Here is a 57671-nt window from a genome sequence, read left to right on the forward strand (position 1 = left end):
CGACTGCCGTGATCACCGATCGAGCGAGGAACGCCATGTCCAGCACCGAAGGCAGTGCCGACCGGTCCGCCGTCCGGGCGGCCAACCGGGCGCTCAACATCGCCGAGTTCGAGGCGGGGGCCGTGAGCCTGGCGAGCCTGCCGCGCGTCCTGTTCGTGGAGCTGACCGAGAACTGCAACCTGTCGTGCCCGATGTGTCGTTCCAACGGGCCGTTCGACCGCACCAAGAACATGTCGCCCGAGCTGTTCGACCGGATCGCCCGGGAACTGTTTCCCACGGCCGAGATCGTCGACCTGCGCGGGTGGGGCGAGAGCACCATCCTGCGCAGGTTCCCCGAATACCTGGCCACCACGCTGGACTACGGCTGCACGCCGCGCCTGGTCACCAACCTGACGGTGCCCAACGAGGACGTCTGGCGGACCCTGGTGCGGAATCGAGGGTTCATCTCGGTGTCGTTGGACGCGGCGACCCAGGAGACCCTGGCCGTGCTGCGGACCGGCGCGAAGCTCCAGGCCATCCTGGACAACCTCGCGATCATCGCCGACGAGGCGCGGGTCAGCGGCGTGGGTCTGGACCGGGTCAACCTCAATGTCGTGGTGCAGCAGCAGGGCATCGGGGAGCTGACTCGGATCGTCGCGCTGGCCGCCGAGCTGGGCATCGCGGTACACCTCAACCCGCTGTCCACCGATGAGAACGACCCAGGGAACCTCCGGTTCCATCTCGACGCGCTGCGTGCCGCACTCGGTGACACCGCCGCGTTCGCGCAGGAGCGCGGCGTGGATGTGCGGATCAACGCGGCGTTGGACGAGTTGTGGGCCGAGCCGGAGCACGCGGCGAAGCTGTGCACGCACCCGTGGATGTACTGCTACGTCAACTATCGCGGTCAGGTCGGTTTCTGTGACCACCTGATCGGCGCGCCGGGCGAGGAGTACCTGGTCGGCGACCTGGCGACGGCGTCGTTCGCGGAGATCTGGAACGGGTCGAACTATCGGGAGTTGCGGGCGTCGCATCGGGATTGGCAGGACGGGCCGATCGCGCGGTTCGACGAGTGCAACTGGTGTTACCGCAACCGGTACGTCGATTTCGACGAGGTGTCCTACCCGCTCTACGGCCGACACATCGTCCCGCTCACGGTCGCCTCCTGCGCGGGTTTCACGCGCCGGCCGTCGGCCTGACGCGCGCGAACCACCAGGCGCGCCAAGAACCTGCCCAGCATCGGACGAAGAGGTTGCCATGTCGCACGACCACGCCCCGCCGGCCGAGCGCCGCAGCACCGCCTGGCCGGACTGGCCGGAACTCGACGAGCAGTCCGCGCAGGCCATGGTCCGCGCGCTGCGCAGCGGCCGGCTCGCGGTGAGCGGCGGCAAGAGTGTGTGGCCGTCCCAGACGGTGTCGGCGGCGCGCACCGTGGCGCGTATGTCGGGGCGCAGGCACTGCGTGCTGACCACCAGCGGGTCGACCTCGATCGTCGTGGCCCTGCACGCGTTGGGTATCGGTCCCGGTGACACGGTCGCGATGACGGCGGCCACCTGGGTCGCGTGTGCGACCTCGGTGCTGCGGGTCGGTGCGACACCGGTGTTCTTCGACGCCACACCGGAATCGCCCTGCGGCGACCCGGCGACCCTGGCCGAGCGGCCCTCGGCGATCCTGGGCATCCACCTGTTCGCGCAGCACTTCGACGTCGCCGCGGCCAGGGCGCGCTTTCCCGGCGTGCCGATCGTCGAGGACGCCTCGCACACCCAGTTCGGGCTGACCGCCGACGGCAGCCGGATCGGCTCGCTGGGCGACCTGTCCATCATGAGCCTGCAAGCCTCGAAGATCATCACCAGCGGCGAGGGCGGCGCGATCCTCACCGACGACGAGGACGTCCTGCACCGCCTGGAATCCCTGGTGATGGACTCCCGCAGGCGCGCGGCCCTGAACTCGCCGATCGCGACGACCGAACTGGAGCCGGCGAACCTGCTGCACGGCTCGAACCAGTCGCCGCCGGAGCACTCCGCCGCCCTCCTCGCCGACCAGCTGGCCAGGTTCGCCGGACAGGCCGAGCGCCGCGCCCGAGGCGCGCGGACCCTGGCGGCCGCGCTGGACGGCAGCGGCTGGACGTTCGTCGCCGACGAGGCCGCGCTGGCCGACGGCTCCTTCTACGGCATCGTCCTGCGGATCCCGGCCGGCGTCGGCACCCCGACCGAGGTCATGGCGGCGGTGCAGCGCGAGACCGGCCTGGTGATCTCCACGGTCTACGACCCGATCACCGAGGGACCGCTGTACCGGCCGGAGACCATCAAGCAGTTCGCCGGCCTCCGCCCGCCTGCGACGGCGCTGCCGCACACGGGCGCGTGGTTCCGGCACACCGTGCTGGTCCCGCACGCGGCCTTCCTCGCCGAGGACGCGGACCTTCGCCGGCTGGCGGCCGTGCTGCGGGCGATGGAGACCGGCGATCCGGTCACCGCGCTCGGTTCTCCCGTCGCCGCGACGACGGTCGACGTCGTCGTCATCACCAGGGGCGACCGCGACACGCTCGGTGCGGCCCTGGCGAGCGCGGTGAAGCAGGACACCGATGCGGACGTCCGGATCACCGTGTGGGTGGACGGCGACCGCGCGCCGTCGGCCGTCGCCGAGGTGCCCTGCGAAGTGATCACCCTTGCGGGACAAGGACTGTTGCCCGATGACCCGTTCGCGCGGATCGCGGCGCTGCGCGACCTCGCCGCCGCGCGCTGCACGGCCGACCACGTTGCCTTCCTCGACGACGACAACGAGTGGGAGGCCAACCACCTGTCCAGCCTGCTGACCCTGGCGCGCGCGGGCCATCTGGCCGTGCACTCCTGGCGGACCCTGGTCGGCGCGGATGGCCTGCCGGCCACGGTGGACCGGTTCCCCTGGCTCGCCCCGTCTCCCGAGGCGGAGGCGCTGCTCGGCTCGCTCGGCGACGCGGACGTGCTGGACGCGGACAGTCCCGTGGTGCGGGATCGCGCGGTCATCGACGGCGTCCCTGGGCTGACCGGCATGGTCGACATGGGGGAGTGGCTGTTCGACCGGGAGGCGTTGCGCCTGCTGCGGTTCGGCCGGCCGCGCACGCCCGCCGAGGTCGCGGCCCGCGTCGGCGAGGACGACATCGTGCTCGAACAGCTCAACCGCCTGGAGTTCCCGGTCGGCTGCACGTCCCTGCCGACCCTGCGGTACCGCCTCGGCGGCATGTCCACCCCCGAGTACCGGGCGGGTACCGAATGAGCCGCGTCCTCGTGGTCGGCGGCGGGCGCTGGGGCCGCGTCCTCGCCGCGGTGCTGCTCGACCACCACCTGGCCGAACGGATCACGCTGGTCGCCAGCCACGGCTTCGACCGCTGCGCGCGGTGGGCAGGGGAGGCCGATGGGCGCGCCGCCGCCGTGCGGGTCGTGCGGGACCTGCCGGCCGACCTGAGCGACCACGACGCCGCCATCGTCGCCACCCGGCCGGCCACGCACGCGGACACCGCGGCGCCCCTGCTGCTGGCCGGACTGCCGGTGCTGGTGGAGAAGCCGTTCGCCGCGCGGGCCGAGGACGAACGCGAGCTGCTGGCGCTGGCCGAACGGCAGGGCACCCCGCTCGCGATCGACCACGAGTTTCTGCTCGCCGCCTGGGTGCGCGAACTCGGCGACCTGCTGCGCGAGAAGACCGTGCGGGGACTGCGGATCGTCTGGCGCGAACAGCGTTCGGCCAGCTATGGCGACGAGGTGCGCAGCACCGACCTGAGCGTGTCCGCCGTGCGCGACCTGATGCCACACGTGCTCAGCATCCTGACGGTCCTCTTCGGTGCGGCCGAACCCACCGACCTCCGGCTGACCCAGCGCGCCGAGGAGGACGGCTTCGAGGCCGAGTTCGGGTACGCGGGGATTCCCGTCGCCTGCGAGGTGCTGCGCAACTCCACCGGCCGGCACCGCAGGGTGCACGTCGACACCGACGGGTCCGCCGCGCTGGAAGTGGACTGGAACTCCGACCGGGCCGCGCTGCTCCGGCCCGACGGCACCCGGGTTCCGCTCGGCGGCGACGGACCCGGCGCGCTGGCGACCGCGCTGGCCGCGTTCCTCGACCAGGCGCGCGGCCGGGGCGACCGGCCGGGCCCGCTGGCGGCCGTTGCCGCGCAGCACATTCTCGCCGGCACGAGGGCCGTGGAGGCCGCCCTGGACGCCGAGATCGCCGCGACCCTGACGGCGGTGCGGCCGGCGAGCGCGGTGGACCGCGTGGCGGCCATGCTGCGCACCCGCGTCGCCCCGGCGCTGGAACGCGCCGGCCTGGTCGGTCACGTCGGCGACTGGGACGGTGTCGAGGCGGCCGCCCGCGACCTGGCGCGCATCACGGCGACGGCGGCGGCGAACCCGTTCGTGCCGCTGGAAGACCTGCGCGGGGGCCGGGGCCGGGAGTCGTTCGCCGCGCTGCTGCGGGTGTTCCGCGAGGTGCCCGAGCTGAGCGTCCCGCTGCTCACCGGCGAGTCCGCGAAGTACTGGCGCAACACACTGTTGCCCATGGAGGCGGCCGGCGTCTTCGACGCGGTCCTCGACGGCAAACCGCGCCACCCCTACCGGGTCGGGCTGTATCCGGGACCGACCTGCATGTTCCACTGCACGTTCTGCGCGCGGATCGAGGGCGAACGCTACGAGACGGCCGAGATCGCCGAGGGCGAAGAGCTGCTCGGCAAGGTGATCGACGAGGCCCCCACCGACGATCCCGGCATCTTCTACATCTCGGGCGGCCTCGAACCGCTCACCAACCCGACGCTCGGCCGGCTGGTCGAGCGCGCCGCCGCGCGCGGCCTCGAACCGGCCTGCTACTCCAACGGCTTCGCGCTGACCCCGCAGACGCTGGCCAGGCAGCCGGGGCTGTGGCGGCTGCGCGCCATCAGGATCTCCCTCTACGGGTTGGACGAACAGGAGTACGCCGCGACCACCCGGCGCACCGGCGCGTTCGACCGGGTCCGCACCAACGTCGGCCGCTTCCTGGAGTTGCGCGCGGAACGCGAGGCGCCGCTGCGGGTCGGCATGAACTACGTCGTGCTGCCCGGCCGCGCCGAGCGGCTGCCGAGGCTGATCGACCACATCGCCGGGATCAACGAGTCCGCGCCGGACCGGCCGATCGACTTCCTGACGCTGCGGGAGGACTACAGCGGACGCGAGGACGGCAGGCTGCCCGAGGACGAGCGGCAGGAACTGCTCGGCGCACTGTGCGCGTTGGAGGACCGGGCAAGGGAACTGACGCCGACGCTGGACATCGACTACGGCTACGCGTTGCAGGGCATCCGCATGGGCGGTTCGGCCACGCTGCCCTACTCCACCCCTGAGCTGATGCGGGGCCGCGGCTACCCGCAGGCGTCGGTCGTGGTCGACCTGCGCGGCGACGTGTACCTCTACCGCGAGGCCGCGTTCCCCGGGTTGCCCGGTGCGGACCGCTACGTGATCGGCCGGATCTCGCCGACCCTCGGCCTTGAGGAGATCGTCTCGGACTTCCTCGCCGACCCGGCCAGAACCGTCGAACCCGTTGCCGGCGACGAGTTCTTCCTCGACGCGTTCGACCAGGTCGTCACCGCGCGGCTGCGTCAGCTCGACGCGGACGTCGCCGCGGGCTGGTCGGCGCACCGCGGCCTGCTGCGGTGACCCCGCACACCACCACCAGGACCCGACAAGGAGGCGGCGCGATGCGATCGGTCGACGCCATGGACCAGTTGGACCAGCGGGCACTCGACTTCTTCCGGGAGTTCGGCTTCCTGAAGCTGCCCGGTTTTCTCGACGCCGACACGGTGACCGCGCTGGAGGCGGAGGTTCGCTCCGGGCTCGGCCGCAGCTACCAGCTGCCGACCGACAAACCCAGCGTGGTCACGGGGTACGAGGGCTACTACCTGCCGCTGATGGCCGAGGGCAACCCGGTCAGCCGCGCGCTGACCTCCGGCGACCGGCTGCTGTCGCTCGGTCGACAACTGCTCGGCGCGCCCGTGATGCCCAAGCCGGCCAAGGGAATCCTGTACAGCGACGCGTCGGGCTGGCACCGCGACGCGGCCGGGCCCGACCTGAGCGCGGTGAAGGTCGCGGCCTACCTGAGCCCGGTGACGGCCGAGTCCGGCGCGCTGCGCTTCGTGCCGGGCTCGCACGAACAGGGGTTCTCCGACCGGTTGGCCCGGTTCCGCGACGCGCATCCCGAGGGCTCGCCGCTGGACGAGGACGCCGAGGCCGCGCTGTGGCCCGGCGTGCCCGTGCCGACCGAGCCGGGCGACATCGTCGTGTTCGACGTGCACATCTGGCACGCGGCGCTGTTCGGCAGCCTGCGCGCCCAGTGGAGCGTGTCCTACGTGGCCGTCCCGGAGACCGAGGCCCAGCGTGCCGCGGCGCGCGACTACATCGACCTGTTCCTGCGCGTCGGCCACCGTTACGACAGGAGCGCGTTCCCCTACTACGACCCCGACTGGCTGGTCGAGGACCGGCCCGACTTCGCGCACGCGATGGCGGACCTCGGCCTGTTCGACGCGGATCGGGCGGGTGCTGGAGAATAATGGGACTACGACTGGGTATCGCGGGCGGCGCCGGCTTCGTCGGCACGAACCTGGCGCGTGCGGCCGTCGCTGCCGGCCATCGGGTCGTGTTGGTGGACAAGGGAGATCGGCTCGGGCGGTACGCGCACGCCGCGTTCGACGACCGGGTCACCCTGCTGGACCGGGACCTCACGCTCGGCGCGGCCGGCGCGCTGGCCGACCTCGACGCGATCGTCAACCTCGCCGCGCTGGCCCACGTCGACTACTCGCTGCACTTCGGCGAACGGGTGCTGGCCAACAACGTGGCGGTCCAGCGGACCGTGCTGGACGCGGCGGTGCGGCACGGGACACCGGTGCTGTTCACCTCCTCCATCGAGGTCTACGGCGGCAACCACGGCGCGCTGTTCGAGGAGTCCTCGCCACGGCTGCCGCTGTCGCCGTACGCGGAGTCGAAGATCCTCGGCGAGGACCTGGTCGAGGAGTACCGGACGCACCACGGTGTGCGGGCCGCGGTGGTGCGGCTGACCAACCTCTACGGCCCGTGGCAGTCGCCGGACCGCATCGTGCCGCGCATCATCGCGCAGGCGCACGCCGGCATGCGGTCGCAGGTGACCACGGGACGGTTGCGGGACTTCCTCTACGTCACCGACGCCGTCGCCGCGATCCTCGGCCTGGTCGAGGCCGGCGAGTGGGGCGGTTGCCACAACATCGCCGCTGGCAAGGGCGTCACGCTTGAGGAGGTCGCCGACGGCATCGCGGCCAGGATCCCGGCGTGCGCCTACGACACCGTCGAGGCGGTGGACCGGGACGGCAGGGGGCCGTGCCTGGTCGCCTCCGCCGACCGGCTGCGGTCGACGCTGGACTGGCGGCCGACCGTCGAACTCGACGACGGACTCGACCGGACCGTGCACTGGTACGCGCGCAACCGGCCGTGGTGGGCGGGGTTCGACGGCCTGCTGCGGGCCGACCGGACGGGTCCGGAGTTCCTCGTCGACTTCGCGCGGGCGCTGTGACCGCAGCCGTTTCCCTTCCCGTGGCAGGTCGTCGCGCCGCCGGCCTGGTCGAATGACGTGTCACCCCAACCGTTCCGCGCGACAGATTGGACAAGGCCGATGCCGACCACGGACCCGCTCGACCCGCAGCAGCTCGCCGACTACCTCGCCGCGCACGCGATCGCGGGGAACGTGGCGACGCCGAGGGAGAGCAACCTGGAGAACATTGCCAGCATGCTCGACGGCGGTCTCGACGACACCTTCGGCCTCACCCCGGCCGCGCACTGGACGACGGCGTCGGTCCTGGCTGTGATGGCGGAGAAGGTCGGCGTGTCAGGGGATCCAGGGCACCTGTCGGGCCAGGACACGATCGACCCGCTGCGCACCGTCGCCGCGCTGGACCGCCTCCGCGACCGGCTCGCGCTGGCCGTGTCGCGGCGCGAGCGGGTGCTGTTCGCCACCGGCCATCCGGTCGGGCTGCTCGCCCTGCATATCCAGTTCGCCTCGACGCTGGCCGAGCGCGGCTGCGAGGTGGCGCGGATCGGGGCCGGGCTCGGGTTCCGCCGGGAGGACGGCAAGGCGCGGGACATCCGCTACGTGGCGAACGTCGCCGTGTCCGGCTGCGACGGCAATCTCGAGCACACGCACCGGCCGGACCTGATGAACCTGCTACTGAAGGAGGACGTGCCCAGGCCGGACCTGGTGGTGGCGGACCACGGCTGGGCGGGCGCGGCGGCGGAGGCGGGGCTGTCGGTCGTCGGGTTCGCCGACTGCAACGACCCCGCGCTGTTCGTGGCGGAGGCGGAGGGCCGGATCGAGGTGGTGGTGCCGCTGGACGACTCGGTCGCCCCGCACCTCTACGCGGTCCTGGGTGACTACGTTCTGAAGCCATGACGGAGAGTGTCGCGGTCGCCGGGGACGCGGCGGCGCTGCACGCGATCATGCCGGCGGTGCTGCGCGAGTTCCCGATCGGCGCGCGGCTGGTCGAGCTGACCCCGGCCGGCCGGGGCGCGATGGGGCAGGTGTGGCGGGCGGTCACCGAGCGCGGCGCGTGGGCCGTGAAAGTGCTCAACGACGCGCCGGACCTGGCGTTGCTGGCGAACGAACTCGGACTGGTGGCGCGGGCCGGCACCGTGGCGCGGTCGGTGCCGCTGCTGACCTCAACCGGCGAGGCGGTGCTCGCGGTCGAGCGCGATTCGGGCCCGCCGCAGCACCTCAGGGTCGCGGCCTGGCTGGACGGCGAGCACCCGGCGCGACCGGCGCAGGTCGCGGCGCGGGTCGGGGAGCTGCTGGCCCGGCTGCACCGGGTGCGCGCGCCCTACCTCGTCGACGACCCGAGGTGGTTCGAGGACGTGCCGTCGCAGGCCAGCTGGGCTGATCTGGTCGAGGCGTTCGAGCGGGTCGACCCGCGCTGCGCCGAGGTGCTGCGCGCGGCCGTCGCCGGTCTGGCCGCGCTCGGCGAGGTCCGCCCGGCCCCCGCCGCCGACCTGATCTGCTGCCACCGCGACCTCAAACCGGCGAACGTGTTGGTGCGCAAGGACTCCACCGAGCTGGTGCTGCTCGACTGGGAGAATGCGGGCGCGGCGACGCCGAGCCGCGAACTCGCCGCGGTGCTGATGCGATGGTCGCGATGGTCGGGCGAGGACCGCGATCCGGTCGCCGCGAGCGCCTTGCACGACGGGTACCTGGCTGGCGGCGGCACCGGTCGCGTGTCGACGCTCGATGACTTCGGCATGTTCCTCGCCGACGCGGCGAACTATCTGTACGCGGTGGCGTCGGCGGAGCTGGCCGCCGCCGGGCCGCCGGACCGCGCGCTGCTCGCGAGCTTGGCCGCGCAGGTGCCGGAGCCGGAACGGTTGGCCGAACTGGTGGACCTGGTGTCGTGACGCGGCCGGCCAGGTGACCTCACCGGGCTGGCGGGATCCCTTAGCCGGTCGGCAGCGCGGCGGCCAGCTCGCGCCTGCCCGAGATGTTCAGCTTGCGGTAGCTGGTGGTGAGGTGGTGCTCCACCGTGCGCACCGTCAGGAACAGCCGCTCGGCGATCTGCCGGTTCGTGTTGCCGGCCACGGCCAGCCCGACCACCGTGCGTTCCTGCCTGGTCAGGGCGTCCGGGCCGGTGAGCGCCCGAGACGGCCGGTGGCCGGCGCGGCGCAGCTCCCGCCGCGCGCTCCCCGCGATCGGCAGGGCGCCCGACTTGATGCCGATGTCGAACGCGCGCCGCAGATCCGCGACACCAGCGGTCTCCTGCCCGCTCGCGCACAGCGCCGAGCCACGCACGGTCAGCGCCCTGGCCAGCATCAGGGGAGCGTCGGCGAGCAGCTCGACCGCCTCGGTGAGCGCGGCCGGGCCGTCCGCACCGGCGCCACGGTTCCCACCGACCAGGCCCGCGACGATCAGCGACGCGCCGAGCAGCCCGGCGTGACCGGTCCGGCGGCCGAGTGCGACACCGTGCGCCGCCAGCTCCCGCGCCTCCTCGCGCCTGCCGAGCGCGTGCGCGGACCAGGCCGCCCACGGATGGCACGGCACCTCCGGAACGACCGCGCCGGACAGGTAGGCGCGCCCGCACGCGAGCTGGTCGGCCAGCGCCCTGGCGTGGTCGCCCCGCGCGGCGTGCCACCGGCCCCGCGCGTGCAGCAGGCGCGGGGTGGCGGCCGGATCGTCGGCGTCGGCGTCGGTCAGCGCGCGGTGCGCCTCGGTGAGTTCGCCGCGTTCGACGTGCGTCACGACGAGGTCGGGCAGCGCGACGTGCCGGTCGCGCCCGGTCGACGACGCGGCGAGCACCAGGTCGAGCGCGTCGCCGAGCCTGCCCTGCGCGCGGGCCACCCTGGCGAGCAGCAGCTCGCCCCGCGCGGCGAAGCCGAGCCACCCCCGCTGCCTGGCCAGCCGCACGGCGGGCTCGGCGAACCGGCGGCAGGAGTCGTGCCGCGCGGCGAGGAACAGCGCGCCGACGGCCGACCACACGAACGGCTGGTCGCCGAGGCAGTCCGGAGTCCCGTCGCGCAGGGCGCGTTCGGCGAGTTCGGCCACGTCAGGGCAGGCCTCGCCGCGTCGCCACGCGTGGTGCGCTGCGACGGCGTCGACCCGCCAGTCCGGCACCGGAGCCGGGCGCGGCGCTGACCGGCACTCGGCGGCGGCCGGCACCAGGCCCGGTTGGGCCGCGAACGCCAGGATCCGCAGGTCGAGCGATCCCGCGTGGTCGTCGTCCGCGTCGCCGGACCGGTCCCGTTCCGTCCGCAGCACGCGCGTCGCCTCGGCGGCCCCGTGCAGGTCGAACACGAGCGAGGACAGGCAGGCCGCGGCCCGCGCGCGCACGCCGTGGCTCTCGGCGACCTCCAGCGCCTGCCGCAGGTGCCCCTCGGCGGCGTCCCGGTCGACGGTCAGCTCGACGGCGGCGAGCCTGGTCAGCGTCCTGGCCCTGAGGTCGCCGCCCTCGGGCAGCCGGCACCACTGCCGCAGGTACCGCGTCGCCGCGCGGGCGTCGCTCCGGTCGACGGCCGCCGTCGCGGCCCTGGACAGCACGTCGCCGACCCACGGCTCGGTGGTCAGGTCGGCCGCGACGACGTGCGCCGCGACCTCCTCGGCCGGGGCGTGCCTGGCGTGCAGCACCCGCGCGGCCGTGGTGTGCGCGGCGATGCCGGCGCCGACGGTCAGCGCCCGCCGCACGGCGTTGCGCACGATCGAGTGCGCGAAGGACAGCCGGGGGTCAGCGGTGAGCACGCCCTGCGCGCACAGCTCGTCCACGGCCCGCGCCGCGTCGTCGCCGCCGAGCCCGCAGAGCTGGGCCGCCGAGGTCAGGTCGGCCCCGTCGCCGAGCACGGCCACCGCGTTGGCCAGGTCGACCGAGGCCGCGCCGGTCCTGCGGAGCCGGTTGAGGACGGTGTGCGCGACCCGTTCCGGCCCGATCTCGGCGACGCCGCGCTCGTCGATCGTCGCGCCGGTGCGCTCGCGCGTCCTGATGGCCCCGACGAGCTCGCCGAGCAGGAACGGGACGCCGCCGGTCGCGCGGTGGCAGGCCGCCGCGAACGGCGCGGACACGGGCTTGTCGAACGCGTGTGCCAGCGCGCCGGACACCTCGTCGAGGGTGATCCCGGCCAGTGGCACGCGGGTGGCGAACGCGCCGAGCTCGTCCAGGGTGCTCCGGTCGCTGACCGGCTCGCCGGCGCAGATGGTGCCCAGCAGCGCGACCCGCAGCCCGGACCAGCGCCGGACCAGGTAGGCCAGCCAGCGCAGGGTCGGCACGTCGGCCCACTGGAGGTCGTCGACGACGAGCAGCAGCGGCCGGTCCTCGGCGAGTTCGGCCGTGCGGGCCAGCAGTCGCTGCATGGCCGCGTGCGTCGCGCCCGGTGTCTCGGCGTGGTCCGGCGTCGTGAGGTCCGCGTCGCGCGGCGCGGTGAACAGCTGGCGCGTGGCCGCGAAGGCGAAGTCCTGTTCCAGCAGGGAGCAGCGGGCGGTCGCGGTGCCGAAGCCGGCCTGTTCGGCGGTCCGCGCGGCCCAGGTCGCCATCGCCGACCGGCCGACGCCGCCGACGCCGTCGAGGAGGACGAGCGACGGTCGGCCGTCCCTTGCGGCGGCGAGGCAGCGGTGCAGCGCGTCCATCGTGTCGTCGCGACCGATCAGGTCGGCTCCGGCCGAAGGACCGTCGGCCGGCCACCTGTGTCTGGTTGGGGCGCCGAGCTGACTGCTGGTGAGACTGGCCACGTGGGGCACTCCTCCTACCTCGACCGCCGCCGGAGCTGCGGCGTCTCGTTCGCCGGTGTTTCCGGCCTGCGAGAAGGACTCCTGAATCGGATACTGGCTTCGGCCAGCGCGCTTTGTCCACGAAAACGGCCGCCGGGGCGACGAATACTGGCGAGATGCTCGAACCGTCGCCGCCTGCCCTACGTCGATTCTGTTAGGTGATGGGCGTCACATCCGGAATGTCAGTCGACGGTGTCGATCCGCGCGTCTCCCGTTCGACGTGGTGGTGACGGACCCGAGAACCACAGCTGAAGGAGCCGACATGACCAGGAAGATCGTCGCCACCGAGTACGTCACCCTCGATGGCTACATGGACGAGCCGGGCCACTGGTCGATGCCGTTCTGGTGCGACGAGGCCGGCGAGTTCAAGGCGCGGGAGCTGTTCGCCAGCGACGCCCTGCTGCTGGGCCGCCGCACCTACGAAGGATTCGCCGCCGCGTGGCCAGCCATGCGCGAGGAGACGGGTGTCTTCGGCGAGAAGATGAACGACATGCCCAAGTACGTCGCGTCCAGGACCCTGACCGAGGCGTCCTGGAACGCCACGGTCATCAAGGGCGACGTCGTCGAGGAGATCGCCAAGCTCGCTCAGGAGGACGGCGGCGACCTGCTGCTGTCCGGCAGCGGCGAGCTGTTCAACCTGCTCGCCGAGCACGACCTGATCGACGAGTACCGCTTCATGGTGCACCCCATCGTGCTCGGCGACGGCAAGAAGCCGTTGTTCACCACCGCGCCCCGCCGCACCCTCAAGCTCGTCGACACGCTCGTCCTGCCGACCGGTGTGGTCGTGCACACCTACCACCGCGCCGACGCGTGATCCGGTGGCCGGACCCGGTGTCCGGCCACCGGTTCCTTCCTTCATCGCGATTTCATCGACCCTCCCTAGCGTTCGCGCGGTCGAAGAACTCCTTGACGGACAGGAAGGACGGCTCGATGTCGCGCAGGAGGAGAGGGAGTCCGAGACCGCCGATGGCGGTCGCGGCGGCCGTGCTGGCGCTGGCCACGATGGCGGTCACGGGCACGGTGGTGGTGCGGTCGGCGGCCGCCGACGGCGCGCCGGACCGGCCGACGATCCGCTACACCGAGTACGGCATTCCGCACATCATCGCGGCGGGCTGGGCGGGGCTCGGTGAGGGCTACGGGTATGCCGCCGCCAAGGACAACATCTGCACCCTGGCCGACACGTACCTGATGGTCGACGCGCAGCGGTCCAGGTACCTGGGGCCCGACGGCAGGGCGAGCCCCGGGCAGAACCAGAACACCACCAGCAACCTCAACAGCGACCTGTACTTCCAGCGGATCAACGACAACCGCGTGGTCGAGCGGCTGCTCGACCAACCGGCCCCCGCCGGGCCGGAGCCGGAGGTGAAGGACGCCATTCGCGGCTATGTCCAGGGATACAACAGGTACCTGGCCGAGACGGGGGCGGCCAACATCTCCGACCCGGCCTGCCGGGGCGCCGCCTGGGTCCGGCCGATCTCGGAGCTGGAGGTCTACCGGCACGCGCACGCCGAGATCATCATGGGCACCGCCGACCCGCTGCTGGACGGCGAGGTCACCGCGGCGCCTGCCTTTGGGTCGTCCGCATCGCAGCAGGCGCGCCCGGCGGACGAGGTCGGCAGGCAGCTCGCCGACGCGATGGCCGCCAGCCACAAGGAAACCATGGGCAGCAACGCCCTTGCGGTCGGTTCGCAGGGCGTGTCCGGCGGCACCGGCATGCTGCTGGCCAACCCGCACTTTCCCTGGCAGGGCAAGAACCGGATGTGGCAGAGCCAGCTGACGATCCCCGGCAAGATCAACGTGTCCGGGGCCAGCCTGCTCGGGCTGCCCGCGGTGAACATCGGGCACAACAACGACGTCGCCTGGAGCCACACCGTCGCCACGGTGGCCCCGTTCGGGCTGTTCGACGTGCAGGTGGATCCGTTGCACCCCACCAAGTACCTGGTGGACGGCAACTGGGTGGACATGACCTCGCAGCAGGTCGGCGTCGATGTGCTGAACAAGGACGGCTCGCTCGGCCGGGTCACCAGGACGCTGTGGGCCACCCGCTACGGCCCGATCACCACGTCCCTGCAAGGGGTTATGTTGCCCTGGGTGGTCAGCGCGCACGCGGTGCGCGACGTGAACATGGACAACCTGCGGGCGTTGAACACCTGGTTCCACCTCGACCAGGCCAAGGACGTGCACGAGGTGGTGCACACCCTGGAGGCCACCCAGGGCGTCCCGTTCTTCAACACCGTCGCCACCGACCGCACCGGCAACGCTCTGTACGCGGACATCCAGGCCGCGCCGAACATCACCGACGCGCACGCGCAGTCCTGCCTCACCCTGACGGGCCAGGTGCTGTTCAACCAGTCACCGCTGAACAACGTGCCGCCGATCTCCATCTTCGACGGCAAGCGCAGCGAGTGCGACTGGCCCGACGACCCGAACGCCGTCGCGCCGGGGCTGCTGGACCCGCACGCGCAGCCACGCCTGATCCGGTCGGACTTCGTCGGCAACGCCAACGACAGCCCGTGGCTGGCGAACCCCGAGCAGCCGCTGTCCTACCCGAGGGTGATGGGCGACGCGTCGAACGCCCGGTCGCTGCGGACCCAGCAGCTGATCCTCACCGCGCAGAACCGGATCAACGGCACGGATGGCCTGCCGGGCAAGGGATTCACCCCCGAGAACCTGCGGCAGTTGCTGTTCGCCGACCACAGCAGGGCGGGCGACCTTGCCCTGGACACGACGGTGGCGATGTGTCAGGGACTGTTCGGGGGACTCGTCTTCGTGGACGGCACCCTGGTCAACGTGAGTGAGGCGTGCCCGATCCTGGCCGCCTGGAAGGACCACAGCTACACCCTGGACAGCAGGGGATCCGTGCTGTTCGCGAACTACTGGATGTACCTGCTCAGCGGGACCGTGCCGTGGCAGGTGCCCTTCGACCCCAAGGATCCTGTGCACACGCCCAACTCGCTGGACGGCGGGAACTCGGCGCTGCGCGATGCGCTCGCCCGCGCCGTGCTCGCGCTGCGCAACGCCGGCGTCCGGCTCGACGCCTCGCTGTCGGAGGTCCAGCGGGTCACCCGCAACGGTGAGCAGATCCCGATCCACGGCTCGCTGGCCGCCCTCGGCGTGCTGAACGTGATCGACTCGGGCAAGGGCGCCGACGGCACGCAGGACGTCACCTTCGGGTCCAGCTTCATCCAGCAGGTGGCCTTCACCGCCGACGGCCCGCCGCAGGCGTCCTCGGTGCTGACCTACTCGCAGTCGGCCAACCCGAACTCACCGCACTACGCCGACCAGACGAAGCTGTTCTCGGCCGGTCAGTGGGTGACCGAACGGTTCACCGAGGACCAGATCGCGGCCTCGCCGGTCCTGGAGGTGCGGGTCCTGGGCTGACCCCGCACGCCTGACCTGCACGGCTGACCTATCCGCCTGATACGCACGGCCGGCACGCCGGAGACCTGATGGGGTGGTCTCCGGCGTGCCATTCTTGATTGATTCCAGAAAATGGGGCACACTCCGGGACGTGCCCACGACATCGGACTTCGAGCGCATGTTGCGGGGGGCCCAGCTGCGCGTGACGCGGCCCCGCGTGGCCGTGCTCACGGCGGTGTACGGCCATCCGCACGCCGACACGGACTCGATCATCGGTGTGGTGCGCGCGGATCTCAGCGAGGTGTCCCACCAGGCGGTCTACGACGTGCTGCGCGCACTGACCGCCGCCGGACTGGTGCGCCGCATCCAGCCGACGGGTTCCGTGGCGCGCTACGAGTCGCGGGTCGCCGACAACCACCACCACGTCGTGTGCCGGTCGTGCGGTGCCATCGCCGACGTGGACTGCGCGGTCGGCTCGACTCCCTGCTTAACGGCGTCCGACGACCACGGTTTCACGATCGACGAGGCCGAGGTCGTGTACTGGGGCCTGTGCCCCGACTGCTCCACCGCACCGAGTTCCTGAGCGCAACATCCCTTGATCCCGGAAGGTTTCCCGTGTCTGACAGTCCTGACGCCGTTGTTGGAGAGCTGAACGAGGAAGGTGCCGGCCAGTGTCCGGTCACCGGCGGGCGCTTCACGCACCCGACCGAGGGCGGGAGCAACCGTGAGTGGTGGCCGAACCAGCTCAACCTGAAGATCCTTCGGAAGCACCCCGCCGTGGCCAACCCCATGGGCGAGGACTTCGACTACGTCGCCGCGTTCAACACCGTCGACCTGGACGCGCTCGCCCGCGACGTCGACGAGGTGCTGACCACCTCGCAGGACTGGTGGCCCGCCGACTTCGGCCACTACGGGCCGCTGATGATCCGGATGGCGTGGCACAGCGCCGGCACCTACCGCATCCACGACGGCCGAGGCGGCGCCGGCGCCGGCATGCAGCGCTTCGCGCCGCTGAACAGCTGGCCCGACAACGGGAACCTCGACAAGGCGCGCAGGCTGCTGTGGCCGGTGAAGAAGAAGTACGGCCGCACGGTCTCGTGGGCCGACCTGATGATCTTCGCTGGCAACCGCGCGCTCGAGACGATGGGCTTCACGACCTTCGGCTTCGCCGGCGGCCGGGCGGACGTCTGGGAGCCCGACGAGGACGTCTACTGGGGCCCGGAGACCACCTGGCTCGGCGACAAGCGCTACACCGGCGACCGCGAGCTGGAGAACCCGCTGGCCGCCGTGCAGATGGGCCTCATCTACGTCAACCCGGAGGGCCCCAACGGCGTCCCCGACCCGCTCGCCGCGGCCCGCGACATCCGCGAGACGTTCGGGCGCATGGCGATGAACGACGAGGAGACCGTCGCGCTGATCGCGGGCGGCCACACCTTCGGCAAGACCCACGGCGCGGCCGACCCGAATCCGCACGTCGGCCCCGAGCCCGAGGGCGCCCCGCTGGAGGAGCAGGGCCTTGGCTGGAAGAACAGCTTCGGCAGCGGCAAGGGCCGCGACGCGATCACCAGCGGCCTCGAGGTCACCTGGACCGCCACGCCGACCAAGTGGAGCAACAGCTTCTTCGCGAACCTGTTCAACTACGAGTGGGAGCTGACCACCAGCCCCGCGGGCGCCCACCAGTGGCAGCCCAAGGACGGCGCGGGCGCCAACACCGTGCCGGACCCCGAGGACGGCTCGCTGTCCCGGCCGCCGACGATGCTGACGACCGACCTGGCCCTGCGGCTCGACCCGGTCTACGAGCCCATCTCGCGGCGCTTCTTCGAGCACCCCGACCAGTTCGCCGACGCGTTCGCGCGCGCGTGGTTCAAGCTGACGCACCGCGACATGGGCCCGATCCAGCGCTACCTCGGGCCGCTGGTCCCGCAGGAGACGCTGCTCTGGCAGGACCCCATCCCCGCCGTTGACCATGAGCTGGTCGGGGCCGAGGAGATCGCCGCGCTCAAGGGCCAGCTGCTCGACTCGGGCCTGTCGGTTGCCCAGCTCGTCTCGACCGCGTGGGCGTCGGCCTCGACGTTCCGGGGGAGTGACAAGCGCGGCGGGGCGAACGGTGCGCGCATCCGCCTCGAGCCCCAGCGCGGCTGGGAGGTCAACGACCCCGAGGCGCTGGCCTCGGTGTTGCGGACGCTGGAGGGGATCCAGGAGTCCTTCAACGCCGCGGGCGGCAAGAAGATCTCGCTCGCCGACCTCATCGTGCTCGGCGGGTGCGCCGGGGTCGAGCAGGCCGCCAAGAACGCCGGCCTCGACGTGCAGGTCCCCTTCGCGCCCGGTCGCACGGACGCGTCGCAGGAGCAGACGGACGCCGAGTCGTTCGCCGCGCTCGAGCCGGCCGCCGACGGGTTCCGCAACTACCGGGGCAAGGGCAACCGGCTGCCGGCCGAGTACCTCCTGGTCGACCGCGCGAACCTGCTCACCCTGAGCGCGCCGGAGCTGACTGTCCTCGTGGGTGGCCTGCGCGTCCTCGGCGCCAACGCCAAGCAGTCCCCGCTCGGCGTCCTCACCGCCACGCCGGGGTCGCTGACCAACGACTTCTTCACGAACCTGCTCGACATGGGCATCGTGTGGAAGGCGACGTCCGAGGACGCGGAGACCTTCGAGGGCCGCGACGCCGCCACGGGCGAGGTCAAGTGGACCGGTAGCCGCGCCGACCTCGTCTTCGGCTCGAACTCCGAACTGCGTGCGCTCGCGGAGGTCTACGCGAGCGACGACGCCAGGGAGAAGTTCGCGCACGACTTCGTCGCGGCGTGGGACAAGGTCATGAACCTCGACCGGTACGACCTGGTCTGATCCCGACACCCGGGGCCGGCCGCTCGTCGGCCGGTCCAGGGCGCCGCCGGCCACCCGTCCGCATTCGGGTGGCCGGCGGCGCGGGCGGTCAGGCCGCCCGCATGGGTGACACCCGAGGCACGGCGCCGTTGATGGTGACGTCGTCGTAGAGCGTGTAGGTCGCGTCTCCCGGGCTGTTCTCGTCGTGGCTGACCAGGGTCAGCGTGTAGGAGTGGCCTGCGGTCACCGCCGCTGTCACGGGCTTCCAGCCGGCGCCGTTGGTGCAGGTCTTGGCCAGCGGCGCCGTGGTGACTCCGGTGGTGTTGTCCTTCAGCTTCGCCGTGGCCCAGTCGTACCTGACCTCGTCGGGGCAGGTAATGCTGTAGTAGAAGGAGAGTTGCGTCGCCCCGGCAGGCACGGTGAAGGTCTGCTTCACCGTGGAGTCCCCGTTGGTCGGGGACTTGGCGCCGAGCATGGCCGCGTGGGTGCCGCTGTGCGGGCCCGCCGTGGTGATGTTCGTGGTGCCGGTGCGGGTCCAGCCGGTGAAGTCGCCGGATTCGAAGCCGCCGTTGGTGATCGCGCCGGTCGGCGAGGTGGTGGTGCCGGTGGCCGAGGCGCTGTGCGCGGACTCGTTGCCGGCGCTGTCAACGGCGGTGACGGTGTGGGTGTGCGTGCTGCCGGCGGCGAGGCCCGTGATGGTCGCGGAGGTCGTCGTGGGTGTGGCGACGACCGTGCCGCCCTCGTAGACCTTGTAGGACGCCGCCGGGTCGGCGTTGTTGTTCTCCGTCCAGGACAGGCCGAGAGAGGTGTCGGTGCTGCCGGTGACGGTCAGGCCGCTCGGCACGGCGGGTGCCGTCGCCCCGCCGGAGGTCGTGCCGGTGGCCGACGCGCTCTGTGCCGACTCCGCGCCGGCCGCGTCGACCGCGGCCACGGTGTAGGTGTGGGTGCTGCCGGCCGCGAGGCCGCCGATGCTGGCCGAGGTGCCCGTCGGAGTGGCGACGACCGTGCCGCCCTCGTAGACCTTGTAGGAGGCCGCGGGGTCGGCGTTGTTGTTCTCGGTCCAGGACAGGTCGATGCTGGAGTTCGTCGCGCCGGTCACGGTCAGGCCGCTCGGCACGGCAGGGGTCGGCGTGCCGCCGCCTGCCACGACGTCGACCTTCGCCACGTTGTTGCCGGACACGCTGATCACCGGGGTGGCGCCGGCCAGATCGGCGGACCGGTAGCCGACGCTGAGCGTCTGCGACTCGCCCGGCCACAGCGTGACGTCGTTGTCGTCCCACAGGGCCGAGGCGACCTGGTTGTCACCGGGCAGCTCCGCGCCGCCGCCGGTGCCGCGCCGCAGGTCCGCCCGCAGGAAGAAGCCGACGGTCGGCGTGCTGGAGGTGTTGGTGACGGTCACCTTGGCGACCCGGTCAGCGCCGTTCGAGCCTGGCTGCGCCGAGGACGTCGCCGTCGCGGAGATCTTGGCCTGTGCCAACGAATTGAGCCCGCTGAGGTCGGCGTACTGCGTCATCGTCGCCTGCGGCTGACCCAGCGTGGACGTCCAGTTCACCACGTCCTGCTTGGTGGACTGCCAGTACACGTTGCGGTCGACGACGGTCCCGTTCTGCTTGAGCAGCAGCTCGACGAAGTACACGTTGCCCGGCGCGCTGGAGGGCACCTTGGCGGACAGCACGGACGTCCTGACCTGCTGGCCGGCCAGGCTGATGCCGCTGGCGGTCTGGTCGTCGAGCACCGCGCCATTGGTGTTGTAGACCTTGGACTCCACCGAGAGCCCGGACTGCGTCGCGCTGCCGAGGTTGTCCAGCACGACGGTGTTGTTGTCCTGGGCCAGGATCGCGTGCAGCGTCTCGTTCGCCTTCTTCGCGCCGAAGAAGCTGCCGGCCTGGTCGCCGTCGCTGTTGAACAGGGTCCACAGCAGCGAGGGCCAGCCCTTGTTCGCCTGCCAGTAGATGGTGCCGGTCGCCGGCGTCGGCTGGTTGGTGGAGTGCGCGAGGAACGCCTCGAACTGCGACCTGGTGTTCTCGTAGTTCTGTAGCTGGGCTTCCTGCACGTAGCTCGCCAGGTCGTGCCACTTGCCGTAGCGGTTGGTCAGCGCCTGGTCGAAGACGAACAGCGTGCCGAACTTGTAGCCGCCGTGGCCCGACTCGTAGTTCGCGTGGTACTGGTTGAAGCTCGGGTTCTGCCAGAGGTTGGCCTGGTCGGACGGCGACAGGAACCGGTTGATCGAGTCCAGCGTCGGGATGGTGTCGCCCGCGCTCTGCTCGCTGTCCAGGCCCCACGACCCGCCCGCATTGGTGCGGGTGGAGTCGCCGCTGCTGAAGTGGCTGGTGTCGTACCAGTAGCTCGGCGGCACGTAGTCGTACGGGCCCTCCTTCTCGCCGGACGGGCCGAGCGACTGGCCGCTGTTGTACTCGGCGGACGCGACGAACGGCACGTCGAAGTCGGCCTGCTGGAACGCCTGCAACGACACGCTTTCCTGCTGCGCGCCCGGCGCGTTGTCGCTCCAGCTCAGGGTGATCACGCTGGGGTGGTTGCGCTCGTGCTGGCCGATGGTCAGCGCGGACAGCTTCATGACGTTCAGGTCGGCCTGCGACGGCGTCCCGGACGGCTCCCACGCGTCGCAGCACTGGAACCCGGCGTCGACCATGATGCCGGCCGCGTCCAGCTGCTGGTAGAGGTCATCCGGCGCGAAGTGCCCTTCGAGCCGGACGGTGTTGAGGCCGAGGTTCTTCAGGAGCGCGATCTGCCGCGCGGCGTCGGCCGAGGAGTAGCGCAGGAACATGTCGGAGGCGAAGCCGCCGCCGCGCAGCACAAACGGCACGCCGTTGACCGAGTACTGGCGCACACCGTCGGGGGCCGCGGCCGACTTGCCGATCAGGCTGGTGCCGACCGTGCGGATGCCGAACGTCTCGTGCGTGCTGTTGCCGGACGCGCCACCGACGGAAGTGTCCAATGTGTACAGTGGCTGCGCGCCCATCTGGTACGGCCACCACACCTTGGGCTGCGAGATCGTCAACGAGGGGAACGCGCTCGGCGAGAACGTCACGGTCTGCGTCGCGTGCGCGGCGACGGTCACGCTCTGCTGCACCGTGATCGGTGATCCGCCGCCCGAAGGCGGGGTCACCGTCGCGACCACCGTGCCGGTCTGGCTGCTGGCGGTGGAGTTGGTGACGTCGGTCTTCACCGTCAACGCCGAGCTGCTCAGGTTGGCCGCGGTGTCCTGCACCACGTGCGCGTTGCCGACCGACAGCGCGTCGGAGACCTGGAGCTGGATCGGGAACTGGATGCCGGTGTTGTTGTCCGGCGGGATCTGGCTCCAGTCCACGTTGTCCACCGTGAGCATCGTGGTGGGATCGTTCGGGTAGACCTCGACGGCCAGCGAGTTCGTGCCGGACGTGAGCAGGCTGGTGACGTCGAAGGTGAACCTGGTGTACGCGCCGGTGACGGTCGCGTTGGTGGCCACCTCGTGACCGTTGACCCACACGTCGGCCTTGCCGACCACGCCGTTGACGATCAGCGAGGCGGCCTGGCCGGCAGTCAGGTTCGGGGTGAAGTCGGTGCGGTACCACCACGGCACGCTGAACTGCGGCACGGTGACCGGCCCGACCTTGCCCGTGTAGCCGAAGCACGTCTTCATGTTGTCGGCGAAGAACACGTTGGGGCACTTGCCGTTCTGCAACAGGGCCGCGATCTCGGTGCCGGGCGCGCCCGCGTCGTCCGGCGCGACCGACAGCCAGCCCGAGGTGTTGAACCCCGGCGCGGAGATCTTCGCGCCGCCCTGGGTCGCGGTCGAACTGGTCAGCACCGACCAGCCGCCGGCGCCGACCGTGGTCAGCCCGCGCGCCGCGCCGGCCGGCGCGATCGGCTGGGCCACCGCGGCGGTGCCGGTCGAGACCAGTGTGGTGGGTATGCCCAGTGCCGCCAACACGACCAGAGCCAGCCCGGAGGCGAAGCCAAGGCGCATCCCTCTTGTTCGCTTCATCTGTCACTTCCCGCCTGCGGCTCGCGCAGCTAGTCGGACGTGCTGTCGGACAGTGCAGCCACTGCTTGGCTATTTAGTTAGGAAAGGTTCTTATCTAATCGCGACGCCGAAAGCTTGGCCCCGTCGTCCCGACCTGTCAAGAGGGTGCCCGGCGCGCGCAAAGGGCCGGGCCAGGAGACGAAGTCCTGGTCCGGCCCGGTTTCCGCCGAGATGTCCCGTCCGGTCGCGACGAGGTGGGTCGCACGGTGTGTCTGATCGCGCTCGGCACTCTCGGTCAGCTCGTGGTGAGGATGTAGCCTCCGTCGACGGTGAGCACGGTGCCGGTGACGAAACCGTTCTGCATCAGGTACAGGTTCGTCGCGGCGATCTGGTCTGCCTCGCCGACCGCCTTGGTGAGCGTTCGTTCGGTGAACGCGGCGACCATCGCGTCACGGTGCGGCTCCGGAATGCCGTCCCACATCGGCGTGCGGATCGGGCCAGGTCGAACCACGTTGACGCGGATCGGGGCCAGATCGACGGCCAGTCCACGTGCCAAGCCCTCGATGGCGCCGACGGCGCCGGCCGCCAGCGCCGCGCCTGGTGTCGGGCGAACGCCGACGATCCCCGACGTCAGCACGATCGAACCGCCCGGCCTGATCCGGGGCGCCGCGTGCTTGACCGCGGCGACCACGCCCCAGAAGCGGACGTCGAACAGGTGTCGGGCCTCATCCAGCGGCAGGTCGGTCAACGGCCGCTGATCCAGCGCGTCGCCCGCCGTGTACACGAGGTGCTCCAGCGGGCCGACGCGGTCGAACAGGGCGGCGACGGCGGCTTCGTCGCGTGCGTCGGTGACGATCCCGTCGCAGGTGTCGGGCAGTTCGGCCAGGGCTGCGTCCAATCGCCCCCGCAGACTCGACGCGATCGTGACAGACGCGCCTGCCGCCGCCGCGGCCTTGGCCGTCGCCAGCCCCATGCCCGAACTGCCGCCGATGATGACGACGCGCTGGCCTGCCAAGGACATTGTCCAACCTCCGGGAGTAGAACCGCTCTGATGACTCATTGAGACATCACCGTAGCAGTGATGTCTCAATGAGTCATCACTGCTAGGATCGCCTCATGCCTCGGTGGGATCCCAGAGCCAGGGACCGGCTCCGCGCTGCCGCGCTGGAACTGTTCGTGGAGCACGGCTACGACAACGCCACCGTCACCCAGATCACCGAGCGCGCCGGCCTGACCCGGCGCACGTTCTCCCGCTACTTCACCGACAAGCGCGATGTGCTGTTCGCCGGATCCGAACAGCTCCCCGCCGCCATGTCCGACGCCGTTCGGCGCGCCGACGCCACACTCCCGCCCTTTCTGGCCCTACTGGCCGCGCTGGTCGACACCGGCGAACTGTTCGTCGACCTGGTTCCGCACGCCGCCCAGCGACGCGCGGTCATCGCCTCCAGCTCTGAACTGCGGGAACGCGAGCGAACCAAGCTGGCGGCCGTCGCCGAAGCGCTGGCCGAAGCGCTGCGGGAACGAGGCGCCACCGCATCGGCGGCGACGCTACTCGCGCAGGTCGGCATCGCCGTCTTCCTGGCCGCGTTCGAGCGGTGGACCGACCAGCCCGAACACACCGACTTCGCCTCGCGCGTCCGTGAGGCCGCGACCGAGCTCGCCGCCAGCCTGGCTCCTGTCGCCGGACTCGCCACGATGCCCGAACATTCCTAGTTCCCTTGTGAGGACAGGCTTTAGGAGCTCTGGGACACTCCCACGGCCAGCGCCAGCACGAGATCTCCCTTGTGCGTGATCGACACCCGCACCTCGGCCACGCCGAGCGCGGCGGCTCGTTCCGCCGCCGCGCCGGCCAGCTCGACCACCGGCGCACCGGTGGCCGAGCGCCGGATGGCGACCTGGCAGGGCCGAACCCCGCAGGCCGCACCGGAACCGATCGCCTTGAGCACCGCCTCCTTGCCGGCGAACCGCCCGGCCAGGAACTCGCGGCGACGGTCGGGGCCGAACGCGTCCGCCACGGCGAGTTCGGTCTCGTCGTAGACGTAGGCGCGAAACCACGGCCGCAGCACCAGCCGGTCCAGCTCGCCCAGCCGCAGCAGGTCGACCCCGATCCACATCCCCGGCCCCTACCCGCCCGCCGTCCCGAACATGGCGACGTGGCTGCGGCCGGTTCGGGGATCGGTGTCGCACAACAGGATCCGCCGATGCCGCTGCCGCCAGGCGGACCAGTGCTCGGCGAGGGCCAGCCACACGCTGGTGCAGTACGAGCCGGGCGCCACCTGGTGCACGGCAGGGCCGTCGGGTAGTTCGGCGCGGTCGGCCCACGGGCCGAGCACCACCAGGGTGTCCTGGTCGTTCGCGTGCGCGCCGACCGCCGCCCCGACCGAGGAGCCCGCCGTCACGGCCGTGACCGAGGGGCCGTCGCCGGCCCCGAACACCAGCGCCACCCCCGAATCCACCAGCGGGGTGTCCCCGCCCAAGGAGAACGGCGTCGCCAGCGTGGTCTGCTCCAGCACCGCGATCACCGCCTCCCCGCAGCGGCCGGCGCGGTGGAACGCCGCCGCGATGCGGAGCGCGGTGAACGGCGCGGCCAGTCCCTGCGAGGCCACCGCGAAACTCGTGGCCGTGGCACCGAGGCGTTTGCTCAGATAGGGGGCGACCGCGGTGAACGGCAGCACGTCGGGCAGGGCGTGCGCCACGATGACGAGCTGCGGCGCGCTGCCGAGGACGACCTCGTCCTCGGTCAACCGGTCGGTGAGATCGCGGTGCGAGACGCCCGCGCCCGAGGCGAGCAGGTCCTCGTTCACCTTCTCGCCGAAGGGTTCGACGAGGTCGCGGAGGAAGTCGAGGGCGGCGGGATCGGCACGGTAGCCCGATCCCTGCGGTGCGCGCACGGCGCTGGCCCCGCGCAGCGCCAGCCCGGTCATCGGCCGGCCTCCGGTGTACCGGCGGCCTGCCGGGACTCGACGTAGTCCGCGAACGACCGCACCGACTTGAGATGGTCCATGTCGAGGTCCTCCGGGTCGACGGTGATGCCGGTCGCGTCCTCGACCAGCATCAGCAGTTCCAGGATCGAGGACGAGTCCAACCGCAGGTCCTCGAAGAGCCGGGTGTCCTCGGTGAGTTCGGGGACCTCCCGCTCCATGACGTCGCCGAGCGCGCCACCGATGGCCGCCACTACCGCGGCCCGGTCACCCATGGTCCCCGCCCCCGCCGCGGTGCGTGATCACCATCGCCCCGAACGTCGCGCCGAGGCCGACCGAGACCAGCACGTAGCGGCCGCCGTCGACGAGCCGCCCGGCCTCGCGCAGCGTCGTGTAGTTGAGGAACACGTCCGAGGCGAAGCAGTGGCTGAGCCTGCCGATGTTGTCCAGGAAGAACTTCTCCGGCGCGGCGTCCAGCGCCTTGATCGTCTGCCGCCACGCCAACATGTTGACGTTGTGCGGGATCACGAGGTCGATGTCGTCGAACGTCAGCCCGGCCTCGGCGACCGCCGCGAGGATCACCTCGGCCAGCCTCGACCCGTATAGCTCGCCGAACTCATGGTTCTCCTCGGGGCTCAGCCGCAGCCATTCCGCGTACTCGCCAAGGGTTCTGGTCACGAAGGCGTGCACGACGTCGCCGTCGCCGTCGAGGGTGACCAGGCACGCCGAGGAGGCGTCGGCCATGATGGAGGTGTTCGGGATCAGCTGCACGACGGGGGAGAAGGCCCGTTCCCCGGTGACCATCAGCGCGTACGCGCCCTCGGTTCCCTCCGCTCGCAACAGCTCGGCGGCGACGTCGATCGCGCCGAGGCTGCTGACGCAGGCCTGGTGGCTGAGCCCGAACGCCTCCGTGTCGGCGAGCCCGAGGTCCTCGCGCAGCACCTGGGCGACGTCGACGTCGGCCGGCGCGACCGCCTGCGTGGTGTGCGCGAACACGAGGTAGTCCACCCTGCGGCCGGCCGGCAGCGCGGCCAACGCCTCCCTGGCCGCCGGCCGCAGCAGGTCGAACAGATCGAGGTCCGGGTCGAAGCGAAGCGTGTTGAGGCCGTAGAACTTGCGGAACACGCCGAGCTCGGCGCGGCGCAACCCGAGGCGTTCCCCCAGCTCCTCGATGCGCACGCTGCGCTCGGGCAGGAAGGACGCGATCCGCTCCAGCGTCGTGGCCGGCATCAGTGGCCGACGATCTCGGCGCGGATCAGCCAGAGCCGGTTGGCCCCGCGCCGATTCCTTGACTGCACCTCGTAGGGCCAGCGGCCCTCGCCGACCCCTGGCTGGCCCGGCTCCCGCAGCTCCCGGACCTTCCATCCGTTGGCGGCGAGGAACTCCTCCGGCTCGTCGGTGCCGAAGATCCACGGCGTTCCGTCGGCCCGCAGGGTGTCCAGGAACGTCCTGGAGAACGGGCTGCGCAGCAGCGCGCGACCGAGAATGTCCAGCGCCAGCCTGCTACCCGGCGCCGAAGCGCCGCCCAGCGTGCCGAGCAGTCCGGCGGCCTGCTCCTCGGTGAGGAAGAACGTCAGCGCCTCGGCGACCCACAGCGTCGGGCGGCTCGGGTCGAAGCCGGCCTTTTCGAGGTCCGGCAACCATTCCCGAGTCAGGTCGGCCGGCACCGCCCTGCGGTCCACCTTCGGCCGCGCGCCGAGCGCGGCGAGCCTGCGGTCCTTCTCCGCGAGCAGCGCGCCGTGGTCGACCTCGTAGACGACGGTGCCCTCCGGCCAGTCCAGCCGGAACGCCCTGGTGTCCATGCCGGCCGCGATCAGCACCACCTGCGCGATCCCGTTGTCCAGCTCGGCGATGCTGTCGTCGAGGAACTTCGTGCGGATGGTGATGAACGGCAGCAGCCCGCCGCCCTCGTACCGGTCGATGAGCTCGAAGCCGCGCGGCACCGCGAGGTCGCGGGCCAGCGGGTCGACGAACAGCGCGTCGTCCCGCTCCGACTCGATGGCGCGCGCCGCCGCCATCCACTGCGCCGTGTACGACACCGGTTCCATGATCAGGACTCCCCTCGGGCGAAGAAGGCCCGCTCGATCGCGGCGACGGTCTGGAAGTCCTCGAGGTCGATGCTGTCGAAGTCGATCTCGGCGCCGCTGGCGTCCTCGATGACGTAGACGAGTTCGACGAACGACAGCGAGTCGACTAGGCGGCTGTCCAGCAGCCGCACGTCCTCGGCGAGCTCGGTGCGTTCGGGGTGCCGTCCGAGAATCCAGTCCCGGACCTTCTCGATACCTGCCGAAGCCATTGTCTCTCCTCAGAGTTCGGCGATGTGCGCGGCGGAGACCGCGACCGCGATGGCGTATGCCTCGTCGTGGGTGATGCTGATGTCGATGCGCTCGATGCCGGCCAGCTCAGCGAGCCGGGCGGCCCGCCCGCTGAGCCGGACCTCGGGCCAGCCGCCCGCGCTCTTGAGGATCTCCGTGGCGAGCCAGGGGACCGGTTGCCCTGCGGCGTGGAAGAGCTTGAAGACGGCCTCCTTGGCGGCCAGCCGCCCGGCGATGCCGGAGGGGTCGAGGCCGTCGGGCGTGCGCGAGACGCTCAGTTCCGCCGCGGAGAGCAGGCGGTGCAGCGCGGCGCCGTCGCCGTCCACGATCAGCCCGTGCACGCGGCTGAGCGGGACGACGTCGATCCCGATGCGGCCGGGCCGCAGCGTCACGGGGCCTGGTGGTCGGCGGCCCGCACCAGGTCCAGCGCCGCGACGAGGTCCCCGTCGTGCAGGTCGGTGAGCACGGTGAGCCAGCGTTCGAGGCCGAAGGCGACGCAGCTGGTGTACGCGTGTTCCTCGCTGGCCAGCCGGATGTCGCAGCGCTCGCCGAAGAAGTTCCGGTGCGTGTTCACCGACGCGATGGCAAGGTCGCCGTGCTGGAACTCGTGCTTGACCGGGCTGAGCCGTTGCAACAGCGCCCTGGCCCCGTCGTCCTGGAAGAACGGGTCGATGGCGGCGACCTTGTCCAGGGGAAGGGAGATCGCCTCGGCGAACTCCTGGATTCGGGCGCCGAAACGCGCGATCACCTCCTGGGTGTGCTCGAAGGAGCCGAGCGCGACGATCTCCCGCATCTGGAAGCTCGCCAGCCGCCGCAGGCCGCCGTAGCGCTCCTCGTTGCGGAAACAGCGGTTCACCAGCGTCACCAGGGTGTCCTGGTCCACGTGCGAACCCTCGTAGTACAGGTAGGCGCCGTAGCAGGTCGCGTGCGGGAGTCCGTACCGCGCGTCCTGGAGGTCCGCCGAGCCGAAGCGCCCGTCGAGCGGCTTGCCGGTGCCGTTGGTCAGTTCCAGCGGGCCGGACACCAGCGCCAGCTGCGGGAAGTTGGTGTAGACGTCGAACTTCTCCAGGTCCGCCACGGGATACAGCGGCGGCACGCTGATCTCGCGCGCGCCGGCCGCGACACCCCAGCCGGTGAAGATCCTGTCGAGTTCCCGCACCAGCGCGGTCTCGTCGGGGCCGAGCAGCGCCAACGCCGGCGACCCGTCAACTCCGGTCAGTCGGTTCATCGCACGATTCCCGTCTTCTCCAGGTACTTCAGTGTCTTGCGGAAGACGCGACGCTCGGCCTCGGCCCTGGTCGGGGCGTCCAGCAGGGCGCGCCGCAGTTCGAGCGGCCGGTCGATGCCGGCGTCGCGGTAGGCCTGCGGGTTGAACAGCGACTCGAAGCTGTAGGCCATGTAGCGCCGCAGGTACGAGGAGATGTCGAGCAGTTCCTGGTCGGTCGCGGTGCGCCGGACGTCGTCGAAGATGTGCTCGACCAGCTCCCGGCCGAACGCGATGTGCCTTGACTCGTCCTGATGGTGGATCCGGTTGATGGCCCGGATGGTCTCGTGCAGCTGCTCGTCCAGCGCCATCCTGGAGTTGTAGTGGTCGACCAGTTCCTCGAAGATCAGGATCCTGGCGAACACGAGCAGGCTCTCCACCCTTGGCGAGGGCGCCGAGGGAATCGCGACACCTCCGCCGGGCTGGCGATAGATCCGTCCGGCGTAACGCAGGCAGAACTCGGCGAAGAACCACATGTGCTCGTTCTCCTCACCGATGAAGTGGTGGAAGAACTCCGACGGCGTCTCGAAGCCGGTCGTGTGGATGCGTCGAACCACTTCGATGAGCAACTCGCGTATGCCGTGCACATTGAGGCTGTAGAAGTTGATACTTTCGTATCTGGACAACGCGAACAGCTGTTCCTGGCTCAGCGTCGCCGCCGCTTCGCTACCGTGCGTGGTGGTGAGCTCGGGGCTCATCCACCACATGTCGTCCGGCAGGCTGGCCGGCCATTCGAAAAGTCGGTACGGGTTGTAGTAGTCGTCTATTGACTTTGACGTGAGCCGGTCCAGGATGCCGCGGAATCGGTCGTCCTGGTCGATGAGGTCGCTGACCATGACAGAGCTGGCCTCCGTTCGCCTCGGGCGATGCGCCGGGTCCAGCGAGGGTCTCGGCTGGCTGGCGGCTGGCTACCCAGCGCAACGGTAGGGCGGTGTTCGAGGGCGTTTCAATGTCCGCAACCGGCCTGGCCGTGACCGGTCAGTCGACCGACAGTGGACCCTCGAAAAATCATCACTGTGATCTGCGTCACAATATTCTTTGATAAGTGGTCTGGTCCAGTACGACTGACATTGTGTCTCGGCCAATGCAGACGCTCTGGGGTCTTCGGCAGGGTCAAGCGCACGACGGGCTGAATCCGCGTACGTGAGCCGTGGTTCGGCTGCGCCGATGAGTGCGCTGTGCCCATTCGTCGTCCTCGAACGCAATCGACCCTGCCTGCCACGTCACGTCGGACGCGGACGGCGGAAAATCGCTGGCGGCCGCGCCACCCGGCATTCCTGGGAGCTCGCCAACACACCTGAGGTGAGAACATGCCACAACTCATCGCACCCTTCACCGGACAACAACAGCGAACGGGTCGGCTTGCCTTCGGGCACGCGAATATCCTGCGCGCCATCACCGTCGACGACGATCCGACGCACCTCAACCTGGCAATGGTGTTCAGAACGCCGGAGGCGTCGCTGGACCGGGTCGTCGGCCTCGTCGGCGCGCTGCTCGAACGGCACGAGTCGCTGCGCACCACCTACCGCCTCGAAACCGTGGTGACGCAACAGGTCGCGGCCGACGGCGCGCTGCCGATCGAGGTGATCGAGGCGGCCGACGACCCGCTCGACACGGCGGAAAGCACCGCCCGCCGCTACCGCGCCACGCGCTTCGACCTGGAGAGCGAGCTGCCGTTGCGCGTCGCGATCGTGACGGCGGGCGGCGCGCCGCGTCACCTCGTCTGGGTGGTCAGCCACGTGGCCATGGACGTGGCCAGCTGCGAACTGCTGCTGCGCGAGTGGACCGCGCTCGCGGCCGGCGACGAGCTGCCCCCGTCGACCGCGCTGCAACCCCTCGACGTCGTCGAACTGGAGCGGACGCCCGCCATCCAACGGCTCGGGCAGGCCGCCGAGCGGTACTGGGCAACGCAGCTGCGCAGGGTGCCGCAGGCCATGTTCACCCTGTCGGCCAAGGACAACCCACCCAAAACCGACTGGCTGCACCCCGGCCTGAGCGTCCGGTCGACGGCCGCGCCCGCGCACCTCGCCGCCATCGCCGAACGGACCGGCGCGAGCGGTTCCACGATCGTGCTCGCCGCCGTGAAGGCGTTGGTCGCGCACCGAACCGGCCACGAAACGTGCGTCACCACGTCGTTGTCCGGCAACCGCGTGCTGCGCCAACTCCGCGACTTCTTCGGCTCCCTCGCCCAGGACGCGCTGCTCGCCGTGCCCGTTCCCGACACCTTCGACGACCTGGTCCGCGCCGTCCGCTCGGCGGGAGTGCCCGCCTACCGGCACAGCTGGTTCGACCCGATGGCGATCTGGCGGGTGATCAACGGGGTCAGCGACGAACGCGGCATCGCCTTCGCGCGGGATCTGGTGTTCAACGACATGAGCGCGTTCGCCGGCACCGCCGTGGCCGCGCCGGAACGGTCCGCCCGCACCCGCCTGCCCGCGGTGTGGGTGCCAGGAGCCAACGAGCTGGTGGCCAACGACACCGAGCCCGGCGCGAGCCTCACCTGGCAGCCGGCCGAGAACATCCCCTGCCGCTTCGTCACCTGCCTGTACCGGCTGGACGACGAGGTCGAGTTGACGCTGTGGGTCGACCCGCAGGTGCTGTCCCGCGACGAGGTCGCCGAGTTCGGCCGCGCCCTGCTTCGCCTGCTGCGGGTCGCCGCCGACGGCGACCTGCCGCTCAAGGAGCTGCCGTCGCTCACCACGCTGGCGCAGGTCGACCGGGGCGCAGGCTGGTTCCTGGCCGACTCGTGCTGGATCGAGCTGGACGCCGTGCGCGACCTGGTCGCCGGCGTGCTCGGCGACCAGCCGCACCTGGTGGCGGCCGTGCCGGACGAGCAGCTCGGCACCAGGCTGGTCTGCTACGTCGCCGGCCCGGTCGCCGCGGCGCAGCTGCACCGCCGGTGCCTGGACGTGCTGTGGGGCAGGGTCACCGCGCTGGCCCCGCACACCTACGTCAGCTGTGACGGCGCGCCGGGCGACCCGGCGGATCCCGACGCGTGGGCCGCCCTGCCGGTCCTCGCCGAGATCGACGGCAGGGGCGGTGCGGACACATGACCCACGACACCGAAACCGCGGCGGGCGAACGGTCCCCGCGCGAGCCGGCCGGAAGTTCCCTGTGGTCGAACAACTTCCGCCTCTACCTCGGCGCGCGCACCGCCTCCCTGCTCGGCGACGCCATGCTGCCCGTCGCCCTCTCCGTCGGCGTGCTGGCCGCGGGCTACGGTGTCGGCGGCGTCGGCTACGCGCTCGGCGCGTGGATGGCCGCGCTCGCGCTCTGCATGCTGTTCGGCGGAGTCCTCGCCGACCGCTTCTCGCCGCGCCGGATGATGGTGCTGGCCGATGTTGTCCGGCTCGTCGTGCAGAGCGCGATGGCGGTGGCGTTCGCCACGGGCGCGCCGTCGCTCGCGGAGATCATCGTCCTCCAGTTCCTCAGCGGCGTCGCCACCGCGTTGTTCCAGCCAGGCGTGGCGAGCATGGTGCCGCAGGTCGCCGGGGACGTGCAGCGCGCCAACGGGGTGCTGCGCATCGCCGAGGCCGCGGCAGGCGTCCTCGGGCCGGCCGTCGCGGGCGTACTGGTCAGCGCATCCGGCCCGGCCACCGTCTTCGCGATCTACGCGGGGACCTACGGGATCAGCGCGGTGTGCCTGCTGGCGCTGCGCCTCGCTCCCGTGGCCGAAGCCGTTGCCGGCGAGTCGTTCTGGCGCCAGCTGGTGGAGGGCTGGCGGGAGTTCGCGGCCCGCAGCTGGCTGTGGGGCGTCATCGCGATCCATCTCGTCTACGGCTGCTTCGTGGCAGGCGTGTCGCTGCCCGTCGGCGCTCAACTCGTCGTCGGCGACTACGGCTCGACCACGCTGGGGATCGGCATGGCGGCCTTCGGCGCAGGGGGAGTGCTCGGCGGCGCGTGGGCCATGCGGGCCAGGCCGTTGCGGCCGTTGGCCTCCGGCGCGATCGGCTGGGCGCTGTTCGCGCTGTACCCGATCACCCCGGCGCTCAAGCCGCCGGTGCTGCTGCTCGTGCTCGGCTGGTGCCTGGCCGGCATCGGCCTCGCCTACTGGGGCGTGCTGTGGTCCACGACCGTGCAGACCCAGATCCCGGCGGACCTGCTGAACCGGGTTTACGCCTACGACGTCTCGGGTTCCCTGGTGGCGCTGGTGCTCGGCCGCACCCTGGCCGGCCCGCTCGCCGCGATCGACGGCGAACGGCCGCTGATGATCCTGGCGACGGTCCTCGGCCTCGTCTGCACCGGCCTGCTGCTGGCGGTGCCGGCCATAAGAAGGCTGCGCCGGGTGAACTGATCGGCCGTAGTCGAGGGGAAGGACAGGTCATGGGGGTCGCGATGCAGAACGAGCTGGACGAGTTACGCGGGGTCGGTGGGGTGCGGGACGGGGCCGCATTTCTGGAGGAGCCGCCGCCGTTCTCCGCCGAGGTGGACGAGTTCGTCATCCTGGTCTACGAAAGGATCCTGGCCCGCCCCGGCAGCGCGCTGTCGGCGATCGCCGTCGACCTGCGCGCGTCGAGGATCGACGTCAGGCGCGCGTTGGACCTGTTGCGCGGCCTCAGACTGGTCAAGGATGCCACCGGGAACGGCGAGGAGATCCTCGCCGTGAGCCCCGAGGCGGCGCAGGTGGAACTCCTGCTCCCGCTCGAAAGGGCCATCCACGACAACCGCAGCCAGCTGGCCGCTGGCCGACGCCAGCTGATGTCCTTTGTGGACGCGTTCAACCGGACGCAGCACGCCAAGCCGAGGCAGGAGACGATCGTGCTCTCCACGCACGCGAGGGAAACCGAGCTGCGGCTGGTCGAGGCGGCGCACCGCTGCACCTCGGAGGTGCTGATGGTGCAGCCGTGCATCGCGCAGGAGGCACAGGAGGCCAGGTACGCGCGCCCGCTCCTGCTCGACGCGCTCCAGCGCGGTGCCCGCGCGCGGGTGCTGTACCCGCACGCCGGCCGCGCCGACACCGTGACCCGCTCCTACCTGCGGGACGTGACGTTCGCCGGCGGCGAGGTGCGCACCTCCAACGAGATCTTCGACAGCTTCATCGTCTTCGGCCGCGACGTGGCCTTCATCCCGGCCGGCGTCGGCGACGGGAACGACCCGACCGTCGCCGTCGTGTACGAGCCGGTGATCGCGCACTTCCTGTCCAGGATCTTCGACCGCGTCTGGCAGTCCGCGATGGGCTTCGACCCGAGCGAGGCCGGCTACAGCGGCGCGCTGGACGAGGTGAAGTCCACCATCCTCGACCTGCTCGCGTCCGGTCTCAAGGACGAGGTGATCGCGCGCAGGGTCGGCATGTCCGAGCGCACGCTGCGCCGGCACATCTCGGCCATCATGCAGGACCTGGCCGCCGACAGCCGGTTCCAGGCCGGTGTCGCCGCGGCGCAGGCGGACCTGGTCGGCTCGGCCATTCCGTCGCCACGAGACCGGTGACAGTCGCCGCCAAGTAGAGACCTGTCGCTCCAGAAAGGTGCCCTGCCCATGAGACTCAAGTGGTGTCGCACGAGAACAACGTCAGCGGCGGGTGTCGCGATCGCCCTGGCGCTGGCGCTGCTCCCGGCGAGTGCCGGCGCGGACCCCAACGACGCCAACGATTCCGCAGCCAACGACTCGGCAGCCGACGTCGCGTCGGCCCGCCAACCGGTGCTGGAGGCGTTCTGGGGCGGTTCGCCCAAGGCCGACCAGCTGCCGTGGGAGATGATCAACTCGATCAGCTACTTCTTCGCGTCCCCTGACGGCGGGCGGTGCAGCGAACCCGACGCGCGGCAGCGCGGTGACGTCGCCAGCCTCGAAGCGGTGAAGCGCGCCCACCCCGGCCTCACCGTGCTCGTCTCGATCGGCGGTTGGGGCGCGGCGGGTTTCAGCGCGGACGCCGCGACCGCCGACAGCCGCAGGACGTTCGTCTCCTCGTGCGTGGACCGGTGGATGAGCGCGTTCCCCAAGGGCCTGGTCGACGGCTTCGACATCGACTGGGAGTTCCCGGTGTCCGGTGGCCTGCCGAGCATCGGCTCGTCCCCGGCCGACCGGGAGAACCTGAACCTGCTGCTCGGTGAGTTCCGCACGCAACTGGAACGACACGCGCACGCCGCAGGCCTGTCGTCGAAGTCCGCCACGCTGTCCATCGACATCCCGGCAGGCCGGATCCAGGACGACGGCACCGGAAAGGCCGGCGCGCCCTACGACGCGGCGCACAGCTACGACCTGCGGACCGTCGGCAGACTGGTGGACAGGTTCAACCTGATGACGTATGACCTGTGCACCGGCTACTCCAAGGTCTCCTGCTTCAACGACCCGTTGGTCAAGCGCCCAGGCGACCCCAACGACCGGTACAACAACAACGTCGGCGCGGTCGACTACATGGAGGCACACGGCGTGCCCGCGAACAAGATCGTCCTCGGTGTGCCGTTCTACGGGAGGTCCTTCACCGTCACCTCGGCGGACAACGGCGGGCTGTACCAGCCGTTCACGTCGATGGACTTCCTCGACTACAAGGTGTTGGTCGGCCCGCAGTGGGCCGGCAACCCCGACGTCCAGCAGGGCTGGGACCCCGTCGTCCGGTCGCCCTACCTGTGGAACCCGAGGACCATGACGTGGGTCAGCTACGAGAATCCACGCTCGATCCTGGACCGTTCGCTGTTCGCCAAGGACCGCCGCCTCGCCGGCATGATGATGTGGGAGGTCGGCGCCGACGACCCGCAGCACAGCCTGCTCACCGCGATGACCGCACCCTGGTTGACCGGCGACCGACGCTGAGCACCACGTGTCTCCGCCCGACCGCCGTCCGGCCGTCGGGCGGGGACGCGGAGCGGTCCGGCCGGGTCAGTCGGTCGCCGCGCGTTCCGCCTCGGCGAGCGCGGCGCGACTGCGGGCCGTGTCGGGGTGCTCGGCGCCGAGCACCCGGGTCCGCGCGTACAGCACGGCCCGGTGTGCGGCAACGGACTCGGCAGCTCTGCCCTGACGCGCAAGCAGGTCCGCCAGCTCGAACCTGCTCCGCAGGGTGTGCCGATGGTCCTCGCCGAGGAGGTCGCGGTATTGCGCCAGCACCTCCTCGTGCCGACGTGTGGCCTCTTCCAATAGCCCGCGTCCCGCCGCGACCCTGGCTAGCCCGAACCGACAGCCGAGCAGGCGCACTCGTGTCGTGTCGGCAGCCAGCACCGCCTGGAACTCCCGTTCGGCCTCGGCCGGCCTGCCGGCCTCGACGAAGGCGTCGCCGAGCCTGCGGTGAACGGACATCCTCAAGGAGTGGCTGGACCCGGTGTGCCCGGCGATCTCGGTCAGGATCGCGATCGCCTCCTCGGCCCGGCCGCTGTCGACGAGCAGACCGGCGAGCGAACAGCGGGACCGCAACGTGAACGAGGCCAGCGCGCCCGATCGCTCGGTGCACTCGTCGATCAGTGCGCGCAACTGGGCTTCCGCCGCACCCGTGTCGCCGAGCTCGGCGCGGATGTGCGCGCGCAGCTGCCGGGCCGCGCAGGCGAGCCCCTGCTGCGCGGTCGACGCGGGATCGCTGTGTTGCAGCACCAGTTCCGCGTGCCGGTCCGCCACCGCGTGGCACCCCATGGTGGTCAGCACACCGGTCATGGCGACGCGTGCCGAGATCGTCGCGGTATCCCGCTCGGTGAGGCCGGTCACGCAGTCGGCGAGCACCGTCTCGAGTTCGCGTTCGGCCTCGACCAGCCTGCCAGCCTCGAATGCCGCGGCCGCCGCGAACACACGGAACAGAAGCGTCTCGGAGTGCTCGGGGCCGCGCGTCATGGTCAGAGTCGAGATGATGCCCCTGGCCAGGGTCTCGGCCTCCGCCCACTGGCCCGATTCGGTCAGCTCGCGCAGCTTTCCGGACCGCTGAACCGGGGCCGCCGGCCGCCGCCTCGCACCTCGCCTGCCGAGGGACCACGACACGACGGCGCCGACGCCGGCCGCGACCAACCACACCCAGCCGGGCACGAACCCCGGAAACCCCAACGTGAACTCCCTGTCCAACTCTCGTGTAACCGTGTTCCTCGGCGATTCAGGACGTCGGCGCGCGTAAGGCCTGCCGGCCGAGGTGGTCGGCCAGCCGGATCGGCTCGGCGAGTCGGTAGCGCGGGCTGAGCCGAAGCGTCCACGCGCACGCCTCGGCCAAGTCGAGGCCGTGGCCGACGGACACGAACACCGGCCTGATCCCGTCCTGGGTGCGCAGCACCCGGCCGACCTCCTCGCCGTTGTCCACCAACGGACTGCTCGCCCCGCGCTCCTGCCCCGGCGCCTCGAACGGGTTCATGGCCGTCTTGCCGATCCCGATGCTCGGCAGCCCGGTCACCACCCCGACATGGCAGGCGAGCCCGAAGCGGCGCGGGTGTGCGACACCCTGGCCGTCGCACACCACCAGGTCGGGCAGGGTCGTCAGCATCTCCAGTGCCTCGACCAGCGGCGGCAGCTCCCGGAAGGCGAACAACCCTGGCACGTAGGGGAAAACGGCTTCGCCGAACGCGACGACCTGCTCCACCACGGCGAGCGTGTCCGCGTCCAGCACGACCACGGCGGCGGCCAGCCGGTCGGAGCCCTCGGCATAGGACACGTCCAGCCCGGCGACGGTGCGGATCGGGCCCGTGCCGAGATCGGCGGCGCGCACCAGCGGGCGCAGCCGTTCTTGGATGGCCGCAGCCTCGTCGACCGAGTGCGGCCACTCGTGCGGCACCGTCACACGCATGCTTCCCTCGAGATCGATCGTTCCAACGGCGTCCGCGCAACGATAGTCGCCGCACAACTGCGCGTCTGACGCCTCGGCCGCCTAGAGTCGATACCGTGGCCACCTGGACCGATGTGCGTCGGATCGCCCTCGCGCTGCCGGCGTCGACCGAGCGGGCGACCAGCGGTGACGCCCAGTGGCGCGTCAAGGACACGCTGTTCGTGTGGGAACGACCGCTGCGCCGGTCGGACCTCGACGCGCTCGGCGACCGGGCGCCCGACGGGCCGATCCTCGCCGCCAGGGTCGCCGACCTCGGCGTGAAGGACGCGCTGATCGCCGACGACCCCGACGTCTTCTTCACTACACCGCACTTCGACGGCTATCCGGCGGTCCTGGTGCGCCTCGACCGGATCGAGGCCGCGGTGCTCGACGAGCTGATCGTCGACGCGTGGTTGGCCCGCGCGCCCAAACGACTGGCCAGGGAGTACCTCGCGAGCGCCGGCGGGAGTCCGGCGCCGAATTGACAAACCGCGTTGCCGGTTCTGCAATGGGCGCATGTCCGACGACCTGGCCACGGTGCTCGACGGGGTCGGCCCCAGGCTCCGCGCCCTGCGACAGCAGCGCGGCGCGACGCTGGCGGCGCTGTCCTCGGCCACCGGCATCTCGGTGAGCACGCTGTCCCGGCTGGAGTCCGGCGGCCGCCGGCCGACCCTGGAACTGTTGCTGCCGCTGGCAAAGGCGCATCGGGTCCCGCTGGACGAGCTCGTCGGCGCCCCACCGACCGGCGACCCGCGCGTGCACCCGCAGCCGTTCACCAGGGGCGACCAGACGATCATCCCGCTGACCCGGCAACCCGGCGGCCCGCAGGCGTTCAAGCACCTCATCGCGGCCGGTGGCAAGCGCAGTGAACCGGAGCCCAGGACGCACGAGGGCTACGAGTGGCTGTACGTGCTCAGCGGCAGGCTGCGGCTGGTGCTCGGCGAACACGACGTGGTGCTGAAGTCGGGCGAGGTCGCGGAGTTCGACACCAGGGTGCCGCACTGGTTCGGCAGCGCGGACTCGCGCGCGGTGGAGTTCCTCAGCCTGTTCGGCCCGCAGGGCGAACGCATGCACGTCAGGGCGCGCCCCCGCCAGAGCTCTGACTAGGCCGTGTCCCTATGGGCGCCTGGCCCGACGGCTGTTCGACGCGGTGCGGCCATCGGGTGAGGTGCCCTAATCGATTCGTGCCAGCTGGTCCGGACGGGTGATACTGCTCCGGTGTTGCTGACCGTCACGACGACCCACCGCCCCGCGACCGACCTCGGCTACCTGCTGCACAAGCATCCCGACCGCGCGCAGCGGTTCGACGTGACCACCGGTGTCGCGCACGTGGTGTACCCGGAGGCCGCCGAGGACAGGTGCACGGCGGCGCTGCTGCTCGAGGTCGACCCGATCGAGCTGGTGCGCGGCCGGCGCGGCTCGGCGGCGGAGGGATTCTCGTTGGGCCAGTACGTGAACGACCGTCCCTACGTCGCGTCCTCGCTGCTCGCGGTCGCGCTCGGCAAGGTGTTCGGCTCGGCGCTGAAGGGCCGCTGCGAGGCGCGCCAGGAACTCGCCGCGACGCCGATCCCGCTGGAGATCCACCTGCCGGTGCTGCCCTGCCGGGGCGGGTCGCCGCTCGCCGAGCGGCTGTTCGGGCCGCTCGGCTGGTCCGTGACGGCCCGACCGATCCCGCTCGACCCCGCCTTTCCCGACTGGGGCGACAGCCACTACTTGGACCTGCGGCTGGCCGGCACGCTGCGGCTGGCCGACGCGCTCACCCAGCTGTACGTGCTGTTGCCGGTGCTGGACGACGCGAAGCACTACTGGGTGTCCGTGGACGAGGTCGACAAGTTGATCAGGGCGGGTGGCGACTGGCTCGGCGCGCACCCCGACCGTGAGTTGATCACCACGCGTTACCTCGCGCACCAGCGCCGGTTCGCGGAGGAGGCGTTGTCCCGCCTCACCGAACTGGACGACCGTCCTGCCGAAGCGCCGGAGTCCGCCTCGGCCGGGCACGACGCGGCCGACGACCGGCTGCCCTCGCTGGCCGACCAGCGCCGCGCGGCCATCCTCGCCGAACTGCGCGCCTGCGACGCCCGCCGTGTGGTCGATCTCGGCTGTGGCGAGGGAAACCTGCTGCGCGCCCTGCTGACAGACCAGTTCGTCACCGAGATCGTCGGCGTGGACGCGGCCCCAAGGACGTTGGCGGTTGCGGCATCGCGGCTGCGGCTGGAGCAACTGCCCGAACGGCAGCGCGACCGGATCACGCTGCTGCACGGCTCGGCGACCTACGCCGACTCTCGGCTGACGGGGTACGACGCGGTCGTGCTGTCCGAGGTCGTTGAGCACGTGGACCCGCCTCGCCTGCCCGATCTCGCCTCGGCGGTGTTCGGCGCGGCGCGTCCGCGCACCGTCATCGTGACCACCCCCAACGTGGAGTACAACGTGCGCTGGCCGACCCTGCCATCGGGCGCGACCCGGCACCCGGACCACAGGTTCGAGTGGACCAGGACGGAGTTCGCCGACTGGGCCGAGCAGGTCTGCGCCGCGCACGGCTACGCGGCGCGGATCGAGCCGGTCGGCCCGGTCGACCCCGAGGTCGGCGCGCCGACCCAGCTCGCGGTGTTCAGCAGGGAAAGCGCGGTGACCCGATGAAGCTCGCCGTTCCCGAACTGAGCCTGGTCGCGCTCGTCGGCGTGTCCGGCTCGGGCAAGTCCACCTTCGCCAGCAGGCACTTCGCCGCGACACAGGTGCTGTCCTCGGACGCGTTTCGCGCCATGGTGTCCGACGACGAGAACGACCAGTCGGCCACGGCGGACGCGTTCGACGCGCTGTATTACGTGGCCGGCAAGCGACTGACGGCCGGCAGGCTGACCGTGGTCGACGCCACACACCTGCAGCGCGAGGACCGGGCCAAGCTGATCGCACTGGCGAAGGCACACGACGTGCTGCCGGTCGCCATCGTGCTCGACCTGCCCGAGAACGTCTGTGCCGGCAGGAACTCCGCCCACCGCGGCCTGCCCGCGCAGGTGTTGGCGCGGCAGCGGGACGCGTTGCGGCGGTCGCTGCGCCACCTCCAGAAGGAGGGCTTCCGCAAGGTGCACGTGCTGTCTACTGTGGACGATGTCGACTCGGCCGAGATCGTGTTCGAGAAGGCCTACAACGACAGGCGCGAGCTGACCGGCCCGTTCGACATCATCGGCGACGTGCACGGCTGCCGCTCCGAGCTGGAAACCCTGTTGGCCAGTCTCGGCTATCTGCTCGACCGCGACGCCGACGGCCGGGCGGTCGGCGCGCGTCACCCGCTCGGCCGGACCGCGGTGTTCGTCGGCGACCTGGTCGACCGAGGACCGGACACGCCCGGCGTGCTGCGGCTGGTGATGGGCATGGTCGCGGCCGGCACCGCGCTGTGCGTGTCGGGCAACCACGAGAACAAGCTGATCAGGGCGCTGGACGGCCGGCAGGTCACCGTGTCGCACGGCCTCGCCGAGTCCCTCGCGCAGCTGGCCGGCGAACCCGAGGAGTTCCGGGCCGCGGCGCGGGACTTCATGTACGGGTTGGTCAGCCACTACCGGCTCGACGGCGGGCGGCTGGTGGTCGCGCACGCCGGACTGAAGGAGGAATACCACGGCAGGGCCTCCGGCCGGGTGCGGTCGTTCTGCCTCTACGGCGAGACCACCGGCGAGACCGACGAGTACGGCCTGCCCGTGCGGCACCCTTGGGCCAACGAGTACCGGGGCGCGGCGAGCGTGGTGTACGGCCACACGCCGGTCAGCGAGACCGCCTGGGTGAACAACACGATCTGCCTCGACACGGGTTGCGTGTTCGGCGGCACGCTCACCGCGCTGCGCTGGCCGGAACGGGAACTGGTGTCGGTTCCGGCTGAGCGGGTGCACTACGAGCCGGTCCGCCCACTGGCCCCACCGGAGTCCCTTGCCCAGCACAGGAAGGCGGACCTGCTGCGGATCGAGGACGTGCTCGGCAGCAGGACTGTGGAGACCGGGATTCTGGGCAGGGTCAAGGTTCGGGAGGAGAACGCGGCAGGCGCGCTCGAGGTGATGAGCCGGTTCGCGATCGACCCGCACTGGCTGGTGTACCTACCGCCGACGATGGCGCCGTGCGCGACGGCGAGCGCGGAGGGGTTCCTGGAGCATCCAGCCGAGGCGTTCGCCGCCTACCGCGCCGACGGCGTGTCCGAGGTCGTGTGCGAGGAGAAGCACATGGGCTCGCGGGCCGTCGTGGTGCTGTGCCGGGACAACGAGGTGGCCAGGCGGCGGTTCGGCGTCGCCGACGACACCACCGGCGCGGTCTACACCCGCACCGGGCGGTCCTTCTTCGACGATCCGGCGCGGACCGAGCGGCTGCTCGACCGGGTGCGCCGCGCCGTCGACCGGGCCGGGCTGTGGGCGGAGCTGGCCACCGACTGGCTGGTGCTCGACGCGGAACTGCTGCCGTGGTCGGTCAAGGCAGGGGAACTGCTGCGCCGCCAGTACGCCCCGGTCGGCGCGGCGGCGCGCGCGGTGCTGCCGGCGGCCGTCTCGGTGCTGGAGCGGGCCGCCGACCGCGGTGTCGACGTGGCCGAGTTGGTTGCGCGCCAGCGGAACCGCGCGGTGCACGCCGAGGAGTTCACCGCGGCCTACGGGCGGTACTGCTGGCCGGTCGACGACCTCGACGGGGTGCGGCTCGCGCCGTTCCAGCTCCTGGCGGGGGAGGGCGCGTCCTATGCCGCGCGTGACCACGGCTGGCAGTTGGCCCTGCTCGACCGGTTGGTGGCCGCCGACCAGGACCTGATCCGCGCCACCACACGCGTGGTGGTCGACGTGCGGGACGAGGCGTCGGTGGCGGCGGGCACGGCGTGGTGGACGGACCTGACCGATGCCGGCGGCGAGGGCATGGTGGTCAAGCCGTTCGCCGGGTTCGCGCGCGGCCGGCACGGCGTCGTGCAGCCGGGCGTGAAGTGCCGTGGCCGGGAGTACCTGCGGATCATCTACGGGCCCGACTACACCGAGCCCGCGCACCTGTCCCGACTGCGGCAGCGCAACCTCGGCAGGAAGCGCTCGCTCGCGCTGCGCGAGTACGCCCTCGGTCTGGAGTCGCTGGCGCGCTTCGCCGCTGGTGAGCCGCTCTGGCGGATCCACGAGGCCGTGTTCGCCGTGCTGGCACTGGAGTCGGAACCGGTGGACCCCAGGCTGTGACGTGTCGGCGGTCCGCCGCCGGAACCTCAACCCTGGGGTTGACATCAACCCCAGGGTTGATCTTCCGGCAGCCAGGGTTGATCTTGACTCAAGCCGCTTGTTCAGTCGCATGTGGACAGACAATGATTGCGGCATGATCAAGTCCCTAGCCCCTGTCCTCGCGGTCGCCGTGGCGCTGCTGGCTTCCGCTGCGCCCTCGGCCGCGTCGGCGGAGCCACTCCGCCAGGCGGCAGGCGGCCTCACCACCGAGGAGGTGAGCTTCACCGACGGCGACCTGACTCTGCACGGCACGATCACCGCCGAGCCGGCGGCCCAGGGTCAACGGAGACCGGGCCTGGTGCTGGTCGGCGGTTCCGGTCCAGGGCCGAGAACGGACTATCTGCACGAGGCGGCGGCGTTCGCCCACGCGGGCATGGTGGTGCTGAGCTACGACAAGCGCACGGTCGGGTACTCCACCACGCACCGCGACTTCTCGGTGCTCGCCGACGACGCGCTCGCCGGGTTGCGGACCCTGCAGGCCAGGGCCGACGTGGAACCGACACGGATCGGATTGTGGGGGTTCAGCGAGGGCGGCTGGGTGGCCCCGCTGGCCGCGTCGCGATCGGCGGACGTCGGGTTCCTGGTGTTGGTGGGCGCCAACGGTTTCGCACCCGCGAGGCAACAGGGCTGGGAGCTCGCGAACTACCTGCGGCACAGCGGCGCGTCGGATTCGGTGGTGCGGGCGATGTCCTACACCGGCGTCCGGTTCGCGGCGGGCGCCGGGCTGTTCCCCGAGGCCAACTACGACCCGGTGCCGGTGCTGGAACGCGTGCACCAGCCCGTGCTGGCGCTGTGGGGCGGGCGGGACGTGCTGACGCCGCCGGAGGAGAGCCCGCCGATCATCCGGCAGGCGCTGGAGCGCGGCGGCAACACGCACTACACGATGCGGTTCTTTGCCGAGGGACGGCACAATCTGCACCGGTCGCCGGACGGCTTCGTCCGCACCGACGAACTCGTGCCCGGCTACGTCGACGCGGTCGGCGCGTGGGTCGGCGACCTCGCGAGCGGCCTGCCGCAGCCCAGCGTGGCCGACCTGCCGCACCAGGACAGCCGCACGGTCGAGTTACCGCCGCTGGCCTGGTACGAGTCGGTCCCCGTGCAGTTGGCCGCGTTGGCGCTGTTCCTCGTGGTCTTCGGCGGCTATCCGGTGGTGGCGCTGGTCCGACGGCTGCGTGGTCGGCGCGGGCAGCCGTCGGTGCGATGGCCGGCGCGGCTGCTGTCCGCGGCGGGCCTGGCGGTGACGGTCGGTTTCGCCGTGGTGTTCGTGCTCGTCAACGGCACGCTCTCGGCCGGTCCGGTGCTGGGCGGCCGGACGGTGCTGTGGCTCCTGCTACAGCTTCTCGTGCTGGTCGCCATCGGGTCGACCGTCGGCACGGCCATCGCGTTGTGGCGGCGCCGCGGGCGTGCCCAGCCGGGGAGTGCCCAGCTTGGGAGTGCCGAACCGGGCCGGGTTCGGCCGGCACTGCTGGTCGTCGCGGGTGTGGTGCTCGTGCCGTGGGCCGCGTACTGGGGATTGTTGAGTCCCTGACGGTTCACACCAGGAGACGGCCAGTTGGCCCCGAGCGGCGGTAGCCCCCGCCCCGATGCGCGGTTGGCGTAGTGTCGAATGAGCTGATCGGGTGTATCGCGACGCTACTGGCCACCGGCCGGCCCGGTGATGATTCACACTGGAGCCGTGACGCTCGGTGACTTTACTGCACTGTGCATTGTTGCAGGACCGCGGCCGTGACCGCGACGAGCAACCTGCCGGAGGACCTGACCGGGTTCATCGGCCGGGAGAACACGCTCCGTCAGGCCACGGACTGGCTGCGCGACAAGCGGCTGCTCACGCTGCTCGGCGGCGCGGGGATCGGCAAGACACGGCTAGCCCTGAAGCTGGGCCGGGACCTCGAACCGAGCTTCCCCGACGGCGTGCGGCTCGTCGAGCTGGCCTCGCTGCGCGAGAGCGACCTCGTCACCGGTGCCGTCGCCGCCGCGCTCGGGGTGCGCGACACGACGAGCGCGCCGACCGTGGCGACCCTGCTGGAGCACCTGGCCGGCCGGCGAATCCTGCTGATCCTGGACAACTGCGGGCACCTGTTGGCGGGGGTGCGGCCGCTGCTGCTGGAACTGCTGCTGCACCCGGGGACCGGCGCGATGCGGATCGTGGCCACCAGCCGCGTGCGGCTCAACGTCCCCGGCGGGAAGGAACTGGAGGTGCCCTCGCTAAGCCTCGCCGATCCGGCCCGGACCGACGATCCGGCCCGGACCGACGATTCATCACAGGGACCCGGGATGTCCGAGTCCCTGCGGCTGCTGGTCGATCGGGCAGGCGAGGTCGGCGTCGAGATCCCGGCGGAGGACATGCCGGACGCGACCGAGCTGTGTGTCGTGCTCGACGGGATCCCGCTGGCGATCGAGCTGGCGGCGGCCAGGCTGCCCTCGATGAGCGTCAGCGAGATCCTGGCGCAGCGGGACCACCTGCTTGAACTGTTGAGCAGCCTGACCGCCTTCGCCGGTGTCACCGGCGGTCAGCAGGAGACGCTGCGCGAGGCGATCGGCGGGAGCTACGCGGGGTGCGGCGACGCCGAACGGCTGCTGTTGGGTCGGTTGAGCGTGTTCCCAGGGCGCTTCGACAGCGCGGCGGCGGAGCACGTCGTCGCCGATGACGCGCTGCCCGCCGAGGCGGTGCCCGACCTGCTGAGCAGCCTGGAACGGCAGTCGATCCTGAAGGCGGAGACGGAGCGCCGACGGCGGCTCTTCCACCTGCTGGAGATCATCCGCCAGTTCGGCGCGGAGCTGCTCGACCCGGCGGAGGCGGCGGCGCTGCGGGCGCGGCACGCCGAGTACTACCACGCCCTGGTGATCCGCGCGGTGCTCTATTCCCGCGGTCCCGGCGACCTCGACCAACTGGCCGACCTCGAACCGCAGCTGCGCGGGGTCCTCGGCCACTACGTGGCGACCGCGCAGCCCGTTCGCGCGCTGGAACTGAACATCCACCTGGTCCGGTTGGGCTACTGGTTCTCCCTCGGCCTGCTCGGCGAGAGCGAGGACTGGACGCGGCGTGCGCTCGCGATTCACCCGGCGACGCCGAGCCCGGCCAAGGTGATCGCGATGTCCTACGACGTGTGGATCGGCCTGTGCCGGGGCAATCCGACAGCCGCGGGGGAGTTGTTGCGTCGGTGCCACGCCGCAGCCGCGCTCCTGCCCGAGGACGCGGACGGGGACGCGGCCGGGCATGCCGCCACCCTCGACCGGCACGCGGTCGCCAGGGTCCTCGGATACGTCGATGGCGCGTACGCCCTGATGGCGGAGGGCTCCTCGGCGTCGATCGCCATGTTGCGCAGGGCCCGCGACACCCACGACGTGGGGTGCCCGAGCGACCGATGGCTGGCCACGCTGCTGTGGGCGCTGGCGTCGGTGCTGCTCGGCTCGAAGACCGTTGCCTCGGCGGCGGCGCAGGAGTGCGCGCAGGTCAGCGAAGCGTTGCAGGGCAGTTGGTCGATGCCGTGGGCGCGCGTCGTGCAGGGGTGGGCCGAGGTCCGGCACGGCGACGCGGCCCGCGCGGCGGAGCTGTTCGGCGTCGGGTTCGCCGAGATGGCCCCCGCAGGGGACATCTGGGGTCCCGCCTGGTGCCTGGTCGGCCTGGCCTGCGCCAACGCACGCCGTGGCCGACACGAGGCGGCGGCCGGCCTGCTGGGCGCCACCGACCGACTCCAGCAGCGCGGCGGGGTCACACTGTCCGCGCTGGCGCCGTTCGAGCAGGCCAGGCGGAGCGCGGAGGAGCCGACCCGCAAGGCGTTGCGGGAGAACCGGTTCGACGCGTGCTACGTCGAGGGCCGGGACCAGTGGCGGCGGGAGGACATTCTCGCGACGGCCAAGCGCGCGCGGTCCGGCGGCGACCGGAGCGAAGGGCACGACCTGCTCACGCCGACCCAGCACCGCATCGCGGAACTCGTCGCGCAGAGCAAGACCAGCGGGCAGATCGCGGCGGAGCTGAACATCTCCCGGTACACCGTGGACACCCAGGTCAAGAACATCATGCACAAACTCGAATTCCATCGCCGCTCGGAGATCATGAACTGGGTGATCAGGCGCGAGCAGCAGCAGCGCGACTGATACCCAGAACTGGGTATGGCGCCGACCGCCTCCCGCCAATACCTAATTCTGGGTATGGCCAGGCGATTCTGCCCGGCATATCTTCATCGCCTACCAATTCGGACCAGGCAGCACCGACCGCACGCCCAGCGCGGAAACGCCTCGTCAGCGGGGGTCTCGCGCGGGTTTCGCCGATTGCGGCGAACACGGTGTCGGTGCCGGCGGTGAAGGAGTTCCGGAAATGCGCGAAGGAGTTGTGCTGTGCGCTGTCCTGATCACGTTCGCCGTCTCGAACTGGGCGCTCACGGGGTGCGCCCGGGAGCCGGGGGCCGGGCGCCAGGGGGAGATCGTCGTGGTCACCACGACCTCGGCGACGCCGCGCCCGACCCCGGCTTCGCCATCGGCGTCGCCCTCCGGCGACCCGCGAGCGTCGGCGACGGCGACGGTGCCGCCAGGCCCGCCGCCATCAACGGCGGCAGAGCCCATTCCCAGCACGATCCCTCGGAAGCCAACTGCGCCGGATCCGACGGATTTCGCCGACCCCGTCCGCGTGGCGCGGGCCTGGATGAGCCAGTTCTGTTTCTACGACTGGCAGGAGGATCCGAACGGGACACCGAACTGGGCTCGCTACCTCGAGACCGAGCCGGCCAAGGCCGCCGACCGGGCGGGCGTTCTGGACGAGCAGGCCTACCGTGAGCTGCGGGCCCAGCAACGGTCCGGGCGGTGCGACGAGATCCAGGCGCAGGTGACCAACCGCCCCTCGGCGACCGAGGTCGAGGTGGCGATCACCGCGCGGCGGATCCTGCTGGTCGGAAAGCAGGATCAACCCGTCGGCGTGGAACGCCTTCGCCTGGCTCGCCGCGTCGTCCTAGGCGACGACGGGCGGTGGCTGGTCGACCTGGCCGTCGGTGGCTGAGTGCTCCCAACGGGATCGCGGACGCGATTCCTCTGCGCCGCGGCACCCGACGCGAGGATGATCGAGGCATCGGCTCCGAGCGGAAGGGGGAGCAGGTGTCTGGCTGGGACCTCGAGGTGCTCGCCGCGAGCCTGCGCCGGGACAGCGACGACCTGTCCCTGTACGCGGGTTTCCTCATCAACACGTTGTCTGCGAGCCTGCCGGCCGAGCTGGTGTCGGTCGACCGGAAGTCCGGCCTGTTCGGCAGGGTTCGCGACGACGCCCCGGTGCTCGGCGTGACGATCCTGTTGGGCGACCGCCGGTTCACGCTGAACCGGACGGCCGTCGGGCAGCCGGTGACGAGTCGGATCCGGCACGAGTCCGGGGGAGTGGTGCTGCGCACCGAGACGGTCGGCATGGACGTCTGGTCCCTCGAACTCGCCACAGCGCTCGCGCGGTACGCGCAGGCCAACGCGGCCGCGTCGCAGGTGTTGAGGCGGTTGGCCTCGCCGGAGCTGCCATGACGTCCTCAGACGACCGGACCCCGGAGCAGTTCGAGCGGGCCAGCATCCAGGAGCTGGCCGCCGGCAGGCTGCCGCTCCGCGCCCAGCGGCGGCTCGCGACGATGCGCGCGGACCAGGCGTTCACGTCCAACCTCACCGTCGCCGAGCACCACGCCATCCGGTCGGTCGGCTTCTCGCCGGTCGGTCAGGTGCTGGGCAGCTCCGTCTACCAGACCGGCTACTTCGGGCAGTGGGACTGCGGCTACCGCGACAGCCCGGTCGAGGCCGGCAGCATCCGACAGGCTTTCTACGAGGCGCGCGTCCGCGCGGTGGAGCGGATGCGGCAGGAGTGCGCCGGGCTCGGCGGCGACGGCGTGATCGCGGTGCGGCTCACCACAGGGTCGTTCGGGGACGGCTCGGAGCGGTCCGAGGACGTGCTGGAGTTTCGCGCGATCGGCACCGCGGTCCGGGCGGACGGTGGCGTGCGCCCGCCGCAGCCGTTCCTGTCGGACCTGACCGGCCAGGACTTCGCGAAGCTGATGTCCTCTGGCTGGGTGCCGTGTGGGCTGGTGCTCGGCCTCGGCGTGGTGATCCGGCACGACGACTACCGCACCCAGGCCCAGGCGAGGTCCTGGCGGAACGTCGAGATGGACGGCTACACCTCGCTGGTGCACGCCGCGCGTCGGCTCGCCCGCGACCGGCTCCGCGCCGACTGCGTAGGGTTGGGCGGCGGGGGCGTGGTGGTGCGCACCATGAACCTGCGGGTCGACGAGCTCCGATGCGTTCGAGGGCGGAACGAGCAGCGTGACCACCTGGTCGAAGCGCTGGCGATCGGCACCGCCATCACGCCGTTCCGGCACGCGGGCGGCAACGTGCCGCACCCGCCACTGCCGATCATGCGACTTGACTAGGAGTCAAGGGGTCGCAGGTTCGAATCCTGTCGTCCCGACGGTCTGAATCAGCCCGCTGAGTCTGAATGAACGTCCGGGTCGGCGGGCTCTTTCGTGCGTTTCTGTCAAGCTTGAGACGATCATCCACTGTGGACTGTATGGAGATCGACAGGGTGAGTCAGGAGCGGATCATGAACGCCGTTGACCCAACGGCCATATGGGGTCGCGTAACCGACCGCTCCTGGTCCCGCTGTGCTCAACGTCCTCCAGCGCTCGCTGCGGCGGTCCACCACGACGACATGTGCGTGGATGCCGACCTGTCCCTGGAGACCCTCCGGCAGCTCGGCGCGGCCCGCGCGTGGGTCACCAACGAATGGGAGCACGACGGCGTCAACGCGTCCGGCGACGTCGTGCTGTCGCGGCTGCCGGACCTGACCGCCGGTCAGTGTTGACGACGGCCGGCAGTGCCGGCGACACGGCGGGGCGCACCCGGGCGGCAGGTGCGACCCGCTGCTCCTTGCGCCGTCGGAAAGTTCGAGCTGGCGAGGCCAAAGGTCGGAGGTGTGCTTGAGGTGGCTCGGGCCGACCTCGGTCGGTGGTTCCTCGGCTCGGTGGCCGGATCTGGACCTGTGTCGGCGTCTTGCGCGAGTCTCACTCAAGATGGTGCGATCTCTGCACAGAGTCGAACAAAAATACACTATATGTGGCTAGACCAAACAGGATCACCCTTGACGGTGTGACGGAGATCGCTGTAACGTCCCGCAACGGCTCCGATGTCTACCCGACCTCTCCTCGGTGTTCCGGCCGGCGTGACCGGTCCGGACCGGTCACCGAATGCTCCGCAGGTCCAGTTGGTCCCCCTCCCGCCGCCCCTGGAGGCCGACAGTCATGTCCGCCGCAGAGTCCTTCCCCCGCCGCCACTTCCTCGCTGGCGCGGCCGCCGCCGGAGCCCTGTCCGCGCTGCCCGCCGGCGTGCTGGCCAGTTCCGCCGAAGCAGCCGCCACCACCACCACCACAACCGCCGCCACCGGCGTTCCGCTGCCCCCGCTACGGGTGCCGCAGATCGACAAGGGTCTGCCGCAGCAGCCGGACGCGAAGGTCGGCTGGTTGCAGGACGCCAAGATAGGCATGTTCATCCACTGGGGCGTCTACGCCGGCCCCGCCCAAGGCGAGTGGTACATGCGGCAGGCGCAGGTCAAGCCGAGCGCGTACCGGCACTTCCTCACCGACGCGACCCAACAGCAGTTCACCGCCGACCAGTTCGACCCGACCTCGTGGACCGGGCTGGCCAAGGACATGGGCGCGAAGTACGTCGTGCTGACCACCCGGCACCACGAGGGATTCGGCCTCTACCCCAACGCCCACCCCAACGCCTGGACCAGTGCTCAGTCGCCGTTGAACCGCGACTTCGTCGCCAGCTACGTCAGCGCGGTGCGGGCCGCCGGCCTGAAGGTGGGGCTGTACTACTCGCCGATCAACTGGCGCTATCCCGGCTACTACAACGTTTCCGGGGCGCCGCTGACGAACCCGCCGTGGAACCTGGAGGGCGCCGACCCGGCGACCTTCGACTACGTCGCCAACGCGCGGATGATGAAGGAGGAGGTCTACCAGGCCGTCAAGCAACTGGTCACCGACTACGGGCCGATCGACGACCTGTGGTGGGACGGCGGTTGGCTGGCCGAGTCCGGCAGCGACGCGGACGGCGCGTTCTTCTGGGAGCCCGGCCAGTATCGCGACCAGGGCAACCGGTGGCCGGTCGGCGGCTACGGCGAGACGGAGTCGACCTCCGGCCGGCCGTTGGGCCTGATGGGCATGGTTCGCGCGCACCAGCCTGACATCGTGGTCACGCCCCGCGCGGGATGGCTGGGGGACTACCAGGTCGAGGAGGGCGGCTCGGTGCCGACCGGGCCGGTGCGCGCCGGCGCGGTGGAGAAGGCGTTCACCATCCGGGGCGCCTGGGGCTATCAGGCGGGCGCGTCGGTGATGAGCTACGACGACATCCTCGCCGTGGTGGTCAACAGCGTCGTGCGCAACATGACCACGCTCATCAACGTCGGCCCCGACCGGCACGGCCTCGTGCCGCAGGACTCGGCGGACGTGCTGCGCCGCGTCGGCGCGTTCCTGTCCGATGTCGGCGAGTCGATCTACGGCACCCGCGGCGGGCCGTGGCAGCCGGTCGACGGCCGAGTCGGCTACACCTACCGGGACGCCACCTGCTACGTGCACCTGCTGGCCGGTCAGCCGGCCGGCGCGTTCACCACACCCGCCATCGGCGACGCGCGCGTGCAGCGGGTCTACGACGTGCACAGCAAGCAGGACCTGAACCACACCACCAACTCCGACGCGACCGTGACCATCACCGGCATCGACCGCTCCGCGCACCCGCAGGACACCGTACTGGCGTTGGTGCTGGACCGGCCGGTGGTGGCCACCGACGTGGCCCGGCGCAAGCTGACCACCTCGGACAGCGAGGAGTCCTCGCACGGCAACCTGGCGGGGCAGGCCACCGACGGAGACACCGCGACCCGTTGGTGCGCCGCCGACGGCAATACCGGCCACTGGCTGCGCGTCGACCTTGGCGGGCCCACCGCGTTGACCGGGATCAGAATCGCCTGGGAGTTCCCGAACAGGACCTACCGCTACCGGGTGGATGGCTCGGTCGACGGCGGTGCCTGGTCCACCCTGGTCGACCGCGTCAACAACACCGACACCAGCCAGGTGCACACCCTGCCGTGCACCGGCGTCGCCCGCTACCTGCGGGTGACCGTCACGGGTCTGGACGCCGGCTGCTGGGCCTCCATCCGTTCCTGCGAGGCGTTCGACCGCCCGTTTCGCTGAGCCCGACACCCAGCCCGCGACTTCGCTGACCACGGCCCTGCCGGCACACCCGAATGGACAGCACAAGAAGGAGTCCCCATGACTTCGGTGGCACAACGTCGTTTCCCAGTCCTCGCGGCCCTCGCGGTGCTACTCGGCGCGCTGTTCGTCCTCGGCGTGCCGGCACACGCGGCGACCTCGACGTCGATCACCGTCGACGGCGGCGGGTCCGGTCGGGTGTTCGACGGGATCGGGGCGATCAGCGGCGGGGGCGGCAACTCCCGCCTGCTGGTCGACTACCCGGAACCACAGCGCGGCCAACTCCTGGACTACCTGTTCAAACCCGGCTATGGCGCGTCACTCCAGATCCTCAAGGTGGAGATCGGCGGTGACACCAACTCCACCGACGGCGCCGAGGCCAGCCACGAGCACGCCAGGGGCGCGATCGACTGCGACCAGGGCTACGAGTGGTGGCTGGCCGAACAGGCCAAGAGCCGCAACCCTGCCATCAAGCTGTCCGGCCTGTCCTGGGGAGCGCCGGGCTGGGTCAACCCGACCGCGAACTCCTTCTACACGGCCAACTCGATCACCTATCTGCTGGACTGGCTCGGCTGCGCCAAGCAGCACAACCTGTCCATCGACTACCTCGGCGGGTGGAACGAGCGCTACAACGGCGGCGACACCACCGCCAAGACCTGGTACGAGAACCTGCGGGCCGCGTTGAACCGCAACGGCTACGGCTCGACCAAGGTGGTCGCGGGGGACAACGGCTGGGCGGCGGCCGACGACATGGGCGCCGATCCGGCGTTCCGGGCCGCGGTCGACATCGTCGGCGTGCACTACCCGTGCGGCTACAACTCCGGGTTCACCTCCTGCGGCAGCATCGGCTCCGCGCAGGCGTTGGGGAATCCGTTGTGGGCCAGCGAGAACGGCTCGGAGGACAGCAACACCGGCGCACCGTCGGTGGCGCGGGCGCTCAACCGGGACTACATCGACGCGCGGATGACCTCCTACCTCAACTGGCCGATCATCGCCGCGCTGTACCCGAACCTGTACTACGCCACCGACGGCATGTCGGTCGCCAACCAGCCGTGGTCTGGGCACTACGACATCGGCAAAACCACCTGGGTGACCGCGCAGACCACCCAGTTCACCCGGCCAGGCTGGCACTACCTCGACTCGGCCAGCGGTTACCTCGCCGGCAGCGGAAGCTACGTGTCGTTGAAGTCCACCAACAACAGCGACTACTCCACCGTCGCCGAGACCATGGACGCGACCGCCGCGCAGACCGCGCAGTTCACCGTCGCCGGCGGCCTGTCCACCGGCGTGGCGCACGTCTGGGCCACGAACGTGCGCTCGGACAACCCAGCCGACTGGTTCGTCCGCCAACCCGACATCACACCGTCCGGCGGGCACTACACGGCCACGCTGCAACCCGGCTACGTCTACACCTTCAGCACGACCACCCCGGCCGGACCGAAGGGCGCCGCGACCGCCCCGCCCGCCGGCTCGCTGGCCCTGCCCTACTCCGACAGCTTGGACACCCCGGCCGCCACCACCTCGCCGAGGTACTTCGCCGACATGAACGGCGCGTTCGCCCGAACCGGTTGTGCGGCAGGCCGATCCGGCTCGTGTGTGCAGCAGATGGCGCCGGCCACCCCGGTGCGGTGGACCGACGAGCCGCACAACGCGCCCTACACCATCATGGGCGACGCCTCCTGGGCCAACTACACCGTCTCGACCGATGCGCTGCTGCGGCAGGCCGGCACGGTGGAGGTGTTGGGCCGGGTGATGCAACAGGGGCAGAACAACAACGGCCTGGACGCCTACCACCTGCGGGTGACCGACACCGGCGCGTGGTCGATCGTGCGGACCGACCAGAAGTGGACCACCACGACACTGCGATCGGGCGCGGTCAACGCGTTGGGCCTGAACACCTGGCACACCATCGCGCTTGGCATGCAGGGCAGCACGTTGACCGCGAGCGTCGACGGCAAGGTCGTCGGCAGCGCGACGGACGCAACGTTCACCAACGGACAGGCCGGCTTCGGTGTCGGCGGCTACCAGACCGACCAGTTCGACAACTTCGCCGTCGCGCCCGGCGAAAACGCCGTCGCGCCAAGCGGTGCGATCGCGTCCGGGCTGTCCGGCAAGTGCGTCAACGTCGGCCAGACTCGGTTGGTCAACGCGGCCGACGAGGGCGGGCCGGCGCAGCTCTACGACTGCGACGGCCGGGCGGCACAGGGCTGGATCTGGGCCGGTGGCACGCTGACGCACAACGGGATGTGTCTGGACGTTGCCGGCGCGGGCACCGCGAACGGCACGTCGGTCGAGGTGTGGGAGTGCAACGGCGGCGCGAACCAGCAGTGGCAACCGCAGTCCGACGGCACACTCCGGAGCGTGCAGTCCGGGCGGTGCCTGGATGATCCGAACTGGAGCACCACCAACGGCACCCAGCTGACCATCTACGACTGCAACGGCGGAGCCAACCAGAAGTGGAACCTGCCGGGTTGAAGTGGGTTTCGTACTCGGCGAGGACGTGGCGTAGGTGTCGGGCATTGACGATGAGGATGCGGTCGAGGATCTCCCGGCGGCAGCTGCCGACCCCGGCATGAGGTGTGCGGACAGGTGGCTGGCATGCCCACCACCTGGCGGATGCCCGACCGCCTGGATGTGCCCTAGTCGGGTTGGGGTGGGATTTCGCCGGAACCGCGGGAAATCAGCAGCGCGGGAATGACCGCGTGCACCACGGGGGCTTGATCGCCCTCGATGCGGGCGAGGATCAGCTCGGCGGCGGTGCGGCCGATGGCCGGCACGTCTTGCCGGATCACGGTGACTGAGGGTTCAAGCATGTCCGCGAGTGGGAAATCGTCGAAGCCGATGAGGGCGATCCGATGGTGCAGTCTCCTGTCGCGCAAGGTCCGCATGGCACCGAGGGTGAGGAGGTTCTGGGCGGTGAACAAGGCGGTGGGCGGTTGGGCGAGGTCGAGCAGGGTGGCGGTGGCGGCTTCGGCGGCGTCGGGACCTCTGAGGTCGGTCATGACCAGGTCCTCACGCAGGGTCAGGCCCGCGTGGGCGAGCCCCTCCAGGTAGCCGGTGTAACGCTGCTGGCTGGTCCACAGGGCCTGCCGATCGCCGAGGAATCCGATCCGGCGGTGCCCTAGGCTGGCCAGCAGTAGCACGGCTTCCCGGGTGCTTTCCCTGTTGGTTGTGGTGACGCTGTCGGTGTTGGCGAAGGTGGGCGGCCGGTCCACCAGGACCATGGGCGTACCGCGCTCGCGCTCCTGCTGCAGGGCATCCTGGTGGCCGCCGACGGCCATGACGATCATGCCGTCGACCCGGCGGGAGGCCAGCAGGGCCAGCAGTTCCCGTTGCAGCCGCGGGTCATCCTCGTCGCTGCCGGTCAGCACCAGCACACCGCTGCTCCGGGCCCGGTCCTCCACGGCCCGCAGCAGAGCGGAGTCGAATGGGTTGGACAGATCTTCGAACAGGACGCCGAGGGTCGCGCTGCGCCGGTCGGATCGGCGCAGGCTGCTGGCGGTGAGATTGGGCCGGAATCCGAGGGTGTGCGCGGCGGCGCGTACCCGTTCGGTGGCCTCTGGCCCAACGCCGGGCTGGTCGTTGATGACCCGGGACACCGTTTTGGTGCTCACTCCCGCCAGCGCGGCCACATCGCGCATGGTCGGTTCGCGCCGCCGTCCGGCCGCTTGGTCCATGGTCCCGCCGCTCCACACTAGGTGACGTTTAGGTAACGGTGCCTTGTCGTGACTTCCGTCACCACGTTAGCGTCAACGTTGACGTAACGAAAGTCGCGTCCTCGATTTTGCTCTCGGCACGAGATGAAGTGCCACGTAACCAGGTCATAAAGCCAGCTCCGAGCCTCACGACCGGTTACGTCAACGTTGACGCAGGAGGAAGCATGTCCAAGCGGGCGCACACCAGGTACCACCACAGGGCGTTGGCGTCGCTGGCTGTCCTGCCGCTGCTGGCGGTAGCCGTCGGCTGCGGAAACGGGGGCTCCGATGCCGGCGGTGGCGGTGGCGAAGTGCTTGCCGGGCTGGTCACCAAGACCGACACCAACCCGTTCTTCGTCAAGATGAAGGAAGGCGCGCAACAGGCGGCGGGATCCACCGGCATGAAGCTGCAATCCTTTGCGGGTAAACAGGATGGCGACAACCAGTCCCAGGTGGATGCCATCGAGAACCTGATCGGCGCGGGCGCCAAGGGGATTCTCCTCACGCCAGGCGATTCGAAGGCCATCGTGCCCTCGGTGGACAAGGCCCGAAAGGCCGGCCTGCTGGTCATCGCCCTGGACACGCAACTGGAACCCGCGAACGCGGCGGATGCCACCTTCGCCACCGACAACTTCCAGGCCGGTCTGCTCATCGGCCAGTGGGCGAAGGCGAAGTTCGCGAAGGACGGCAAGCAAGCCAAGATCGCGCTGCTGGATCTCAATCCCAACCAGGTGTCGGTGGATGTGCAGCGTGATACGGGATTCCTGACGGGCTTCGGGGTGGAGGTCAAGGACAAGAAGCGGATCGGCAGCGAGAGCGATCCACGCGTGGTCGGGCACGATGTCACCAATGGTGCTCCAGACGGTGGCCGCACGGCGATGGAGAACCTGCTGCAGAAAGACGCCGGTATCAACCTCGTCTACACCATCAACGAACCAGCTGCGGCGGGCGCGTATGAGGCGCTCAAGGCTGCGGGCAAGGACAAGGACGTCGTGATCGTCTCGGTCGACGGTGGCTGTCCGGGCGTGCGGAACGTCAAGGCCGGGGTCATCGGCGCCACCTCCCAGCAGTATCCGCTGAAGATGGCCAAGCTGGGCGTGGAGGCGATCTCGAAGTTCGCCAAGGACGGGACGAAACCGCAGAACACCCCGGGTAAGGACTTCGTCGACACGGGTGTCACGCTGATCACCGATCAGGCCATTTCCGGGGTGGATTCCAAGGATTCCGCCTGGGGCCTAGACAACTGCTGGGGCTGATCATGTCGACAACACTGTCCACTAACCGCCCATCCGGCGGTGCGCCGTCAGAAGGCGATCACCCGCACCGCTCACCGCTGACCCGATTGCAGCACCTGTTGCATGCGCAGGCCACCATAGGCCCCGCGGTCGTACTGCTGCTCGCCGTCATCGTGTTCTCCCTGCTGTCCACCAGATTCCTGCAACCGGCGAACATTTCGCTTGTCCTGCAACAGGTCGCCGTCGTCGGCACCATCGCGGTCGGCCAGACGATCATCATCCTCACCGCGGGCATCGATCTGTCCTGCGGCGCGATTATGGTGCTCACCTCGATTGTGATGGCGAAGGTGTCGGCCGAGCACGGCCTGCCCGGAGTACTGGCTCTGTTGCTCGGCTTCTTGGTCGGCGCCGGTTGCGGCCTGGTCAACGGGTTGCTGGTGACCCGGTTGAAACTGCCCCCGTTCATCGTCACGCTCGGCACGCTCAACGTGTTCTTCGCGTTGAACCTGTGGTACTCGGGCAGCGCCACGATCCGCGGCACCGATATGCCCGCGCTGCTGCTGTGGACCGGCCAGACCTTCACCATCGGCGGCACCCGGGTCACCTACGGTTCGATCGGCATGGTCCTGCTGGTCGCTCTGGTGGCCTTCGTACTCAAGAACACCGCCTGGGGCAGGCACATCTACGCCACCGGTGACGATGCCGAAGCCGCCCGCCTGTCCGGGATCCGCACC

45 protein-coding genes (1 of these 45 running past the window's edge) are annotated in these 57671 nt (G+C 70.8%); 30 read left to right on the forward strand and 15 right to left on the reverse strand.

What is annotated here, in order from left to right; all coding sequences use genetic code 11:
- The first annotated feature begins 35 nt into the window (after positions 1 to 35).
- The 7 genes from F0L68_RS08050 to F0L68_RS08080 all read left to right on the forward strand — a co-directional run bounded on the left by F0L68_RS08050 (position 36) and on the right by F0L68_RS08080 (position 9371).
- The gene (locus F0L68_RS08050; protein WP_149848846.1) at positions 36 to 1175 is read left to right on the forward strand and encodes a radical SAM protein; all 1140 of its coding nucleotides are present in this window, start codon (positions 36 to 38) and stop codon (positions 1173 to 1175) included.
- 58 nt (positions 1176 to 1233) lie between these two features.
- On the forward strand, positions 1234 to 3228 hold the full coding sequence (locus tag F0L68_RS08055) for a DegT/DnrJ/EryC1/StrS family aminotransferase (protein WP_149848847.1): 1995 nt from the start codon (positions 1234 to 1236) through the stop codon (positions 3226 to 3228).
- Positions 3225 to 5624 carry a dTDP-4-amino-4,6-dideoxy-D-glucose ammonia-lyase gene (gene desII / locus F0L68_RS08060; RefSeq protein WP_149848848.1) on the forward strand — a complete coding sequence of 800 codons (2400 nt, stop codon included), beginning with the start codon at positions 3225 to 3227 and terminating at the stop codon, positions 5622 to 5624. The genes F0L68_RS08055 and desII overlap by 4 nt, the downstream gene beginning before the upstream one ends.
- Positions 5625 to 5665: 41 nt before the next feature.
- Positions 5666 to 6514 (forward strand): phytanoyl-CoA dioxygenase family protein, encoded by an 849-nt coding sequence (locus F0L68_RS08065; protein ID WP_149848849.1) that lies wholly within the window; start codon positions 5666 to 5668, stop codon positions 6512 to 6514.
- Positions 6514 to 7506 (forward strand): NAD-dependent epimerase/dehydratase family protein, encoded by a 993-nt coding sequence (locus F0L68_RS08070; RefSeq protein WP_149848850.1) that lies wholly within the window; start codon positions 6514 to 6516, stop codon positions 7504 to 7506. The genes F0L68_RS08065 and F0L68_RS08070 overlap by 1 nt, the downstream gene beginning before the upstream one ends.
- A gap of 99 nt (positions 7507 to 7605) precedes the next feature.
- Complete coding sequence (locus tag F0L68_RS08075) at positions 7606 to 8379, forward strand: phosphatase (RefSeq protein WP_149848851.1); 774 nt, start codon at positions 7606 to 7608, stop codon at positions 8377 to 8379.
- Positions 8376 to 9371 (forward strand): phosphotransferase, encoded by a 996-nt coding sequence (locus tag F0L68_RS08080; protein ID WP_149848852.1) that lies wholly within the window; start codon positions 8376 to 8378, stop codon positions 9369 to 9371. Before F0L68_RS08075 ends, F0L68_RS08080 begins: the two co-directional genes overlap by 4 nt.
- Before the next feature lie 40 nt (positions 9372 to 9411).
- Here F0L68_RS08080 and F0L68_RS08085 read toward each other — a convergent pair whose 3' ends face one another.
- On the reverse strand, positions 9412 to 12183 hold the full coding sequence (locus F0L68_RS08085; protein WP_149848853.1) for an ATP-binding protein: 2772 nt from the start codon (positions 12181 to 12183) through the stop codon (positions 9412 to 9414).
- A gap of 301 nt (positions 12184 to 12484) precedes the next feature.
- Between F0L68_RS08085 and F0L68_RS08090 the strand changes: the two genes are divergently transcribed.
- The 4 genes from F0L68_RS08090 (at position 12485) to katG (ending at position 18426) form a co-directional block, all read left to right on the forward strand.
- Positions 12485 to 13036, forward strand: coding sequence for a dihydrofolate reductase family protein (locus tag F0L68_RS08090; RefSeq protein WP_149848854.1), 552 nt, complete (start codon positions 12485 to 12487; stop codon positions 13034 to 13036).
- A 152-nt stretch (positions 13037 to 13188) separates the two neighbouring features.
- Positions 13189 to 15603, forward strand: a complete 2415-nt coding sequence (locus F0L68_RS08095; RefSeq protein ID WP_223198593.1) for a penicillin acylase family protein — start codon at positions 13189 to 13191, stop codon at positions 15601 to 15603.
- A 130-nt stretch (positions 15604 to 15733) separates the two neighbouring features.
- Positions 15734 to 16165, forward strand: coding sequence for a Fur family transcriptional regulator (locus F0L68_RS08100; RefSeq protein WP_149848856.1), 432 nt, complete (start codon positions 15734 to 15736; stop codon positions 16163 to 16165).
- 32 nt (positions 16166 to 16197) lie between these two features.
- Complete coding sequence (katG, locus tag F0L68_RS08105; RefSeq protein ID WP_149848857.1) at positions 16198 to 18426, forward strand: catalase/peroxidase HPI; 2229 nt, start codon at positions 16198 to 16200, stop codon at positions 18424 to 18426.
- 88 nt (positions 18427 to 18514) lie between these two features.
- On the opposite strand, the gene F0L68_RS08110 is transcribed toward katG, so the two are convergent.
- Positions 18515 to 22390 carry a fibronectin type III domain-containing protein gene (locus F0L68_RS08110; RefSeq protein ID WP_223198594.1) on the reverse strand — a complete coding sequence of 1292 codons (3876 nt, stop codon included), beginning with the start codon at positions 22388 to 22390 and terminating at the stop codon, positions 18515 to 18517.
- Positions 22391 to 22664: 274 nt separating this feature from the next.
- Positions 22665 to 23390: an SDR family oxidoreductase gene (locus F0L68_RS08115; RefSeq protein ID WP_149848858.1), complete on the reverse strand. Its 726-nt coding sequence runs from the start codon at positions 23388 to 23390 to the stop codon at positions 22665 to 22667.
- 95 nt (positions 23391 to 23485) lie between these two features.
- Between F0L68_RS08115 and F0L68_RS08120 the strand changes: the two genes are divergently transcribed.
- On the forward strand, positions 23486 to 24082 hold the full coding sequence (locus tag F0L68_RS08120) for a TetR family transcriptional regulator (RefSeq protein ID WP_149848859.1): 597 nt from the start codon (positions 23486 to 23488) through the stop codon (positions 24080 to 24082).
- 20 nt (positions 24083 to 24102) lie between these two features.
- Here F0L68_RS08120 and F0L68_RS08125 read toward each other — a convergent pair whose 3' ends face one another.
- The 9 genes from F0L68_RS08125 to F0L68_RS08165 are packed head-to-tail and all read right to left on the reverse strand — an operon-like array spanning position 24103 to position 29705.
- Complete coding sequence (locus F0L68_RS08125) at positions 24103 to 24483, reverse strand: holo-ACP synthase (protein ID WP_149848860.1); 381 nt, start codon at positions 24481 to 24483, stop codon at positions 24103 to 24105.
- A 9-nt stretch (positions 24484 to 24492) separates the two neighbouring features.
- On the reverse strand, positions 24493 to 25293 hold the full coding sequence (locus F0L68_RS08130; protein ID WP_149848861.1) for a hypothetical protein: 801 nt from the start codon (positions 25291 to 25293) through the stop codon (positions 24493 to 24495).
- Entirely contained in the window at positions 25290 to 25565 is a 276-nt protein-coding gene (locus F0L68_RS08135) for an acyl carrier protein (RefSeq protein WP_149848862.1), read from the reverse strand. The genes F0L68_RS08130 and F0L68_RS08135 overlap by 4 nt, the downstream gene beginning before the upstream one ends.
- Positions 25558 to 26520: a 3-oxoacyl-[acyl-carrier-protein] synthase III C-terminal domain-containing protein gene (locus F0L68_RS08140; RefSeq protein ID WP_188316457.1), complete on the reverse strand. Its 963-nt coding sequence runs from the start codon at positions 26518 to 26520 to the stop codon at positions 25558 to 25560. The genes F0L68_RS08135 and F0L68_RS08140 overlap by 8 nt, the downstream gene beginning before the upstream one ends.
- The gene (locus tag F0L68_RS08145; protein ID WP_149848863.1) at positions 26520 to 27338 is read right to left on the reverse strand and encodes an SAM-dependent methyltransferase; all 819 of its coding nucleotides are present in this window, start codon (positions 27336 to 27338) and stop codon (positions 26520 to 26522) included. Before F0L68_RS08145 ends, F0L68_RS08140 begins: the two co-directional genes overlap by 1 nt.
- Positions 27339 to 27340: 2 nt before the next feature.
- On the reverse strand, positions 27341 to 27586 hold the full coding sequence (locus F0L68_RS08150) for an acyl carrier protein (protein ID WP_149848864.1): 246 nt from the start codon (positions 27584 to 27586) through the stop codon (positions 27341 to 27343).
- Positions 27587 to 27595: 9 nt separating this feature from the next.
- Positions 27596 to 27997: a holo-ACP synthase gene (locus F0L68_RS08155; protein WP_149848865.1), complete on the reverse strand. Its 402-nt coding sequence runs from the start codon at positions 27995 to 27997 to the stop codon at positions 27596 to 27598.
- Positions 27994 to 28833: a class-II aminoacyl-tRNA synthetase family protein gene (locus tag F0L68_RS08160; RefSeq protein ID WP_149848866.1), complete on the reverse strand. Its 840-nt coding sequence runs from the start codon at positions 28831 to 28833 to the stop codon at positions 27994 to 27996. The genes F0L68_RS08155 and F0L68_RS08160 overlap by 4 nt, the downstream gene beginning before the upstream one ends.
- Positions 28830 to 29705: a diiron oxygenase gene (locus F0L68_RS08165; RefSeq protein ID WP_149848867.1), complete on the reverse strand. Its 876-nt coding sequence runs from the start codon at positions 29703 to 29705 to the stop codon at positions 28830 to 28832. The genes F0L68_RS08160 and F0L68_RS08165 overlap by 4 nt, the downstream gene beginning before the upstream one ends.
- Positions 29706 to 30179: 474 nt before the next feature.
- Between F0L68_RS08165 and F0L68_RS08170 the strand changes: the two genes are divergently transcribed.
- The 4 genes from F0L68_RS08170 to F0L68_RS08185 are packed head-to-tail and all read left to right on the forward strand — an operon-like array spanning position 30180 to position 35616.
- Positions 30180 to 31922, forward strand: coding sequence for a condensation domain-containing protein (locus tag F0L68_RS08170; RefSeq protein ID WP_149848868.1), 1743 nt, complete (start codon positions 30180 to 30182; stop codon positions 31920 to 31922).
- Complete coding sequence (locus F0L68_RS08175) at positions 31919 to 33163, forward strand: MFS transporter (RefSeq protein ID WP_149848869.1); 1245 nt, start codon at positions 31919 to 31921, stop codon at positions 33161 to 33163. The genes F0L68_RS08170 and F0L68_RS08175 overlap by 4 nt, the downstream gene beginning before the upstream one ends.
- A gap of 29 nt (positions 33164 to 33192) precedes the next feature.
- Positions 33193 to 34296, forward strand: a complete 1104-nt coding sequence (locus tag F0L68_RS08180) for a LuxR C-terminal-related transcriptional regulator (protein WP_223198595.1) — start codon at positions 33193 to 33195, stop codon at positions 34294 to 34296.
- 48 nt (positions 34297 to 34344) lie between these two features.
- Positions 34345 to 35616 (forward strand): glycoside hydrolase family 18 protein, encoded by a 1272-nt coding sequence (locus F0L68_RS08185; RefSeq protein ID WP_149848870.1) that lies wholly within the window; start codon positions 34345 to 34347, stop codon positions 35614 to 35616.
- 66 nt (positions 35617 to 35682) lie between these two features.
- Here the strand turns inward: F0L68_RS08185 and F0L68_RS08190 are convergent, their stop codons facing one another.
- Together F0L68_RS08190 and F0L68_RS08195 are read right to left on the reverse strand one after the other, a co-directional pair.
- Complete coding sequence (locus F0L68_RS08190) at positions 35683 to 36825, reverse strand: tetratricopeptide repeat protein (protein WP_149848871.1); 1143 nt, start codon at positions 36823 to 36825, stop codon at positions 35683 to 35685.
- A gap of 46 nt (positions 36826 to 36871) precedes the next feature.
- A complete protein-coding gene (locus F0L68_RS08195) occupies positions 36872 to 37552 on the reverse strand; it encodes an endonuclease V (protein ID WP_149848872.1) in 681 nt (226 codons plus the stop codon).
- A gap of 95 nt (positions 37553 to 37647) precedes the next feature.
- Between F0L68_RS08195 and F0L68_RS08200 the strand changes: the two genes are divergently transcribed.
- The 12 genes from F0L68_RS08200 (at position 37648) to F0L68_RS08255 (ending at position 54482) form a co-directional block, all read left to right on the forward strand.
- Positions 37648 to 38055, forward strand: a complete 408-nt coding sequence (locus tag F0L68_RS08200; RefSeq protein ID WP_149848873.1) for an MmcQ/YjbR family DNA-binding protein — start codon at positions 37648 to 37650, stop codon at positions 38053 to 38055.
- Between the two features lie 31 nt (positions 38056 to 38086).
- Entirely contained in the window at positions 38087 to 38677 is a 591-nt protein-coding gene (locus tag F0L68_RS08205; protein WP_149848874.1) for a helix-turn-helix domain-containing protein, read from the forward strand.
- Positions 38678 to 38788: 111 nt separating this feature from the next.
- A complete protein-coding gene (locus F0L68_RS08210) occupies positions 38789 to 40207 on the forward strand; it encodes a 3' terminal RNA ribose 2'-O-methyltransferase Hen1 (protein ID WP_149848875.1) in 1419 nt (472 codons plus the stop codon).
- Positions 40204 to 42747 carry a polynucleotide kinase-phosphatase gene (locus F0L68_RS08215; protein ID WP_149848876.1) on the forward strand — a complete coding sequence of 848 codons (2544 nt, stop codon included), beginning with the start codon at positions 40204 to 40206 and terminating at the stop codon, positions 42745 to 42747. The genes F0L68_RS08210 and F0L68_RS08215 overlap by 4 nt, the downstream gene beginning before the upstream one ends.
- 133 nt (positions 42748 to 42880) lie before the next feature.
- On the forward strand, positions 42881 to 44314 hold the full coding sequence (locus F0L68_RS08220) for an alpha/beta hydrolase family protein (protein WP_149848877.1): 1434 nt from the start codon (positions 42881 to 42883) through the stop codon (positions 44312 to 44314).
- 197 nt (positions 44315 to 44511) lie between these two features.
- The gene (locus F0L68_RS08225; protein ID WP_149848878.1) at positions 44512 to 46884 is read left to right on the forward strand and encodes a LuxR C-terminal-related transcriptional regulator; all 2373 of its coding nucleotides are present in this window, start codon (positions 44512 to 44514) and stop codon (positions 46882 to 46884) included.
- Between the two features lie 220 nt (positions 46885 to 47104).
- A complete protein-coding gene (locus tag F0L68_RS08230; RefSeq protein WP_149848879.1) occupies positions 47105 to 47779 on the forward strand; it encodes a hypothetical protein in 675 nt (224 codons plus the stop codon).
- 95 nt (positions 47780 to 47874) lie between these two features.
- The gene (locus F0L68_RS08235; RefSeq protein ID WP_149848880.1) at positions 47875 to 48282 is read left to right on the forward strand and encodes a hypothetical protein; all 408 of its coding nucleotides are present in this window, start codon (positions 47875 to 47877) and stop codon (positions 48280 to 48282) included.
- Complete coding sequence (locus tag F0L68_RS08240; protein ID WP_149848881.1) at positions 48279 to 49172, forward strand: heavy metal-binding domain-containing protein; 894 nt, start codon at positions 48279 to 48281, stop codon at positions 49170 to 49172. Before F0L68_RS08235 ends, F0L68_RS08240 begins: the two co-directional genes overlap by 4 nt.
- 278 nt (positions 49173 to 49450) lie before the next feature.
- Positions 49451 to 49603: a hypothetical protein gene (locus F0L68_RS08245; protein WP_223198596.1), complete on the forward strand. Its 153-nt coding sequence runs from the start codon at positions 49451 to 49453 to the stop codon at positions 49601 to 49603.
- Between the two features lie 436 nt (positions 49604 to 50039).
- The gene (locus F0L68_RS08250; protein WP_149848882.1) at positions 50040 to 51989 is read left to right on the forward strand and encodes an alpha-L-fucosidase; all 1950 of its coding nucleotides are present in this window, start codon (positions 50040 to 50042) and stop codon (positions 51987 to 51989) included.
- A 78-nt stretch (positions 51990 to 52067) separates the two neighbouring features.
- The gene (locus F0L68_RS08255; RefSeq protein WP_149848883.1) at positions 52068 to 54482 is read left to right on the forward strand and encodes a ricin-type beta-trefoil lectin domain protein; all 2415 of its coding nucleotides are present in this window, start codon (positions 52068 to 52070) and stop codon (positions 54480 to 54482) included.
- Positions 54483 to 54646: 164 nt separating this feature from the next.
- On the opposite strand, the gene F0L68_RS08260 is transcribed toward F0L68_RS08255, so the two are convergent.
- On the reverse strand, positions 54647 to 55684 hold the full coding sequence (locus tag F0L68_RS08260; RefSeq protein WP_149848884.1) for a LacI family DNA-binding transcriptional regulator: 1038 nt from the start codon (positions 55682 to 55684) through the stop codon (positions 54647 to 54649).
- Between the two features lie 203 nt (positions 55685 to 55887).
- Between F0L68_RS08260 and F0L68_RS08265 the strand changes: the two genes are divergently transcribed.
- Positions 55888 to 56958: a sugar ABC transporter substrate-binding protein gene (locus F0L68_RS08265; RefSeq protein ID WP_149848885.1), complete on the forward strand. Its 1071-nt coding sequence runs from the start codon at positions 55888 to 55890 to the stop codon at positions 56956 to 56958.
- An 86-nt stretch (positions 56959 to 57044) separates the two neighbouring features.
- On the forward strand, positions 57045 to 57671 hold the 5' portion of the coding sequence (locus F0L68_RS08270) for an ABC transporter permease (RefSeq protein ID WP_223198597.1). Its footprint extends 330 nt past the window's final position; only the first 627 of its 957 coding nucleotides appear in the window; the start codon lies at positions 57045 to 57047; its stop codon lies beyond the right edge, outside the window.

It is taken from the genome of Solihabitans fulvus (genome assembly GCF_008386585.1).
GTDB lineage: Bacteria > Actinomycetota > Actinomycetes > Mycobacteriales > Pseudonocardiaceae > Solihabitans > Solihabitans fulvus.

Excerpts from the sequence above, each read along its gene's own strand:
- F0L68_RS08050 (WP_149848846.1), top strand. The coding sequence starts at position 36 with ATGTCCAGCACCGAAGGCAGTGCCGACCGGTCCGCCGTCCGGGCGGCC.
- F0L68_RS08055 (WP_149848847.1), top strand. The coding sequence starts at position 1,234 with ATGTCGCACGACCACGCCCCGCCGGCCGAGCGCCGCAGCACCGCCTGG.
- desII (WP_149848848.1), top strand. The coding sequence starts at position 3,225 with ATGAGCCGCGTCCTCGTGGTCGGCGGCGGGCGCTGGGGCCGCGTCCTC.
- F0L68_RS08065 (WP_149848849.1), top strand. The coding sequence starts at position 5,666 with ATGCGATCGGTCGACGCCATGGACCAGTTGGACCAGCGGGCACTCGAC.
- F0L68_RS08070 (WP_149848850.1), top strand. The coding sequence starts at position 6,514 with ATGGGACTACGACTGGGTATCGCGGGCGGCGCCGGCTTCGTCGGCACG.
- F0L68_RS08075 (WP_149848851.1), top strand. The coding sequence starts at position 7,606 with ATGCCGACCACGGACCCGCTCGACCCGCAGCAGCTCGCCGACTACCTC.
- F0L68_RS08080 (WP_149848852.1), top strand. The coding sequence starts at position 8,376 with ATGACGGAGAGTGTCGCGGTCGCCGGGGACGCGGCGGCGCTGCACGCG.
- F0L68_RS08090 (WP_149848854.1), top strand. The coding sequence starts at position 12,485 with ATGACCAGGAAGATCGTCGCCACCGAGTACGTCACCCTCGATGGCTAC.
- F0L68_RS08095 (WP_223198593.1), top strand. The coding sequence starts at position 13,189 with ATGGCGGTCGCGGCGGCCGTGCTGGCGCTGGCCACGATGGCGGTCACG.
- F0L68_RS08110 (WP_223198594.1), bottom strand. The coding sequence starts at position 22,390 with ATGAAGCGAACAAGAGGGATGCGCCTTGGCTTCGCCTCCGGGCTGGCT.
- F0L68_RS08115 (WP_149848858.1), bottom strand. The coding sequence starts at position 23,390 with ATGTCCTTGGCAGGCCAGCGCGTCGTCATCATCGGCGGCAGTTCGGGC.
- F0L68_RS08120 (WP_149848859.1), top strand. The coding sequence starts at position 23,486 with ATGCCTCGGTGGGATCCCAGAGCCAGGGACCGGCTCCGCGCTGCCGCG.
- F0L68_RS08125 (WP_149848860.1), bottom strand. The coding sequence starts at position 24,483 with ATGTGGATCGGGGTCGACCTGCTGCGGCTGGGCGAGCTGGACCGGCTG.
- F0L68_RS08130 (WP_149848861.1), bottom strand. The coding sequence starts at position 25,293 with ATGACCGGGCTGGCGCTGCGCGGGGCCAGCGCCGTGCGCGCACCGCAG.
- F0L68_RS08135 (WP_149848862.1), bottom strand. The coding sequence starts at position 25,565 with ATGGGTGACCGGGCCGCGGTAGTGGCGGCCATCGGTGGCGCGCTCGGC.
- F0L68_RS08140 (WP_188316457.1), bottom strand. The coding sequence starts at position 26,520 with ATGCCGGCCACGACGCTGGAGCGGATCGCGTCCTTCCTGCCCGAGCGC.
- F0L68_RS08145 (WP_149848863.1), bottom strand. The coding sequence starts at position 27,338 with ATGGAACCGGTGTCGTACACGGCGCAGTGGATGGCGGCGGCGCGCGCC.
- F0L68_RS08150 (WP_149848864.1), bottom strand. The coding sequence starts at position 27,586 with ATGGCTTCGGCAGGTATCGAGAAGGTCCGGGACTGGATTCTCGGACGG.
- F0L68_RS08160 (WP_149848866.1), bottom strand. The coding sequence starts at position 28,833 with ATGAACCGACTGACCGGAGTTGACGGGTCGCCGGCGTTGGCGCTGCTC.
- F0L68_RS08165 (WP_149848867.1), bottom strand. The coding sequence starts at position 29,705 with ATGGTCAGCGACCTCATCGACCAGGACGACCGATTCCGCGGCATCCTG.
- F0L68_RS08170 (WP_149848868.1), top strand. The coding sequence starts at position 30,180 with ATGCCACAACTCATCGCACCCTTCACCGGACAACAACAGCGAACGGGT.
- F0L68_RS08175 (WP_149848869.1), top strand. The coding sequence starts at position 31,919 with ATGACCCACGACACCGAAACCGCGGCGGGCGAACGGTCCCCGCGCGAG.
- F0L68_RS08180 (WP_223198595.1), top strand. The coding sequence starts at position 33,193 with ATGGGGGTCGCGATGCAGAACGAGCTGGACGAGTTACGCGGGGTCGGT.
- F0L68_RS08185 (WP_149848870.1), top strand. The coding sequence starts at position 34,345 with ATGAGACTCAAGTGGTGTCGCACGAGAACAACGTCAGCGGCGGGTGTC.
- F0L68_RS08195 (WP_149848872.1), bottom strand. The coding sequence starts at position 37,552 with ATGCGTGTGACGGTGCCGCACGAGTGGCCGCACTCGGTCGACGAGGCT.
- F0L68_RS08205 (WP_149848874.1), top strand. The coding sequence starts at position 38,087 with ATGTCCGACGACCTGGCCACGGTGCTCGACGGGGTCGGCCCCAGGCTC.
- F0L68_RS08215 (WP_149848876.1), top strand. The coding sequence starts at position 40,204 with ATGAAGCTCGCCGTTCCCGAACTGAGCCTGGTCGCGCTCGTCGGCGTG.
- F0L68_RS08220 (WP_149848877.1), top strand. The coding sequence starts at position 42,881 with ATGATCAAGTCCCTAGCCCCTGTCCTCGCGGTCGCCGTGGCGCTGCTG.
- F0L68_RS08230 (WP_149848879.1), top strand. The coding sequence starts at position 47,105 with ATGCGCGAAGGAGTTGTGCTGTGCGCTGTCCTGATCACGTTCGCCGTC.
- F0L68_RS08240 (WP_149848881.1), top strand. The coding sequence starts at position 48,279 with ATGACGTCCTCAGACGACCGGACCCCGGAGCAGTTCGAGCGGGCCAGC.
- F0L68_RS08245 (WP_223198596.1), top strand. The coding sequence starts at position 49,451 with ATGTGCGTGGATGCCGACCTGTCCCTGGAGACCCTCCGGCAGCTCGGC.
- F0L68_RS08250 (WP_149848882.1), top strand. The coding sequence starts at position 50,040 with ATGTCCGCCGCAGAGTCCTTCCCCCGCCGCCACTTCCTCGCTGGCGCG.
- F0L68_RS08255 (WP_149848883.1), top strand. The coding sequence starts at position 52,068 with ATGACTTCGGTGGCACAACGTCGTTTCCCAGTCCTCGCGGCCCTCGCG.
- F0L68_RS08260 (WP_149848884.1), bottom strand. The coding sequence starts at position 55,684 with ATGGACCAAGCGGCCGGACGGCGGCGCGAACCGACCATGCGCGATGTG.
- F0L68_RS08265 (WP_149848885.1), top strand. The coding sequence starts at position 55,888 with ATGTCCAAGCGGGCGCACACCAGGTACCACCACAGGGCGTTGGCGTCG.